This window comes from Flagellimonas flava, from assembly GCF_050617915.1.
GTDB classification, from domain to species: domain Bacteria; phylum Bacteroidota; class Bacteroidia; order Flavobacteriales; family Flavobacteriaceae; genus Flagellimonas; species Flagellimonas flava_A.
Genome location: NZ_JBODQE010000003.1, coordinates 576,715 through 617,127 on the forward strand (window position 1 = coordinate 576,715; position 40,413 = coordinate 617,127).

Annotated in this window: 22 protein-coding genes and 1 tRNA gene (1 of these 23 only partly in view); 17 read left to right on the forward strand and 6 right to left on the reverse strand. The window is 42.3% G+C overall.

Annotated elements, in window-relative coordinates; all coding sequences use genetic code 11:
• From ACRHOZ_RS11165 to ACRHOZ_RS11180, 4 genes are all read left to right on the forward strand, one after another.
• Window positions 1-2,491: the 3' portion of an aminotransferase class III-fold pyridoxal phosphate-dependent enzyme gene (locus tag ACRHOZ_RS11165; RefSeq protein ID WP_431125642.1), read on the forward strand. It extends 539 nt beyond the left edge of the window; 2,491 of the gene's 3,030 nt are visible here — the last part of the coding sequence; its start codon lies beyond the left edge, outside the window; the stop codon is at window positions 2,489-2,491.
• Between the two features lie 8 nt (window positions 2,492-2,499).
• Window positions 2,500-5,643 carry a glycoside hydrolase family 2 TIM barrel-domain containing protein gene (locus ACRHOZ_RS11170; protein ID WP_431125644.1) on the forward strand — a complete coding sequence of 1,048 codons (3,144 nt, stop codon included), beginning with the start codon at window positions 2,500-2,502 and terminating at the stop codon, window positions 5,641-5,643.
• A 531-nt stretch (window positions 5,644-6,174) separates the two neighbouring features.
• Window positions 6,175-10,251, forward strand: coding sequence for a BspA family leucine-rich repeat surface protein (locus tag ACRHOZ_RS11175; RefSeq protein ID WP_431125646.1), 4,077 nt, complete (start codon window positions 6,175-6,177; stop codon window positions 10,249-10,251).
• 340 nt (window positions 10,252-10,591) lie between these two features.
• Window positions 10,592-11,794: a site-specific integrase gene (locus ACRHOZ_RS11180; RefSeq protein ID WP_106143275.1), complete on the forward strand. Its 1,203-nt coding sequence runs from the start codon at window positions 10,592-10,594 to the stop codon at window positions 11,792-11,794.
• A 105-nt stretch (window positions 11,795-11,899) separates the two neighbouring features.
• On the opposite strand, the gene ACRHOZ_RS11185 is transcribed toward ACRHOZ_RS11180, so the two are convergent.
• Genes ACRHOZ_RS11185 through mbpA form a run of 3 tightly spaced genes read right to left on the reverse strand, consistent with a single transcriptional unit; the run spans window position 11,900 to window position 13,452 of the window.
• Window positions 11,900-12,277, reverse strand: a complete 378-nt coding sequence (locus tag ACRHOZ_RS11185; protein WP_106143274.1) for a DUF6730 family protein — start codon at window positions 12,275-12,277, stop codon at window positions 11,900-11,902.
• A 12-nt stretch (window positions 12,278-12,289) separates the two neighbouring features.
• A complete protein-coding gene (locus ACRHOZ_RS11190; protein ID WP_106143273.1) occupies window positions 12,290-13,159 on the reverse strand; it encodes a relaxase/mobilization nuclease domain-containing protein in 870 nt (289 codons plus the stop codon).
• Window positions 13,156-13,452, reverse strand: a complete 297-nt coding sequence (gene mbpA / locus ACRHOZ_RS11195; RefSeq protein ID WP_106144859.1) for a mobilization protein MbpA — start codon at window positions 13,450-13,452, stop codon at window positions 13,156-13,158. The genes ACRHOZ_RS11190 and mbpA overlap by 4 nt, the downstream gene beginning before the upstream one ends.
• A 528-nt stretch (window positions 13,453-13,980) precedes the next feature.
• Here mbpA and ACRHOZ_RS11200 point away from each other — a divergent pair.
• The 3 genes from ACRHOZ_RS11200 (at window position 13,981) to ACRHOZ_RS11210 (ending at window position 15,627) form a co-directional block, all read left to right on the forward strand.
• Complete coding sequence (locus ACRHOZ_RS11200; RefSeq protein ID WP_106143272.1) at window positions 13,981-14,544, forward strand: Crp/Fnr family transcriptional regulator; 564 nt, start codon at window positions 13,981-13,983, stop codon at window positions 14,542-14,544.
• Between the two features lie 67 nt (window positions 14,545-14,611).
• Window positions 14,612-15,154, forward strand: a complete 543-nt coding sequence (locus ACRHOZ_RS11205; RefSeq protein WP_106143271.1) for an SRPBCC domain-containing protein — start codon at window positions 14,612-14,614, stop codon at window positions 15,152-15,154.
• Window positions 15,151-15,627, forward strand: a complete 477-nt coding sequence (locus ACRHOZ_RS11210; protein WP_106143270.1) for a YdeI/OmpD-associated family protein — start codon at window positions 15,151-15,153, stop codon at window positions 15,625-15,627. Before ACRHOZ_RS11205 ends, ACRHOZ_RS11210 begins: the two co-directional genes overlap by 4 nt.
• Window positions 15,628-15,934: 307 nt before the next feature.
• On the opposite strand, the gene ACRHOZ_RS11215 is transcribed toward ACRHOZ_RS11210, so the two are convergent.
• A complete protein-coding gene (locus ACRHOZ_RS11215) occupies window positions 15,935-16,222 on the reverse strand; it encodes a hypothetical protein (RefSeq protein WP_106143269.1) in 288 nt (95 codons plus the stop codon).
• Window positions 16,223-16,827: 605 nt separating this feature from the next.
• On the opposite strand from ACRHOZ_RS11215, the gene ACRHOZ_RS11220 reads away from it, so the two are divergent.
• From ACRHOZ_RS11220 to ACRHOZ_RS11235, 4 genes are all read left to right on the forward strand, one after another.
• Window positions 16,828-27,684, forward strand: coding sequence for a PKD domain-containing protein (locus ACRHOZ_RS11220; protein ID WP_431125651.1), 10,857 nt, complete (start codon window positions 16,828-16,830; stop codon window positions 27,682-27,684).
• A gap of 16 nt (window positions 27,685-27,700) precedes the next feature.
• A complete protein-coding gene (locus ACRHOZ_RS11225; RefSeq protein WP_245911890.1) occupies window positions 27,701-28,636 on the forward strand; it encodes a PorP/SprF family type IX secretion system membrane protein in 936 nt (311 codons plus the stop codon).
• Window positions 28,637-28,646: 10 nt separating this feature from the next.
• Window positions 28,647-30,587 (forward strand): OmpA family protein, encoded by a 1,941-nt coding sequence (locus ACRHOZ_RS11230; RefSeq protein WP_106143265.1) that lies wholly within the window; start codon window positions 28,647-28,649, stop codon window positions 30,585-30,587.
• A 277-nt stretch (window positions 30,588-30,864) separates the two neighbouring features.
• Window positions 30,865-31,035 carry a DUF6747 family protein gene (locus ACRHOZ_RS11235; RefSeq protein WP_170068316.1) on the forward strand — a complete coding sequence of 57 codons (171 nt, stop codon included), beginning with the start codon at window positions 30,865-30,867 and terminating at the stop codon, window positions 31,033-31,035.
• Window positions 31,036-31,296: 261 nt separating this feature from the next.
• Here ACRHOZ_RS11235 and ACRHOZ_RS11240 read toward each other — a convergent pair.
• A tRNA-Met gene (locus ACRHOZ_RS11240) sits at window positions 31,297-31,369 on the reverse strand.
• A 543-nt stretch (window positions 31,370-31,912) separates the two neighbouring features.
• Between ACRHOZ_RS11240 and ACRHOZ_RS11245 the strand changes: the two genes are divergently transcribed.
• Both ACRHOZ_RS11245 and ACRHOZ_RS11250 read left to right on the forward strand, forming a co-directional pair.
• Window positions 31,913-32,200 (forward strand): helix-turn-helix domain-containing protein, encoded by a 288-nt coding sequence (locus tag ACRHOZ_RS11245; protein WP_431125653.1) that lies wholly within the window; start codon window positions 31,913-31,915, stop codon window positions 32,198-32,200.
• 5 nt (window positions 32,201-32,205) lie between these two features.
• The gene (locus tag ACRHOZ_RS11250) at window positions 32,206-33,459 is read left to right on the forward strand and encodes a type II toxin-antitoxin system HipA family toxin (RefSeq protein WP_431125655.1); all 1,254 of its coding nucleotides are present in this window, start codon (window positions 32,206-32,208) and stop codon (window positions 33,457-33,459) included.
• A gap of 52 nt (window positions 33,460-33,511) precedes the next feature.
• Here the strand turns inward: ACRHOZ_RS11250 and ACRHOZ_RS11255 are convergent, their stop codons facing one another.
• The gene (locus ACRHOZ_RS11255) at window positions 33,512-33,727 is read right to left on the reverse strand and encodes a hypothetical protein (protein WP_431125657.1); all 216 of its coding nucleotides are present in this window, start codon (window positions 33,725-33,727) and stop codon (window positions 33,512-33,514) included.
• Between the two features lie 276 nt (window positions 33,728-34,003).
• Between ACRHOZ_RS11255 and hsdR the strand changes: the two genes are divergently transcribed.
• The 4 genes from hsdR to ACRHOZ_RS11275 form a co-directional block, all read left to right on the forward strand.
• Complete coding sequence (gene hsdR, locus ACRHOZ_RS11260) at window positions 34,004-37,219, forward strand: type I restriction-modification system endonuclease (protein WP_431125659.1); 3,216 nt, start codon at window positions 34,004-34,006, stop codon at window positions 37,217-37,219.
• A 21-nt stretch (window positions 37,220-37,240) separates the two neighbouring features.
• Window positions 37,241-38,704 carry an N-6 DNA methylase gene (locus tag ACRHOZ_RS11265; protein WP_431125661.1) on the forward strand — a complete coding sequence of 488 codons (1,464 nt, stop codon included), beginning with the start codon at window positions 37,241-37,243 and terminating at the stop codon, window positions 38,702-38,704.
• A complete protein-coding gene (locus ACRHOZ_RS11270) occupies window positions 38,701-40,110 on the forward strand; it encodes a restriction endonuclease subunit S (RefSeq protein ID WP_431125663.1) in 1,410 nt (469 codons plus the stop codon). Before ACRHOZ_RS11265 ends, ACRHOZ_RS11270 begins: the two co-directional genes overlap by 4 nt.
• A gap of 21 nt (window positions 40,111-40,131) precedes the next feature.
• Window positions 40,132-40,413: hypothetical protein (locus ACRHOZ_RS11275; RefSeq protein WP_431125665.1), on the forward strand; the 282-nt coding region annotated here is incomplete at its 3' end.

Below are 40,413 nucleotides of genomic sequence, written 5' to 3' on the forward strand. Positions count from 1 at the left end.
GCACTTTATTGATGCCTTCCAAAATAACCAAGATTCCTATTCCAAACTTCGGAAGTCCGTTGTGCACAACGATGCGAACGACAACAACATTATTGTAACCGAGGAATTGGTGGAGCCACAGGTAAGGGCGTTTATTGATTATGGTGATGCCATTTACACCCAAACCATTAATGATTTGGCCGTAGCAAGTGCCTATGCCATCATGCATCATAATGACCCGCTTGAGGCGGCATTGCCCATAGCCGCAGGTTACCACAAATCTTTTCCTCTTTTAGAGGAGGAATTGGAACATTTGTACCACGCTATTGCCATGCGATTGGTTATTTCCGTTACCAAATCGGCGCTAAACAAAATCAAGGAGCCGGATAATACGTACTTACTTGTTAGCGAAAAACCTGCATGGGAGGTACTTAGAAAGTGGTACCAGATTCATCCAGACTTCGCCTACTTCTCATTCAGAAAAGCATGTGGATTCACTTCCCATCCCAAAGAAAATGAGTTTGGGCAGTGGGCTAAGGGGCTTCAGTTTTCTTTAAGGGAGTTGTTTCCCACCATTGAAGCCGATGATGTGCTTCCCATCGACTTGAGTGTTTCCAGTGAATGGGTGGGACATCAGGAAGAATTCAATGACTTGGATTTTCTTCAGTTTAGATTGGAGCAACTGCAAAAAGAGCACCCCAATAAGATAATTGCTGGAGGCTATTTGGAGCCTCGGGCGTTATACGGAACGTCCTCTTATGATAAAATGGGAAATAATGGTCGTGAAAGCAGAACCGTGCATCTAGGAGTGGATTTTTGGTTACCTGCCAACACTCCAGTCCATGCCCTATTTGATGGGGAGGTGGTTACAGCGGTAAATGACGCCGGAGATAAGGAATATGGAGGGTTGGTTATTTTAAAACATCAAGTAAACAACCTAGAGTTCTATACCCTGTACGGGCATATGACCGTGGCCAGCGCCACAAAGAATAAGGTTGGAGATACCTTAAAAAAAGGGGACTGTATTGGTCTTTTGGGCAATTACCCAGAAAATGGGAATTGGGCTCCACATCTCCATTTTCAGTTAATGCTATCCTTACTGGGCAATGAAAATGACTTCCCTGGAGTGGCTTATTACATCCAGCTGGATGTTTGGAAAGGGCTTTGCCCAGACCCTAATCTGCTCTTCAAGAATACAAAACTGGAACCGTCCCAAACCAAGGTCAATGATGCTTTGGTGGACTATCGGAAAAAACACCTGGGGAAAAGTTTGAGTCTACAATATAAGGTGCCTATCAAAATGGTTCGTGGGGCAGGACAGTATTTAATGGATCAACATGGGAGAAAGTATCTGGATACTGTAAACAATGTGGCCCATGTGGGTCACGAGAACTATGCCGTGGTAAAGGCTGGGCAGAAACAAATGGCTTTGCTCAATACCAATTCCCGCTATTTACATGAAAATATCAACACTTTGGCAGAGGAGCTATTGGAAACCTTGCCCCCGGAACTTTCGGTATTGCATTTTGTGAATTCGGGAAGTGAGGCCAACGAATTGGCTATTCGCATGGTAAGGGCGGCTACAGGGCAAAGGGATATTATAGCTTCAGAAGTTGGATATCATGGTAATTCCAACATGTGTGTGGACATCAGCTCCTATAAATTTGACGGAAAAGGGGGTTCGGGAGCACCAGAGTACACCCATATCTTTCCGTTGCCTGACGCATTTCGGGGAAAATATAGAGGCAAGGATTCAGGTGAAAAATATGCGGATGAGATACTTCCCCTTATTGAACGGATAACTTCCAAAGGAAGGGGGGTTGGGGCATTGATTTTGGAGTCGATTATCAGCTGCGGAGGGCAAATAGAACTACCAGACGGATTTTTGGCGAGGGCTTATGAACATGTTCGAAAAGCTGGAGGCTTGTGCATTGCGGATGAGGTTCAGGTGGGTTGTGGACGTGTTGGAAAGACCTTTTGGGGTTTTCAACTGCATCATGTGGTGCCGGACATTGTTACTATTGGAAAGCCTTTGGGCAACGGACATCCCTTGGCGGCGGTTGTCTGTACACAAGAGGTGGCTGAAAAATTTGCCAATGGGATGGAATACTTCAACACCTTTGGTGGCAATCCCGTTTCCTGCGCCATTGGAACCGAGGTGTTACGAACGGTTAAACGCGAAAAACTTCAGGAGAATGCCTTGGAGGTGGGGGAATTCCTTAAACAAAAACTGCAAAAATTGGCCCAGGACTATCCTGTTATTGGAGATGTAAGGGGGCAAGGTCTTTTTCTTGGAATTGAACTTGTTGACGAAGCCTTGAATCCCTTGGGTGATAAAGCGGATTATTTGGCCAACAGAATGAAAGACCATGGTATTCTCATGAGTACGGATGGCCCGGACAACAACGTCCTAAAAATTAAACCTCCTATGGTTTTTTCCTTGGAAAATGCTGAAGAATTGGTGCTGCACATGGGCAAAATTCTGGCTGAGGATTTTATGCAACTTAATTGACAAACAAGATGAAACGAGTTTTTATAGGATGTATAGCCTTGGTTAACCTACTTGGGTGCACAAGGCCACAACTTCCTGAAGTGCCCGAGCAAAAGTACCACTTCAACCATCACATTTTTGAAGAAAACAAATTGTCGCCGAGAGCCACCTTCTTTGCCATGGAATCTTTTGAGGTCGATTCAAAGGAGAATTCCAAAAGGTTCCTAAGCCTGAATGGCGAATGGAAGTTCCATTTTGTAAAAGACCCAAAAAAGCGCCCTACAACATTTCAAAACAGGGAGTACAATGACGGTGATTGGAGTACCATACCTGTTCCCGCCAATTGGGAGGTGGAAGGGTATGATTTTCCCATTTATTTGGATGAGCGATATCCATTTGATACCCATTGGCCCAATGTCCCAACCGATTACAATCCTGTGGGGACCTACCGCAAAGAAATTGAGTTGACGGAAGAATTCTTAAAGGAAGAGGTAATCCTTCATTTTGAGGGGGCAAAATCCGCCATGTATGTGTATGTCAATGGAAATTACGTGGGATATTCCGAAGGAAGCAAAACCCCAGCGGAATTTAATATTTCCCAATACCTGACAGCAGGAAAAAACCTGATAGCGTTGCAAATGTTTCGGTGGAGCGATGCCAGCTATTTGGAGAGCCAGGATATGCTACGGATGAGTGGCATTGAACGTGGGGTTTACCTCTACACCCGCCCCAAGGTGTATATCTCTGATCATTATTCGTATACCAACTTGGATGATCAGTATTCGGACGGAATTTATGAAGAGACGGTTTATGTGGATAACGAGTCAAATGAACAAGTTTTAGGTGAGATTACGGTGGAACTTTTGGATAATGAAAAATTGGTCTTCTCAAAAACCTCTAAAATAAACTTAGCTCCCAAAGATGTTGAATGGATCCAGGTCAAAGACCTAATTGATAATGTTAAGCGATGGTCAGCTGAAACGCCTGACCTCTACAGCTTGCAAATTACACTGGAAGATTCCATCAACCCAGAAAATAACCAATACATAAGCGGACATGTTGGTTTTAAGCGGGTAGAGATTAAGAACAGTCAAGTTTTGATCAATGGCAAGCCCATTTATATCAAAGGGGTAGATCGCCATGAAACAGATCCGTTTACGGGGCATGTGGTTTCAAGGGAGTCCATGGAGTTGGACATAAAGCTTATGAAACAGAACAATATCAATGCAGTAAGAAGCTCGCATTATCCAAACGATCCCTATTGGCTTGATCTTTGCGATCAATATGGCCTGTATGTGGTGGATGAAGCCAATATTGAGAGCCATCCGTTGGCCATAGATGAAAAAACACAGATTGGGAACGAAATGGAATGGCTTCCGGCACATATGTCCCGTACCCAACGTATGTACTATAGGGATAGAAATCATCCCAGCATATATTCATGGTCTTTAGGGAATGAAGCTGGAGAGGGAGAAATTTTTAGAACCACTTACCAATGGTTCAAGGAGGAGGATGACAATAGAATTGTACAATATGAACCTGCCGGAAAGGAAGATTACACCGATTTGTATTGCCCCATGTATCCCAAGCCTGAATATCTGATAGAACATGGTGAATCCAATTCGGACAAACCTTCCATCATGATCGAATATGCCCATGCCATGGGAAATTCGGTTGGAAACCTACAGGATTATTGGGACATCATTGAAAAATATCCCAACCTACAAGGAGGGTATATTTGGGATTGGGTAGATCAAAGTCTGGAGTACCTGGATGAGGAAGGAAACCCGTATTTGGCTTATGGGCACGATTACCATGCGGACTTGCCCACAGATGGCAACTTTCTGAATAACGGATTGGTTGACCCCTATAGGAATCCACACCCGCATCTTACAGAGGTTAAAAAGGTATACCAACCCGCAGCTTTTAACTATTTGGGGAACGGGATGGTTGAGGTGGAAAACAAAAATTTCTTTAGGGATTTTTCCCAAATGGAATTAAAGGCCAAGCTGTTGGTGAATGGTGAAGTAGTAGAGATACAAGAGGAGATTCTTTTGGATGTAAAGCCTCAGCAGTCTGAAAAAGTAAGAGTTGGGGTAATTCCCCAAAACTTTGAAGCTGGCAAGGAATATATTTTGGAGATAGGAATGTTTCAAAAAAAAGGAACAGCAATGATTCCGCAAGGCCATGAAATCGCTTGGGGTCAATTTATCTTGCAAAAGGGAAGTTTCGAAATAGAAAAACAACCCATGGGAGATGCGTTTAGCTTTGATTTGGATGATGGGGTTTTTAGTATGCAAAATGAAATTGCCCAGCTCAGTATTGATGAAAAAACAGGAGAATTACTGTCTTGGAAATATCAAGATCAAATCATCACCCAACAGCCTATAAAACCCAACTTTTGGCGCCCACCTACGGACAATGATTTGGGCAATGGGATGGATAAGTGGGCCAGAATATGGCAAGACGCCACGTATAACAACAGCCCAAAACTGATGAGTCAACCAAAGGTTGAAAGAAATGGGAGTGCTGGGTTTAAAGTAGGTTATACGTTACCCAATGAAGAGGCCAAAGTGGAAATGGAATACTTGCTGCACCAGGATGGGGTTTTGAAAATCAGCTATAGCTTTGAGCCAAAGAAAGGAGAGCTTCCCAATATTCCCAGACTTGGGATGTATCTTACCCTACCGCAAAGTTTTGATGAAGTTTCCTGGTACGGAAATGGCCCTGAGGAGAGTTATTGGGATAGAAAAACTGGAGTTAAAGCAGGGGTTTATGCTGGAAAGATTACTGATCAGTTTCATCGCTACCCTCGGCCGCAGGAAACCGGAAATAAAACGGATGTTCGCTGGATGACCGTTTCCTCTGACAAGCTTTCGTTAAAGGTACAGGGAGATACCTTGCTTAATGCCAGTACGTGGCCCTTCGGGATGCAGGAATTGGATTTTAACGCTGATGAAGACGGGGCTGAATCGGCATCGGGCTTGGTGCCGGTCACCAAAAAACATGGGGCCGAGATCAAATTGGGCAATACCGTTCAATGGAACATCGATTTGCTTCAGATGGGCGTAGGAGGAGAGAATTCGTGGGGTAGAATGGTTCGGGATCCTTATTTGATCAAGCCTTTGGCTAGATCCTGTTCCATAACACTTACACCAAAACAAATGGAGTAGTTTCCATTACGTTTTTGGCAATAAAAAAACGAGCATTTACTTAGCTTTTCCATTATAGCGATCATGGTCTGATCTCTTGATCTTTGAGTTGTAAGACCCTACTACAGTTTATGTAGGTGATTTTCAAATTTTCCACTCAATTTGGTCATCCTCGTAGTTGAACGAAATTAATTAGCACTTCACCCAATTTAAAAATGGATAGGTTGGTTGTTGTGATGCATTGTTTATTTTCATCGCAAGAATCCCAATCTTAACTACCTTAAACTTGATTGCTAAGCTAGGTCATCAATTACTAATAAGCGACCAGTTAACAAAAATGAAACCGTCCCAGATCGTTTCTTTTTTCATAGACTTTTTTTGGTCTATGCATAAGAATTTTTTCACCCCTTTTGCACCAAAAACATCTTGCAAAAGAGTTTCAATCACATGTACTAATTCCAAAGATCTAGTTATCCAAAACCAACTTGGATTGCTTGGTTTTTGCCTGAACCGATATTTTCCTAAGCATTAACCTCTGAAATCATTTAACAATTGAAAAAAATTACTTTACTCTCTTTATTTTTTATACTAGTAGCAGGTAATACAATAACTGCGCAAACAGGTGGGACTCCACGACCGTTCATTACCACATGGAAAACGGATAACCTTGGTGTTTCCGACGATAATACGATATCTATACCTACAAGACCTGGTTTTCTATATGACTATGCTATTGATTGGGGAGATGGCGATGTGGATACTAACGTAACGGGAAACATATCCCATACTTACGATGCTCCTGACACATACACTGTTTCCATTTCAGGTACTTTTCCTGGCATGTTATTTAATAGTTACCCTGGTAATGAGGCAAATAGTGATGCTGCTAAACTTATTGAAATAAACCAATGGGGAGATATTGAATGGCAAACCATGTTAGCTGCATTTGCGGGTTGTTCAAACCTGGATGTATTTGCCAATGATGCTCCAGACCTTTCAAATGTTACATCACTATTTTCAACATTTTCCAACTGTAGTTCTTTAGTGGGTAATGATACCTTTAATATCTGGGATGTTAGCACTATAGAAGATTTCACTCAAACATTTTCTGAATGTTCTGAATTTAATGCCAATGTATCCGATTGGGATTTGAGCAGCGCTAGAACTGTAATTAACATGTTTTCAGGGGCATCAAAGTTCAATCAAGATATCAGCCGTTGGAATATTGGTAATATTACTGAGATGGATGGTTTTCTTAGCGGAACTTCCAATTTCAATTTTGATCTCTCTAATTGGGATGTTAGTGGGGTTACTAGTATGTATCAAATGTTTGAATCATCTGCTTTTAACCAAGATATAGGCGGGTGGAATGTTTCAAACGTGACAAATATGGCCTTTATGTTCAGCGGCAACATGGCTTTCGACCAAGATATCAGTAATTGGAATACATCAAGGGTTGAGTCTATGAGAGCAATGTTCCAGAATGGTGTTTTTAATCAAGATATTTCAGGTTGGGACGTTTCCAGTGTGAAAGATATGGGTTTTATGTTTGGGAACTCTAGAAAATTCAATCAAGACATAAGTTCATGGGATGTTTCAAATGTGGAAAACATGGAGTTTATGTTTGTTTTTACACTTGAGTTCAATCAGAGCTTGGGCGATTGGGATGTAGGTAAGGTCGCAAAAATGACCAGGATGTTAGAGAACTCCTCGCTTGCCAATGAAAATTATGACAAGACTTTGCTTGACTGGTCAACGCTCCCAAATATGCAAAGGAATGTGGTGCTAGATGCTCCAAGCAAACAATATTGCTTGGCCGAGGAGGCTCGTCAAAATATAATTGACACCTATGGCTGGACTATAAATGATGGTGGTAAAGCAACTGATTGTCAAAGACCTTTTGTCACGACATGGAAAACGGACAATGTCGGAATGTCCGATGACAACCAAATTACTATACCGACTTTTGCGGCGGAGACCTATAATTATACAGTGGATTGGGGCGATGGCACTTCAGACACCAATGTCACCGGTAACATTACACATACATATGCCGTACCTGGTATCTATACGGTTTCAATCACAGGGCAGTTTCCTAGAATATTTTTTCAAACTTCTACGGATAAAGAAAAAATAATTGAGGTAAATCAATGGGGTGACCTTGAATGGAAATCAATGGAACAAGCTTTTATAAATTGTATAAAATTGGATGTTTTGGCTATTGACGCTCCAGATCTTTCCCAAACATCCCACCTTGGATCGATGTTTAATGGATGTTTTACTTTGATTGGAAACCCTTCTTTTAATACTTGGAATGTTGAAAATGTAACAAGAATGGACGGAGCATTTTCCAATAGTTCTTTCAACCAACCCATTGGTAATTGGGATGTAAGTAGCGTTACCAATATGACGAGCATGTTTTTTAGAAATCACCATTTTAATCAAAATATTAGTGATTGGAATGTAGGGAATTGCAGCAGCATGGCCGCAATGTTTGGTGAAGCAAGCTCATTTAATCAGCCAATTGGGAATTGGAACGTATCTAACGTAACCAATATGGGCAGTATGTTCGAAGATGCATTTGCATTTAATCAAGATTTAAGCAGTTGGGATGTCACTAAGGTTACGGATATGTCTCTTATGTTTTTTTACGCAACCTCCTTTAATCAAAATATTGGTAACTGGGATGTACGAAATTGTAGCAGAATGCCTCTTATGTTTGGTAATGCAACCTCCTTTAACCAAAATTTAGGAAGTTGGAATGTTGAAAGCGTAACTCAGATGATCAATATGTTTTTTAGGTCTGGTCTCAAGGATGACAATTATGACCAAATTCTAATAGGCTGGAGCCAATTACCTTCTTTACAAAATGGTGTTCAATTGGATGCTCCCCAAAACCAGTACTGTGAAGCAAAAGAAGCCCGCCAAAGTATCATAGATACCTATGGATGGATTATCAATGATGATGGTAGCGCCGAAACGGAATTCCCAATTGCGCTTTGCCGTGACATTACTGTAGTTCTTAATGATGAAGGGATTGCAGCGATAACGGCTGCCGATATTGACAATGGATCCACTACTTATTGCGGTATTGAGAGTGTATCTGTTAGCACTTCCAGTTTTACCTATGAGAATATTGGTCCCAATACGGTTACCCTAACAGTGACTCATGAAAATGGGAATACAGCCAGCTGTGACGCACAAGTAATGGTAGTAGGTGCACCCCTATGGATTGAGGATTTCAATGACCTTGCCCGTGGCACAACCGTGGACAATGGTTCCACAGCCTGGAGCGCTGTACGTGATGGAGGGGTGTTTGAGGCTTGGGATGGAAGGTTTCGGATCAACAATGCGGGTTCAGGCCCAGGTACCTGGACTTCTGAGATTGTATCGATTAGTGGCATTGTGTCGGTCTCATTGGATGTCGACGATTCCGATCAAAAGAAAGAACGAGCAGATTACGTACGAGCCCTCTACATTTTGGACGGTGGGACCCCTGTGGAGTTTGGGTTTGTTTCTGACGACATAGATCCACAGACCTTCACCGCAGACAATCTTGCAGGCAATACCCTGCAGATTATTATAGAATCTGAGGTCAGTGGCAACCCAGAAAACTATTATATCGACAATATTGCGGTAAGAAAAGCATCTGCAGGCGCTACTCCCTATATGCTAACTGTCAACAATGGAAGTGGTGACGGCACCTATGAAGAAGGTGAGGTAGTCAACATTGTGGCAGATGCTGCTCCTTCGGGCCAGCAGTTTGAGGCTTGGGTTGGGGATGTGGAGGCTGTCACTGATATCAACAGTGCAACTACAACTTTAACAATGCCCTCTGCTAATGCTGAGATTACCGCCACTTATAGCAGCATTCCTTCAGGCGGAACCATATGGTTAGAGGATTTCGAAGACCTCGTAAATGGTGCAACGGTGGACAATGGCTCAACGGCTTGGAACTCCATACGCGATAATGGGGTATTCGAAGTCTTAAATGGAAGGTTCCGTACCAATGGTTCAAGTTCTGGCCCAGGTACCTGGACTTCTGAAGTGATTTCAATAAGTGGTGCAGTATCAATTTCCATGGACGTTGACGATTCGGATCTGAAGAAAGAGCGGGCGGATTACCTTCGGGCCTATTATGTATTGGATGGTGGAACACCAGTAATGTTTGGTTCGGTTTCAGACGATATAGACCCACAAACCTTCACAGCAGAAAATCTTTCGGGCAATACCATTCAGATTATTGTTGAGTCAAAAGTCAGTGGTTCCCCTGAAAATTACTATATCGATAATATAGCAGTATCTGGTTTTTCAACTAATTTAACTGCGCGGATTGGAGATAATGCGGAAAGTAATACGCCTAAAAGTGGAAGTCCTTTTGAGATTAAATTATATCCGAATCCGGCAACAACACAGGTAACCACAACGTTTGATGAGGCTGTTGAACTAATAGACATTAAGGTGTTTGATATGACAGGCCGCCTAGTTAAAGTTCATAGGGTAGCGGATCAAAAAGCGAAAGTGAATTATTCAATGGATGTGAATGAATTACCAAGTGGTACTTACTTTATTATTATGGAAGATGCCAAGGGGAAGCAATTTCGTAAGCAAATGGTTATTGGAAATTAACCCAATACCAACTTAAAATAGAAGTCCTTCGATCACAAGTAGATTGAAGGACTTTTTTTTGGATAAACCTGTACGCTTCTCATGTTTGTTTTGATCCATAAAAAAAGTCACAACCTTCAACAGATTATGACTTTCCTAGTAGCGGGAACAGGACTCGAACCTGTGACCTTCGGGTTATGAGAATTTACGTTAAAATCTTATTTTAAATTAATATTACTGAAAATCAATTAATTAAAGATTAATATATATTTTTTGAAATCAAAAAAGTGCATTTAATATCATAATATGTTGTACCTATGTTGTACCCATAATTTTGTACCTTGTATAAAAGTATATTGATATGTCAAGCGTACAGGTCGTTCTTAGAAAGAAACCTAACAAACAAAATAAGTATCCCATAGCAATAAGAATTACAAAGAACCGTAAGGCAAGTTATCTTTTTATTGGACAATATATTGATGAGAAATATTGGGATGAGAAGAATAAAAGGGTGAAAAAATCTCACCCGAATTCCATAATGCTAAATAGTCTTATTTTAAACAAACTGTCAGAGGCCAATAATAGTATGATAGCTATAGAGATCCAGAATGGACACTCAACAGCATCAAATATTAAGCAAGATATTATTGGTACAGATAAATTGGATTTTTTTGAAGTTGCGAAGCTTCATCTTGAAAACCTAAAAAATGCTGATAAGCTAAGACAATATCAAACCCAAAAAGGAAGAGTATCCAAATTCATGAGTTTTGTTGGGAAGGAAAAACTCTATTTCGAGGAAATCACTGTTTTTCTTTTAAAAAACTTTGAAAGCTTTATTCTCCACCAGGAACTTAGAAGACCTAGAACTGCTGCAAATTATATGATTCTGATAAGGAAGATTTTCAATCTCGCTATCTCAGAATCCATTGTTGAAAGGAAACACTATCCTTTTGGAAAAAGTAAAATCCAAATTCGGATACCTGAATCCGAGAAAATAGGTCTTTCGAAAGAGGAAGTGAAGATTTTGGAAAATGCGAAAGGATTGACGGATGCTCAACAGGCAGCATTGAATGTTTGGCTTATCAGTTTTTATTTTGCGGGAATAAGAGTGAGTGATGTATTGCTTTTGAAATGGTCAGATTTTAAAGATGGAAGGTTGTTGTACCGTATGAACAAGAACCAAAAACTAGTGTCTTTAAAAATTCCTTTAAAAGCACAGGTGATTTTAGATTCGTATAAACATGATTCCAAATCGGATTTGGTTTTTCCTTACCTATATGGAACAGACTTATCCGATAAGCGGGAGTTGTTGGTTAGAACAAGAACAGTTACTAGAACTTTAAATAGAAGATTGCAGCTTGTCGCGTTAACTGTAGGTATTGATAAAAGGTTGAGCATGCATATTGCGAGACACACTTTTGGAAACATTTCGGGCGATAAAATACCCATTCAGATGTTACAGAAACTTTATCGACATTCTTCAATAACCACAACAGTTGCTTACCAAGCAAGTTTCATGAAAAAAGATGCTGATGAGGCCCTCGATAAGGTAGTCAACTTTTAAACAATTGTTCCCAAATCTTACCCCTAAACTTTGCGCATGGATCCTGTTCCGATTTTATAGCGTTTCGAGGGATAAGCGTGAAGTAAAATCGGAAAAGGGCGCAACCTACTGTTGATTTTGAAGTTCCACTCTTTCTTTCATTGCGAGAGCTTTTTCCTTTTTGTTTGATTGAACCACTTGAAGACTCAAATATCCAATTGTCATGCTCAGTATAATTAGCACGGATAGAAAGAGCACCAACAACCATTTGGGAATGAGCTTGGTCCGTTTCAGTTTCTTATCGATATGGTTTAATGTTTTCATATTCTGTGACTGAACCCTTTCCTGGTGCCTAAGGTGTTCTTTTAGGAGATATTCCAACTTGGAAGTATCCACTTTTACCTCATTTAGACCTTTGGATAGGCCTTCCAATTTTTTGATTGAATTCTGGAACCCGTTGATTTCGTCAGTCAGCAGTTCCATAATGTCATCCAGTTTTTTCATTGTCCTTTATTTTTAAATTCCGATGCCCTGGTCAATGGCTCTTTTAATGGCTTTCTTCGCGAACCTTTTTGCCAAGGCCATTGCGATATTAGTGCCCAATTCGATTGTTTTTCCCGCCAACTTTGCTGTTGGTACTTTTGACTTATTAATTACCTTGTTGGTGGTGTCTGAGATTTGGGCGACTATTCTTCCTGCCGACATGGAACGATGTACTTCGCTTCCCTTAAGGTTTTGTCCCTTGTACTGAAACCGAAATCCCTGAAGTTTCTGTTGCCTGTTGATACTGGGGATTACTTTGATACCATTTTCTTCCATTGACTTGATATAGGCATCAAGACTTTTCGGTCTTTCCGATCGCATCACTTCTTCATGTACCCGCTTTATTTCGTTCCTTATCTGTTTGACTTTGTCAAGTCTTTGGTGTTGGACATCCCTTGCAGTGGTCAATCCCATTTCCTTTGCCACCTCATGGGCCATTTGCTGGCTCCTCTTTCCGATGAAGCTGTCCTTGTATGCTTTTCCGTCAAACCCTATACGGTTGACGTATAAATGGATATGGGTATGTTCCTTGTCCCGATGTACAAATGCTATGGCCTGCCTTTCCTTTAGCCCCATGGCCTTGATGAACTTTTTGGTAAGATTACTTAGTTTCTGTTTTGATAGACGCTTACCATCCTCGATACTGGGGCTCAGCACGAAGCTCAGTGTGTTCTTCTGGGTTCGTGGGTTCTGTGATTGAACGATTTTAAATTCTTCCGTAATCTCCTTAGGGTTCTCCCCGGCCAAATGTTGACTATGAATGATTTCTGCATCCTTCTCCTGGTTCCATCCATAGGAGATGGATGCCCTGGTATGTGATATGGATTTTCCCTTCCCTATCATCTATTGAAGTTGTAAAGGTGGTTCCTTATCTGAATAGCTAATTCCTTAACTTCCTTGGCAAGCCTTGGATCTCTTTTTTTGAACATATTGCTTATCCGTTTGAAATTGTTCTTGTATTTCACCAGCATGGAATAATGTTCCAATTGTTCTGGGGTCAGGCGTTCGATGATGCTATGACCAAGGGCGGAACCACGGCAATATTCGGAAAGAGAAAGTCCAGCCCTTTTGGCCTTAAGCTTGAGCATTTTCTTCTCATAGATGCTACATCTAAATTGAATATGTTCCCTTTTCATTTCCCATTTTTCTTTTGCGACCAGCGGGAGAAAAAGCAAGATTGTCATGACAATGACACATCTTGAATTGCCACCCAACTTCAAAGTAGCAGCAAAGTCAAAAAGGGATAAAAAGTACCCTGTTTTTAACTAAGGAAAAGGAATCCTTTTAAAAGAATCCCAAAGGAAAGAGGGAAACAGTACAGTTTTAAGAAAAGAAAATAATCAGTCCAATGAAAAATCACGACTTCAAAAGGGCATAAGTAAATGCGCCCTACTTGATTTTTGGTTTACGCTTATCTTCCCGAACACTACAAAAATCAAACAGGATCCGGCGCAGGTAAATCCTGGTAAGATTTGGGCCTCATTTAAGTCGGTTATTTTCAATCTGTAAAGTCTCCCATAAAAGGTCAATTACCGATATTATTAAAAAAGACCAAGAATGGGACTTATACCTTTGGGGCATATTGAATTCATAATGTTGTCCTTTAAAACGGCCCTTATTTGGAACTCGTAAATAATTTATAAATTACTGTTCAATCCTGAACAATGAACCAACTAAGAACCGAAATAATTAGACTATCCGATGGAACCGATGAAGACGTTTCAAAAATCTATGAAAACCTGACGCTTCTTTCATTGCCAAAAGGCCGGTTCCTTTTAAAGCAGAAACATTTCTGTAACCAGTATTTCTTAATCGAAAAGGGAACGGTTCGTCTCTATTATTTAAAGGGTGATAAAGATTACACCGTTTGGATGGCAACCGAGGGCCAGGTATTCACCGAAATGGACAGTTATCTGAACCAAACACCTGCACTTGTATCGATAGAAACTGTTGAGGATAGTTTGGTCTATTCCATTGAAAAAAGCAAGAGCGATAAATTGGCCGCTACCCTGCCAGCCTACAATACTTTATTGCGCAGGACCGTTGAGGAGGGTTTTGCCAGTATGTCAAGAAACCTTATCTCCTTTCAGAGCGATGATGCAGTAGAACGTTACCGCAGGGTAGAAAACGAAAAAAATTGGGTGGCCAAATATCCTCTGAAGTACATCTCCAGTTTTATAGGAATTACCCAGAGCACTCTGAGCAGGGTCCGTGGAAGGAGGAGCTGATTTTTTGATCTAGGGCAAAAAATCGGATATTTTGACCGAGTACATTTGTTGTCATAAACTAGTTAATATGTTGGCAACAATACTTATCTCCATAGGTACCGGTCTTTTGACCGCAACTATAGTACTCATAATTGTACTCCCAAAAAAAGTACAGTACATAGAAACCATAAACGTAAACGCTACCGTTGAAAAAGTGTATGATGCAATTAGGTACCAAGAGCGGCTGATGAATTGGTCTGCATGGCCATCCGAGACCAACTCCCTTTGCGCCGTCAAAAACGTGGATGGGCAAATTGGCGCACAGACCGTGTTCTTGAATAGAAAGGGCAAGCAGTTCGGTTATCAGGAAATCACGCATCTTGTCCCCAATGAAAAGGTCAGTTTCTTTTTAAAGAGTGATGTTGTACCGTTCGAGGAGGACGTAAGGCTGCACTTCATACTCAAACCACTGCATGGGCAGCATACCCAGGTCAACCTTTGGTTCGATGAGACCCTGAAAAAACCCCAGTTCTTGATTGCGTATATTGGTGGAATAACCAAATGGGTCCACAAGATGCACCTCAAAGATCTTGCGGGGCTCAAAAAATTTGTAGAGAGCGATAGCCAATGAAATCTTACCAAGGGGAGCAGACCATCAAGCAACTTGAAAAACGCAAGGGCGGTTATTATTATTTAAGATTGAACGCGAATATTATCAACCAGTTCAGTCGCAAAAGAGCTACCCGAATGATATGTACCATCGACGAGAAGGTATCCTACCGCTGTGGATTGAACCATCTGGGAGATGGAAACTTTTTCATCATCGTTGCAGGCAAGTATCTTGACGCGCTCGAAAAGGAACTAGGTGACCAAGTACATTATCAAATAGAGGAAGACCCAGACCAGTTAGGGGTCGATATGCCAGAGGTGCTTGCTGTTTTCTTGGAACAGGAACCGGAATCAAGAGCGATTTTCAACAAGCTGACCGATGGCAAAAAGCGGAGCATTATCTATCAAATTATCAAGATTAAGGATATTGATGCACAGATTCGCTTGATAAGGGATTTTCTAACTGAACAAAAGCAACGAATACGGAATAAATAATCTTCTGTCACCATTCTTAGTAACGGATTAATGTCATAAAACGAACCTGTCTTTGGAATCCACTCTCCTTCTCAAAATTTGCCATTAACCAGTGATTTTATAAAAAGCCGCATTGTTATAGCAACAATCCGTTAAATTCAGTTATTGTCGTTTGGTACACCCACTCCCTTAATTTTGGTTTAGTGGACCTTGTGAAGTAAATCCAAACATAACATTGGTCAGTTTCGTATCAAAAAAGATACTCTTCTTTTGTGTTTTCGGTCTCTTTAGCTGCAATTTGACAATCTTGTAATTTGGTAAAAGTTCGCTAATCCTCGATAAGATTCTTGACCTCATTGATGGTCAGGCTATGGATTTTATTGCCCATATTAATACTTGATTTATTAAGAATACATTTTATGCCCATTTCCTCTTCGATAAATGGCCTTAACGATTCTTCATTGTTCAAGGCAGTACGGTACATCGCGATAAAAACCGAATAAGATGCCTCATCAAGCGGGTAAATAAAAAGTTCGTCAATTTTCATCCCGTTTACGGTTTTTCCCAATAAATAGGTGTGTGCACGTACAATCTTTTTAGCCTCTTCAAAATTCATACATCTTATATATCGTTAATAAGACAAGTTTTATGTTCCCATCCCATAAAAACCCACAATCATGAAACGCAGCTTCGATTGTAAGTATTTATTTACAAGTTATAGAACAACTTGCGATTTTTAAAATTGTAATTGCAAACCGAGTTGTTACAGGTTCGGGATGTAGCTTGTTGCCACGCAAAAAACACCACTGAACCATGCTTTTTAAAAATGTTTTCATGGAATTTGGATTCCCATAGGTTATCCAATGAACGGGCCTTGCCAAAGGAAATTATAAAAGGACATTTCTGAGAATATGCCAGTAAGTCCCTATTTATGAAATTCTTTATATCCGATAGTTGGTAAGGTCCTCTCGAAAAAGCACGGATAAAATTACCTGTTGTTTCATTGATAAAAGCAAAAACTTCAAAAGTGACAAACAATGAAATCGTGTGTCTTAAGATTTAATTAACACGTATAAAATTACATTTTCATAAATCCATTCATCGAGTACACCCACATTGGCAACACTCTATCGACGAATGACAACATATTATTAAGGTTTTAACATTTTAATTATATGTTTGAAAATTCTTACAAATATTGTAATCTAAACATTAACCATCATGTCTCTACTGTCAGGTAAATTTAAGGTAATCTTTGTATTTTTCGTCGTTTTGCTCGCTTCGGTTCAAGACACTTTTGGGCAAAATTGCTCGGTCAACGCCGGGGTTGCGGAGACCATCTGCGAAAATTCGCCCTTTACCCTTTCCGGTTCAGCAACAGGTCTAGTGCAAAGCGGACCAACATGGTCCCAAGTAGCGGGTCCATCGGCAATAATAGCGGACCCCTCCAATCTTAACACAGCTATCAATGGATTGATAGGGGGAAATGTCTATTCTTTTAGATTGACGGCAACCTGTACCGATGGTACTACCCAGTTCCAAGATGTTGATATCACGGTAGAACCCATTACAACTGCAGATGCAGGTCAAGATGTGGCCTCATGTCCAGACAATACGGGAAACATATCAATCATAGCAAATACACCTCTCAATCCAGGTGAAACAGGTCTATGGACCATTGATGGTGGAAATAGTGCCGGTGTCACCATAAATTTTCCGAACTCTCCTACATCCACCATAACATTGCCCGAAGGAAGTGCAGGCACCACCACACTAAGATGGACCATTACGGGACCGGATTATGCACCGGGGCAAAACTGTGAATCCTTTGACACCATGACCGTGACCAATTATGGGGGCGAATCGCCTGTAGATGCGGGAGCCGACCAAAATCTGGACAACTGTTATACCGTTACCCAATCCACAACTCTTGATGGTAGTTTTGGCGGAAACAATATCAACGGTCAGGTCGGTACATGGTCCTTTGTAAGTGGGCCCAGTACACCTAATTTTGCGAATGTAAACAACAACAATACTTCCGTTTCCAATTTAATTGAAGGAACCTATGTTCTACGGTGGACGGTGGTAGGTCCCTGTGCTTCAGGTCAGGATACGGTCACCATTACCGTTGACGAGGCAACCCAGGATATTTCCAATGCAAGCACACAAGATGGTACAATACGTTTTTGTGATCCAAGCATAACCACGGCGACGTTGGTAGGGTCCCAGCCCCAATTTTCTGGGGAAACCATACAATGGACACAGACCTCTGGGCCGGCGGCCAGTATTTTAAATCCATCCAACAGCACCACCCAGGTTTCTGGATTGGATGGCAGTAGCACCTATGTGTTCACCTATACCATCACCAACGCCACCACAGGATGTGATGATTCAGCGAGCACGACGATACGATATTCGACCAATCCGATAACCATAACGGCCAATAGCGGAAGTGATATCATTGCAGCATGTGGCCAAACGGAAGTGGATATTCCCTTTACAACTACAGGTAATGGTTCAAATACCTATGCCATTGTAAGCGGACCTGCTTCATCCACACTGGTCAATTCCAACAATTTTCAAAACACCGGAAGCACTCCTTTGAGTATCGATTTTGATGTCGAGGGTACCTATACCGTTTTGTTCCGAAGAGCGGTGAGCGGATCGGTACAGACAGGATGCGATGAAGCTACCGATGCCATCAATGTTACGATTTCACTTACTCCAACAAGCGCCAACGCAGGTACCGGACAGGTATTGGCCTGTAACGTGACCACAACATCTTTAACTGGAAATGCAGTGACCACAGGTAGTTCATTGTGGTCGCAATTAAGTGGCCCGAACACTGCAACAATAGATGATCCATTCGACCAGACCACTGGGATATCAGGATTGGTCCCTGGGATATATGAATTTCAGTATGGTATTTCTGGTGGAAACGTATGTGCTCCATCTGCAGAAGCTACAGTTACGGTAGAAGTCTCTTCAGATGCACCAATTGTTGTTGATGCAGGACCTGACCAAGGTTTGGTCTGCTTTGGAGCACCTGTTCAAATGGCAGGGGACGTTCCCACAAACAATTTGGTTGGAACCTGGACTGTGGACACCGCCCCAGGCGGCTCCAGTATTTCATTTGCAGATGTCAATGACCCAAATACATTGGTATCCGGATTGGATGATGCCAATGAAACATACATATTTAGATGGACCATAGAAAATCCCAATGACAATACCTGTCCCGCACCCGGGTCGGATACTGTTACGGTCACCACAAGTGGAACTCCGGGACCAACTTTGGCGGATGCTGGGAGTGACCAATGTCTCAATACAGGTACCACAGTGGTGAACCTCGCTGGAAATGCTCCCCAAGCTGGTGAAACAGGTCTTTGGACCGCCGTCCCGGCGGCAGGGATTTCATTTACCGATGCCACATTGTTCAATACTGCGGCCAACATTACCGTTGAACAAAGCTATGTCCTTACATGGACCATTTCAAAGGCAGGATGCCAATCCACCTTTGATGATGTCGAAATTACCATTGGCATTCCAGCATCTGCCGATGCAGGAGCTAATCAGGCGGCATGCTCTGATACTTTTACCATGGCGGCCACCAGTTCTACAGGTAGCGGTCAATGGACACAAATATCAGGACCAGGTGGGTTCACCATAGATGATGATACGAGCCCAACAGCCCAGTTTACCTTTGGATTCTCAGGACAGTACATTTTTGAATGGACCGTTGACAATGGAACCTGTTCCACCGATTCGGACCAAGTGACCCTGTCCGTCGGAATACCACCCACCACAGCGTCAGTCGGAGCCAATCAAACAATCTGCAACGCTACGAATACCGTATTATCAGGAAACGCCTTTGATGCCAATGTGGAGACCGGGTTTTGGACATTACTTTCCGGTGCTCCAAACACCCCAACCATTGCAGATGTGAACGATCCCAATACCAACGTTACCAATTTGGTCTCTGGTTCTTATACCTTTAGATGGACCATAGTAGGGGATAGCAATTGTCCCACTACATTTGCAGACTTGGACGTCGATGTTTTTGTTCCTGCGGATGCGGGACCAGATTTGAACTTCTGTGAAACAACAAATTTTTTGCTAGAGGCCACTTTCGGATCTACAGGAACTTGGACCCAAACTGCCAATGGTGCTCCGGCTGCAACAATAAACCAAAATCCTGCCAATAGCAATGTGGCGGAAGTGACCATCACCCCCGGAAACACCTATATCTTTAGGTTTACAACAGATTATGGAGGTTCATGTACTTCTACTTTCGATGAAGTTACTGTAGTATCCAGTACAGCTCCGTCAGTGGATCCAGATGCAGGACCGGACCAAATACTTTGTCAGGGCGACCTTGTCGTACCCAATCAGACCACGTTGGCGGGAAATACAGCTCCTGTGGATGTTACCAATGCGGAATGGCGGTTTGCCGAACAACCTTCTGGGAGTGTCGCCACCATAGATTCGCCGAATAGCCCTAGTTCCACTTTATCAGGTCTTTCGGTTCCCGGTATTTATATTTTGGAATGGAATTTTGAATCGGGTAACTGTGCCAATACTGCAGATGTTGTTCGTATAGAAGTTTTTGAAGCACCATCGACAGCCGACGCTGGTGCGGACCAACCCAATGCTTGTCAATTGGACGTGCAGATGAACGCAACGGCCCCAACAGTGGGTATAGGAACCTGGACGTTCTCAACAGACCCTTCAGGAGGAGCCGCGGTAATAGACAGCCCGAACTCCCCAACCACGACTTTATCAAATATTACTGTCTTGGGAACTTATCAGCTCACTTGGACGGTTACCAATGGGACCACTTTTGTGGGACCTTCCCTTTGTGCACCGTCCACGGATACTGTGGATATCACTTTTACCGATGATCCACCTTCAGAGCCAAATGCGGGTCCCGATCAACAATTCTGTGATGCAACCCAGACCAATTTAAATGCGGTCGTCTTGACCACAGGTACGGGCACTTGGTCCCAAACCGCTGGTCCGGGTGTAACCGACCCTGGAACAGCAGCAAACATTACCTCGGTCAACAACCCGAATTCGTTGGTTTTGGATTTGGAACCGGGCATATACGAATTTACATGGACAGCAACCAATGGAGGTTGTTCCCTTACCGATACCATGGAAGTTGAAATTATTTCACAACCCGTTACCGCAGAAGCTGGTCCCGATCAAAATTTGCAACAATTCGCAACGGTCACTTTAGGTGCAACAACACCAACAGTCGGTTCTGGAACCTGGACGCAGCTTTCGGGACCTACTACCGCATCTTTTATCGATGATACCGACCCAGCAACAGATGTTATCGGCACAGATGTTGGAACCTATGAGTTTCAATGGACAGTTTCGAACGGAATCTGTACGGACGAAAGTGATACGGTCACAATCACTATTGACGGCTTGGCCGATTTGGAGTTGACAAAAACGGTTAGCCCCACGACAGCTAATCCAGGAGATACGGTAACATTTACCATTTCCATATTCAATGATGATGTCTCTGCGGGCTCTGATGCAACCGGAGTTGCCGTTAGGGATGTAATACCAGAGGGCTATACCCTGGTCTTAGGGACTGTTAGTAATGATGGTGTCTACAATCCAGGTAATTTTACCATTGATTGGTCCAATCTTTCCGTCACCAATGGAAACACATTGAACCTGACCTTTGATGCCACAGTCAATGGAAGTGGAAATTATGACAATTCTGTGGAGATTACAGGTAGTGATCAATTTGATCCTGATTCTACGCCAAATAACGATATCCCTTCAGAGGATGATCAGGACACTGCAAGCATCACCCTGCAATCCGCAGACCTCAGTCTGGACAAAACGGTACTTCCCATCACGGCAAGTGTTGGGGAAACGGTGACCTTCACTCTGGAGGTCTCCAATGGTGGAGCGAACGATGCAACAGGGGTAAGCCTTGTCGATGTGGTCCCTTCGGGATATACCATCGCGACCATAAACAATGGGGGCGTGCAGTCTGCAAACACCATCACATGGTCCGGGCTATCGGTGACCAACGGTGGCTCTTCTTCCGTAAGCTTCACCGCAACACTGAACGCACCTACCGGTGCAACGAACGAATATTTGAACACGGCACAGGTCACGGCAAGCGACCAGAACGACCCTGACAGTGGTACCGACAACGATGACGGGGACCAGAGCGAAGATGATGAGGACAGTGCACAGGTATCCCTTGAACAGGTCGACCTGGAACTGAGTATCAACAATTCAAGCCCCAACGGGAATGAGGGTGATACCGTAAACTATACCGTCTCGGTATTCAACAACGATGCCGTAGAGACCGGTGCCGGGACCGGGATAGAGGTCACAGTGGCAGTGCCATCCGGAATGGACATTGTTGCGGGAAGCATCACCAATGGTGGTGTGTACAACCCTGGCAGCGGTACCATCACCTGGAGCGGTCTGGATGTGCCCAATGGAGCGACCCTGGACCTGGACTACCAAGTGACCATCAACGACACTGGCAGTTATGCAACAACAGGAGAGATTACAGCATCCGACCTTCCGGATTCCGACAGTACCCCCAACAACGATGATGGGGACCAGAGCGAGGACGATGAGGACAGTGCTGCTTTTGCGCTTCAGTCCGCAGACCTGAGCCTGGACAAAACAGTACTTCCCACCACAGCAAGCATTGGGGAAACGGTGACCTTCACTCTGGAGGTCTCCAATGGTGGAGCGAACGATGCAACAGGGGTAAGCCTTGTCGATGTGGTCCCTTCGGGATATACCATCGCGACCATAAACAATGGGGGCGTGCAGTCTGCAAACACCATCACATGGTCCGGGCTATCGGTGACCAACGGTGGCTCTTCTTCCGTAAGCTTCACCGCAACACTGAACGCACCTACCGGTGCAACGAACGAATATTTGAACACGGCACAGGTCACGGCAAGCGACCAGAACGACCCTGACAGTGGTACCGACAACGATGACGGGGACCAGAGCGAAGATGATGAGGACAGTGCGCAGGTATCCCTTGAACAGGTCGACCTGGAACTGAGTATCAACAATTCAAGCCCCAACGGGAATGAGGGTGATACCGTAAACTATACCGTCTCGGTATTCAACAACGATGCCGTAGAGACCGGTGCCGGGACCGGGATAGAGGTCACAGTGGCAGTGCCATCCGGAATGGACATCATTGCTGGAAGCATCACCAACGGTGGTGTGTACAACCCGGGCAGCGGTACCATCACTTGGAGCAGTTTGGATGTGGCCAATGGCGCGACCCTGGACCTGGACTACCAGGTAACCATCAACGACACTGGCAGTTATGCGACAACAGGAGAGATCACCGCGTCCGACCTGCCCGATTCCGATAGTACACCTAATAACGATGATGGGGACCAAAGTGAGGACGATGAGGACAGTGCTGCTTTTGCGCTTCAGTCCGCAGACCTTAGTCTTGTTAAAGATATTTCTGGGCTATCCAGTGCCACTCCGAATGTTGGGGATACGGTCACCTTCGAATTGACAGTGACCAATGCTGGACCAAATACAGCGACCAATGTAGTCCTAGAGGACGAGGTGCCCTCGGGATTGAATCTGACCACAATAAACAATGGCGGTACAGCCATTGCAGGAACTTTTTTAAGTTGGACCATTGCCTCCCTTCCGGTTGGTAGCACTACCGTTTCATATCAAGTAACGGTCAACGCACCCAATGGATTCCCAGATGAATATTTGAACATTGCCGAGATCACAGCCAGTGACCAGGATGACCCGGATAGTGAGCCCTTCAATGATGATGGTGACCAAAGTGAGGATGACGAGGATTTCTTTGTAATCACTCCACAGGTTATTGACTTAGAGTTGGACATCAATGTAAGTGATTCCAGTCCCAATGTCGGTGATGTTGTTACGTTCACCATAGATGTCAGCAATTTGGGTGATGTGTCGGCCACAGGGGTTTCCATACAGGATGTATTACCTCCTGGATTTGGAAACGTAACCGGAATCAGCAATGGTGGTTCCTTGGGCGGAGCCAATATCGACTGGTCCGGTCTAACGGTGCCTGTCGGAAGCAATACCTTGACCTTGACATTCAATGCCGAAGTACTGGCACCTACTGGCACCATTGGTGAATATGAGCACCAGGTCCAGGTAACGGCAGCCAATCAATTTGATAGCGACAGTAACCCTAATAACGACAATGGGGACCAAAGTGAAGATGATGAAGATAACATATCCGTAGTTCCACAACAAGCGGACCTGAGTTTGGCCAAATCAGTTGACGATACAACGCCTGATGTCGGGGACACCGTCACTTTTACCTTAACAATGACCAACCTTGGACCCAATGTGGCCACAGGAGTCGCATTGGAAGACATCCTCCCAAGTGGATATGCATTGACCACGGTCAATAATGGAGGTTCCTTGTTTGGAAACACTGCATCGTGGGCTGGGTTGACTGTACTTGCCAATGGCGGAAGTACGTCGGTAACCTATGAAGCAACGGTGAATGCACCAACAGGTGCACCCAATGAATATGTGAACAGTGCCCAAATCACGGCAAGTGACCAGTTTGACCCGGACAGTGATCCTACAACCGACAATACAGTTGATGAAGATGGAAATGGTGATGGGGACGATGATGATGAAACCACATTAGAGGTCTTTCCTAACATTGGAGACCTGGAGCTGACCAAAATAGTTGTTGATAGCGATACCACACCTTTGGTGGGTACTGAGATCAGCTTTGAAATTACAGTGTTCAACGTGGGAAGCGTAGACGCTGATAATGTAATAGTGGAGGATTTGCTTCCATCGGGATACGATTTTGTCCTGTACAGCGCAACTTCAGGAATTTATAATGAAAATACAGGTATTTGGCAGGTAGGAGACGTTTCAGCCGGGGATACTGAAACTTTGGTAATCGATGTTTTGGTCAATCCCACAGGAAACTACACCAACGTGGCCGAAATTATTGCAACGGACATTTTCGATGTGGATTCCACTCCCAACAATAATATTTTGGCCGAGGATGACCAAGATGATGTTGTGGTAACACCAATACAAGTGGCGGACCTTGCTTTGACAAAGTCAGTGGATACAACTACACCTGATGTAAATGACAATGTAATATTTACCCTAACGGTTGCCAACGAAGGACCTAGTGAAGCTACAGGTATCCAGGTATTGGACCTACTGCCTTCGGGCTTTACCTATGTATCCGATGATGGTGGAGGAGCTTATGTTTCCGGAAATGGGATATGGAGTATTGCAAGTTTGGCCAATGGGAACAGCGCAATTCTGAACATTACGGCTTCGGTCAATACTACTGGGGACTATGTTAATGTCGCAGAAGTTATTGCCCACGACCAGTTGGACCAGGATTCTACACCAAACAATACCACACCATCCGAAGATGACCAAGATGAAGTAGTGGTCACTCCACGACAACTTGTGGATGTTTCCGTTACCAAAACAGCCGATACAAATACTCCAAACATAGGAGGTAACATCAGCTTTACAGTAACAGTGACCAATGATGGCCCCAGTGATGCCACTACCGTTGTAGTGACCGATCTGTTGGCATCCGGTTATGAATTTGTTTCAGCGATTCCATCTGTTGGCACTTACGAACCACTCAATGGTTCATGGACAGTAGGAAACCTTCCTGATGGTACTTTTGAGACCATCGTTATTCAGGCAACGGTCTTACCCAATGGAATTTATACCAATACCGCGGAACTGACCGATCTAAATGAAGATGATATTGATTCCCTTCCAGCAAACAATGATGATACGGAAGACGACCAGGCAACTATTGAGCCAACCCCTGTTTTAGTATCGGACCTTGATCTTGTAAAGACTGTGGACAACACCACACCTTTGGTCGGAGATGAAGTGGAGTTTACCATTGACATTACCAACAATGGACCAAGTGACACTTCGGGCGTAATCGTACAAGACTTGCTACCTAATGGCTATACGTACATCTCAAATACTGCAACAGCTGGAAATTACAATCAAAATACAGGAGCCTGGCAATTGAATGGAAGCTTATCTGATGGAACAACGGAAACGCTTAAAATAAAGGCAACTGTAAACCCAACCGGCGTTTATACAAATAGTGCGGAAATAACCAATTCTGATAATCTTGATCCGGATTCTGTTCCTGGAAATAGTGTTATTGCAGAAGATGATTACGACGAGGCAGCTACTATCCCAATTCCTTTGGCCGATATTTCCTTGACCAAAATGGTGGACAATGAGTTTCCTGATGTTTCGGATCAAATCACCTTTACACTGAATTTGAGCAATGATGGCCCAAGCGAGGCAACTGGAATTCAAGTGTTGGACCAGCTTCCAACAGGATATAACTATGTATCGCATAGTGGGGCGGGCACCTATAACCCTACAAGCGGCATCTGGGATGTAGCAAGTTTAGCGGCCAATACCAATACTTCTTTGGATATCACAGTAGGCATTAATACCACAGGAAGTTATGCAAATACAGCAGAATTGATTGCAATCAATGAGTTGGATCCGAACTCAACCCCAAATAATAATGACCCCAATGAGGATGATCAGGACGGGCAAGTTACCCTGCCTCGTGTTATCACAGATATCTCTGTGGTGAAAACAGCGGATAATCTCGCTCCATCAGTGGGTACTGATATCACATTTACCGTGGCCATCACCAATGATGGTCCAAGTGATGCCGCCGGATTGGTAATCGAGGATATTTTGGCCAGTGGTTATGATTTTGTAAGTGCGACCACTTCCATTGGGTCCTATGACGAGATTATTGGCTCTTGGGATATTGCATCTCTTCCAAATGGCACCACAGAGACTTTGGTGATTGTTGCAACGGTATTGTCCAATGGAGAGTACAGCAATACAGCGGAGTTGATTGCTCTGGACACTTTCGATCCTGATTCTTCACCAGATAACAACTTAAACTCTGAAGATGATCAGGATACGGTAAATCCGGAACCAACGGGCTTGGCCGATCTATCGATCACCAAAACAGTGGATGATATCGAACCAAATGTTGGTGATGTGATCGAGTTCACTATTAATTTGACCAATAGTGGTGATAGCAATGCCTCCGGTGTTGTTGTCAATGAGCTATTGCCCATTGGGTTTACTTACGAGGCCCACACGGCCACAGCCGGTACTTATGATGAAAATACAGGTGTTTGGAATACCAATGGGGTCATCCCAAATGGTACTACTGAGACCTTGGTCATCTTGGCCCGGGTAAATGCACCAACTGGGACCGACGGGGAATATACAAATCGTGTTCAGATTACGGCTAGTAACCAAGCCGACCCGGATAGTGATGCTACATCGGATTTTGACACGGACGACCTAGCGGATGGAATTCCCGATGATGATGAGGCCAGTATCACAATTATGCCTCAATCGGTAGATATTGCTGTAGTAAAAACCGTTGACAACGCAAGGCCAAATATTGGCAATGAAATCAACTTTACCATTTCGGCGACCAATAACGGATCATTGCCAGCAACCAACATCGGTATCGAGGAGCAATTGCCCAACGGCTATCGATTTATCACCGCTACCGCCACCTTAGGCGCTTACGATGCATCTGAAGGCTTCTGGGAAATTGACACCCTAAATGGAAGTGAGACGGCTACGTTGACCTTAACGGTGGAAGTATTGGATATTGAGGATTACCTCAATGTGGCCCAACTGGCCTTTGTGGACCAGTTTGATATGGATACCGCCAACGATTCGGATACGGCATCCATCGAACCAACCTGTCTGGTATTCTACAATGAGTTCTCACCAAATGGGGACGGGGTAAATGAAACCTTTGAAATCGATTGTATTTCAAGATACCCCAACAATACCTTGAAAATCTACAATAGATGGGGCAATCTGGTATTCCAGGCCCAGGGATATAACAATGAGTTCGCCGGAATATCCAATGGACGGGCAGTCATCCAAAAGGAAGAGTTTCTGCCCGTAGGCACTTACTACTACATTTTAGATCTGGGCGATGGTTCGGAACCCATCGCGGACTGGCTATACATCAATCGTTAAAATGATATCGGCAATTATGAAAACAATACCATTAAAAACAATGTTCAAAAAAGCATTTTTGATTCTGTTCGTGCTGATATCATTTCAGTTGGAAGCACAGCAAGACCCACAGTTTACACAGTATATGTACAACACCATAACGGTAAATCCCGGGTATGCGGGCTCAAGAGGGCACCTGTCCATTTTGGGGATGCATCGCTCACAATGGGTTGGCATCAATGGGGCTCCCACCTCACAGGTTTTGGCAATCGATGGCCCCGTAAGTGAGAAAGTAGGTTTAGGGGTTGTTGCCACGTATGATGAACTTGGTCCTTCCAATGAATTGTTTTTGGATGGCAACGTTTCGTACAGTATCCAGGTCGGGGCAAACAATAAAAGGCTTTCCTTCGGACTGAAGGCAGGTGGACGTATCTTTAACGTGGACTTTTCTGAGGGTCTAATTCGAAACCCAGATGTTGCTTTCCAAAATAACATAGAAAACCGGTTCTTCCCGACGGTGGGAGCGGGAGCGTATTACCATACAGAACGTTCGTATCTTGGCTTTGCCATCCCCAATTTCTTTTCGGAGGACCACTATGACGGGGCGACCCAGGAGATTGCCACCGAACGCCTCCATTATTTTTTGATCGGTGGATTGGTCAGGGACATATCGGCGGATATCAAGTTCAAGCCCGCATTTTTTGTCAAGTGGGTGCCTGGGGCTCCGGTGATAGCAGATCTGTCGGCAAACTTCATGATCCGGGAGACGGTGACCGCCGGAATCGCCTATCGTTGGGATGATTCTTTCTCAGGCCTGTTGGGCCTACAGATTTCGCCGGCATTGAACGTGGGCTATGCTTACGACCGTACCACAACCGACCTTAGAAACTTCAATAGCGGAACCCATGAGGTATTTCTCCGCTTCGAATTAAAGACACAGGAAAAGCGTTTAAAATCCCCAAGATTCTACTAAGTCAAAATTTATGAAAACATCTATCCATATAATCACGGTATTACTGATTTTCAGTTTTGGATTTGCCCAAGACAAAGGTTCAAGAGCGGAAAAAAAATATCACAATTATCATTACATCCAAGCTGCTGCTGAATATGAGCGCTTGGCAAAAAAAGGGGACGATTCCCAGGAAACCCTGCAACGCTTAGGGGATATCTATTATTATAACTCCGATATGACCAACGCTGTAAAGTGGTATGGTCAACTCTTCTCCAAATATGAGGAAACACTGGCCGCAAAATACATTTTCAGGTATATCCATACGTTGAAAGGAGTTGGGAACTATCCTCTTGCCAAAGCACTGATGAAAATCTATGCTGAAAAGTTCAATGGGGATGATTTCGAGGTTTCCCAGTTCAGTGATAATGACCTCGCCCTGGATGAACTTCGAAATCGCCAACCCCAATTTGTGGTTACCCATTTGTCACTGAATTCAACCTTGGCCGATTTTGGACCAATGTATTATCAGGACAAGATTGTCTTCGCCTCTAGCAGGGATACCATGAAACTCCATACACGGGTGTACGAATGGAACAAGCAGCCCTATCTCAACCTTTATGAGGCAGATACCGTACAACTGGGCAGTGATTTAGTGGATATCAGGATATTTGGTAATAACATCAATACGAAATACCACGAGGCCGGAGCAACCTTCAACCCGGAAGGTACTATTATGTATTTTACCCGGAATAATTATACAGCCAAAAACCTCGAACGGGACAGTACTGGCACCAATCACCTTAAAATCTATCGCACACAGTTGGAAGGGGGGTATTGGACCTTTCCGGAGGAAGTACCTTTTAACAGTAGGGATTACTCCACCGGACAGCCAGCATTAAGTCCTGATGGTAAAAAACTGTTTTTTGTATCCGATATGCCTGGAGGTATTGGAGGAACCGATATTTATTATGTATCCATTGACCGTACCGGAAACTATTCGAAGCCTGTCAACCTAGGGCCCACTATCAATACCAGTGGAAGGGAAATGTTCCCCTTTGTGACCAATGAAAAAATATATTTTGCCTCGGATGGACATTTAGGTCTTGGGGCACTGGATATCTTCGAGAGTGAATTGGGAAATAGTTTTTCACTTCCTTCAAACTTGGGGCCGCTGATTAATAGCCCCAAAGATGACTTTGCGTATATCGTGGATGAAGCTTCCAACCGAGGCTATTTTTCATCCAATCGCGAAGGGGGAACAGGTGATGATGATATTTATTCCTTTCGACGGTTGGAACCCAAATGCGAACAGTTTGTTAAGGGAACAGTACTCAGAAAAGCCAATGACCAAGCTGTGGTCAATGCCATCGTTGAATTAAAGAAGAAAGATGGATCATTGATTGCCGCTGGCAATACGGATGCCTATGGTGCATTTACTTTTGAAAACATATTGGATTGTGAAGAGAGCTATTCCATTGAGGTCTCCAAGGAGGGATATGATGGGGTATCCGAGGAGTTCAGTACAGGTAAAGTTTTGGGAGAGACCAACAATGTCCCCTTGATCATGACCAAGGAATTGAACAAATTGATAGTCATGGAAAATGGGGTGTTGAAAATCAAGATTGACGACATTTACTTTGATCTCAACAAAGCGGATATCAGGGCCGATGCAGCGCAGGAGCTTGACAAAATCGTGGAGGTCATGAAGGAATATCCCAAAATGGTCATCAAGATCGAATCCCACACGGATTCTAGGGGCAGTGATAGGTACAATGAAAAACTATCGGACCGTCGTGCCAAATCCACGGGAAATTATATCGTATCCCAAGGGATAGAGGGCAATCGAATAGAAAGTGCCATAGGATACGGTGAAAAGAGATTGTTGAACCATTGTTCCAATGGGGTGCGGTGTTCCAATTCAGAACATGATATTAACCGGAGATCGGAGTTTATCATTGTCACTTTGGATTGATGGTGATGACAAGTTTACGGGCATTGTGGAAAAAGTTCGGGAATGGCTGTGACGAGACCATATTTCCTCCAGTATAATTGCAATACATGGTAACGAGAGACATTTATCGGTTAAACCCAACCCTTTGTCCAAACTAGAATTTGGATAATCTTTCACCATAGGGCATTCTCACCAAAAGCTTGATGTTTTACCGAAAATCAAAACCGATTATCAGAGTGGAAGGTTTTAATGCCGACAGTGGGCGTAGGTTTGTACTGAACTTATAACCCAAATCATTATGGACCAAATTTTACTCTTTAAAAAGATTTATGCGGAGGCCTTCCGTAACCTCGGACACAAAATTCTTAAAAATGGTTTTAAAATCTACTTTTGGATTTGCACCGCTCTACTTGCAGTGGTCCTGTACGCCTTTTGCTATAGATTGTTGACAGGATTTGCTTGGGATTAAACAATGTCCATTTGAATTTTTAGTGGTAGTTATAGTGATTATCTCGCCATATTTGACCATGAGACATTCAATACAACAATAGGCCTTTAAAGTCAACGTATTTAAGGACACCAATTAAATGTTGTGGTACAAAATAATTAAATATAATATTGAATAATATCATCTAAAATGGGGCTGTAAGGACTTCAAAATGTTGTACCTATGTTGTACCCAGAACAAATGAAAAGGGTTTCCATTTTTGGAAACCCTTTATTTTAATAGTAGCGGGGACTGGACTCGAACCAGCGACCTTCGGGTTATGAGCCCGACGAGCTACCTACTGCTCTACCCCGCGATGTATTTTTAAAACCCTAAGTAATTGAAAACCAAAAGGTTAATATTTTTGTTAAATTTCTTGAAATCGTACTTTTTGTGCGGTCGCGTGTACGCTTTTCAAGGGTGTAAAAGTACGATTTATTTTTAAAAATAAAAATTTTGAAACCTTCTGTGTTCCTTGTTATTCCAGCAATTGTATCGGGTTGATACAGTTAGTGTGAAGGTCAAATTTAAGTTGTTTTCTTGGGCTTGAAGGCTCTAAATTTTGTTCGGTAGAGTAACCTTTTTTAAATACGCTTTAGTGTAAATTAGGTAAAAGGGAATAGTGAAAATATTCGTAAAGTATTGATATATAAGTAGTAACAAGTATGAATGGGATAAATCTTTCTTAATGAAGAACAGATGGTCATAAACTACGATAATAGGATTCAATTGGATTTTTGGGATTTGGAGTGTCATCAAACGGTTGTCTTGATTGAACATCCTCTACATAATAGTGAATTATACTAAATGTTTCATAATATCAACATAAATAGTAATATTGTGGAAAATATGCAACATAATGAATTCCAAGAAGGCAATTCTTTTGCCAAAATACCAGAAAATATTTGAGCAATTAGGTGAGAATATAAAGCTGGCTCGAAAACGAAGAAAGCTAACGGCCGATCAGGTTTCCGAACGTGCAGGCATAAACAGAACCACACTTTATAGAATAGAAAAGGGAGACCCAAAAGTTGCTATAGGCTCTTATTTTAATGTATTTAGAGTATTTAATCTTGAAGAAGATTTTGAAAAACTGGCAGTGGACGATGAATTCGGCAGAAAATTACAGGACCTTGATTTATTATAAGGAAGATGGCTAGCGGGAAATTTGACATATATGTGTTTGCAGATTGGGTTGGTCTAGAAAAGCCAATGCTCATTGGTACGCTATCGGCTCATTTCGCTAAAGGAAAGAAAGCCATCAGTTTTGAGTACGACAGAGCGTGGTTAAAAACCGATGCACAGCGTTTGCTCGACCCTGAAATAGAGTTTTATTCAGGACCACAATACCCTCCCAATAAAGAGAATTTTGGAATCTTCTTGGATAGTAAGCCAGATACTTGGGGTAAGACTTTAATGAAGCGAAAAGTTGCCCAAGATGCCAGGCTAAAGGACGAAAAGCCACGTACCCTCTATAAAATAGATTATCTACTAGGTGTTTTTGATGAAAGCCGAATGGGCGCTTTACGATTTAAGACCGACTTGGAAGGTCCGTTTTTGGATAACGATGCCCAAACTCCGACACCGCCTTGGTCTTCATTGGGGGACTTGCAAGAAGCTGCCAGGCAGTTGGAAAGTGATGACCAGATTGAAACCATAAGAAAATGGATAGCCATACTGATTGCGCCTGGTTCTTCGTTAGGCGGTGCTAGACCTAAAGCCAATGTTTTTGATACACAAAAGAATCTGTGGATTGCCAAATTCCCATCCAAGACTGATACCGTTGACAAAGCCTTATGGGAATTTTTGGCCTATCGATTGGCCATAGCCTCAGGCATAGATATGGCAGTATCTAAAGTGGAAAAAATTAGCGGCAGGCATCATACTTTTTTGACCAAACGGTTCGACAGAGATGGTGATAAACGCATACACTTTGCCTCTGCAATGACAATGACTGGAAATACCGAAGAGACCATTAAAGATACAATGCCTAGCTATCTTGAAATTGTAGAATTTATTGAAAATTACGGTGTTAATGTGGAAGTCAATTTGCATCAACTATGGCGGCGTATTGTATTCAATATAGCCATTTCAAATACCGATGACCATTTGCGCAACCATGGCTTCATTCTAACTTATAAAGGTTGGGTTTTATCACCCGCCTACGATTTAAACCCAACCATAGAAAAAGACGGATTGTCTTTAAATATAGACATGGATGATAATGCCTTGGACTTTGATTTGGCAAAAGGTGTCAGGGAATATTTTCGCCTAAGCGAAAAGGAGATGAAAACCATTTTGATGGAAGTATTGACGGCAGTTAAGGATTGGAAAGATGTTGCTAAAACGATAGGAATCAAGAACGCCGAAATTCAGCTAATGGAAGGTGCCTTTAGATGGGATTAATGACATAGATTTTAATGCTTAATTTGAACTGTGGTCTTTAATTCCGTTCTTTCTATTTAGCTTTTAAAGCCTGCTGCTTCCTAAGTAGATTTTGAAACAATTTGACAGTTCTTTCTTGATAGACCTCAGGTATTAGTCCACCTAAAATCCATCCGTCTATTATTAATTTCCTATTTTGAAGGTTAAACTCTTTCTTCAAGCAGACCAAGGCTTCCTCCTTGGTATTATGGTCCATCTGCGTAAACAGTCTTTTTATGTTTTCAGTCATGGTCGGCTTTGGCAGATGCTAAATATATCTCAAATTCTATGAACTAGAAATTTAAATAAACTTAAGGGGCGTATATGAACGTATCGTTTTTTGAACTTATTAGGAAGATATTAAAACTATGGTACACATTAAACTCTTTACAAAAGGTACGTTCTGTAAAGAGTAAATCCATTTGTAATTTAGATAACAGTTGACAAGCCATTAAAGTCGTCATTATAAATACATTAATAGATTTGTATATTTATTCCCACAAACTCAACCATTCTCTGCCTTTCAATGAATTCTAATTTCAGCTTTCTTCAAAAGCCCTATCCAAACTTATTTGCGATAAGCGAGCTTTCCGAGAAGCTTATTTACGTTGATCCAAGTTCTTCCTTATCCAAATCAAGACTTTTTTCTGAAAAGCTTAGTCAGTATGTTTGGGAGTTTGAAGATTTAGGAGAATTTTTAGGCTCACAGAACGATAGGATTTACCGACTGACGAACACCAATAGTATTCCGGATATTATAAGAGGCATCTTGCATACCATTCGTAAATCAGGAAATAAAGCAAGCCATGATGGTACAGGTTCTTTTCAAGAGGCCCATTTTATCTTGAAAAAATGCTTTCAATTGGCCAAATGGTTTTATGAGACCTATGAGCAAGATTACATTGCTATTTCATCTTATATATTGCCTGAAAATGAAAGTACAATATCAGATGAATTACTGGTTAAGTTAGAAAAGCTCTCCGAAGAAGTTGCGAACTACAAAGATAAAATTGCGGAACTCAACAAGAATAAAGAACAGGTTTCAGCTAGAAAACAACGTAGTGATACAAGAGCAAAAAACTTAAACTTAAGCGAGGAAGATACAAGGCTCACTTTGATAGACCCACAACTTATTGAAGCTGGTTGGGAATGTGATACCCTAAATCTCAACTACAAAAAAAATAAAACATGGCCACAAAAGGGGAGAAACATGGCTATAGCAGAATGGCCCTGCGATGGTAAATGGGCAGACTATGCTTTATTCGTGGGTACGTCCCTTTACGGAATTGTGGAAGCAAAAAAATATGCAAGTGATATTTCAACCAATCTGAGACAGTCAGACATCTATGCAAAACGCATAGTTCCCATGGATAATTTTGAGATACTAGGAAATTGGGACGGGTATAAAGCTCCTTTTCTTTTTTCTACGAATGGCCGTGAATATCTAGAACAAATCAAAACCAAGAGCGGTATTTGGTTTCTGGATGTTAGAAAAGAACGTAATAGAGCATATCCAATAAAAGGTTGGTTTTCACCCACGGGACTAGTTGAGCTTTATGAGCGTGATATAGAGGCGGAAAACAAAAAACTTGAGCTAAGCGATTATGACTACTTAAAAAATCCAAATGGACTAAATCTTCGTGATTATCAAATTAGTGCCATAAAGGAAGTAGAAAAGAACATTCGTACCAGTTTTAACAAAAATCGGTCTCTAATAGTCATGGCCACCGGTACCGGTAAAACAAGAACTATAATTGGTCTCTCATATCGACTTATAAAATCCAATCGATTTAAGCGTATTCTGTTCCTAACTGATAGAAGGCTACTGGCGCAACAGGCTTTTGGGAATTATCAGGATAATAAGATTGAGGGAGTCAATACATTTTCTGAAGTGTATCAAATAGAATATGTGAAGACCCTAGTTCCCGATTCAGACACGCGTTTGCATTTTGCTACGGTTCAGAGTATGGTAAAAAGACTGTTCTATGGCGAAAAGGAAGGCTTGGCCATTGATACCTATGATTGTATCATTATTGATGAAGCACATCGTGGATATAACCTTGATAAGGAGCTGGATGAGGAAGATTTGGAATTCAAGAACCAACAGGATTATATCAGTCAATATAAAAAGGTGATTGAATACTTCAACGCCTATATTATAGGTCTTACCGCCACCCCTGCCCTGCACACAACTGAAATTTTTGGACAACCTGTGTTCACCTATTCGTATCGTCAAGCGGTGATTGACGGCTATCTCGCCGATCATGAACCTCCATATCGTATAAAAACACGATTGAGCGAAGAAGGTATCTTATGGAAAAAAGGAGAGCGACCAAAAGTGTTTAATCCTGAGACAAACAAAATAGAAGAGCTGGCGGAATTACAAGATGATTTGCTAGTTGAAATTGAGCAATTCAACAAATTGGTTATCACACCTGAGTTCAACAGGGTAGTCATTAAACAATTAGTGCAACACCTAGATCCTGATGGAGAGGAAAAGACCTTGATTTTTGCTGTCCGCGATTCCCACGCCGACACCATCGTGGAAATGCTCTTTGAAGAATTTGAACGTATTGGGCTTGAAGTCCCACAAAACGCTATTCAAAAGATAACTGGTGCGGCCTACGACCCCGAACAATTGACAAAAGAATTCAAGAACGAGAAGTTTCCCAATATTGCAGTGACTGTAGACCTATTGACAACGGGTATAGATGTGCCTAAAATATGCAACCTGGTATTCTTGCGCAGGGTAGGGTCTCGAATTCTATACGAGCAGATGATTGGTCGCGCTACAAGGTTATGTCCTGAAATAGGTAAGGAAGATTTTAAAATATTTGATGCCGTTCGCGTACATGAAGCCCTACAAGACTATACCCAAATGAAACCTGTGGTCAACCCGTCAACAACCTTTACACAACTGGTTGATGAATTGGATGCCATCAACTCTGAGGAACGATTAAAAACGCAAGGAGAACAAATCATCGCCAAGTTACAGCGGAAGCGTCGTAAAATAGAGGAAAACAGCTTGGAGGAGTTTATCTACATGGCCGGTGGCAAAGAACCGCATGAGGTAATTAAGGCCATAAGAGATGCCAGTGCAAATGAAGTTGCCGCAATCATCAAAGAATTTAAAGGACTTTGGAACTATCTTGATAAAAAGGTATACCGGCCAAAACATCAATTGATTTCAGAGCATAGCGATGAATATCGGGGAACGGAACGTGATTACGGTTACGTAAAGAGACCAGAGGATTATATTGAGAATTTCAAAAAATTCATATCTGAGAATCAAAATAAAATAGCAGCCTTGCGGGTCATTGTCTCAAAGCCAAGTTCCTTGGACAGAAAATCGTTGAAAGAACTCAGATTGTTGCTGGACCAAGAAGGTTTTAATGCTAAAACGCTTAATGTTGCTTGGAGAGATGCAAAAAATCAGGATATTGCTGCAGACATCATCGCATACATAAGAACCCTTACGCTAGATGTAGATTTGATTGGTCATGAAGACCGGGTCAATAAGGCCTTTGAAAAGGTCAATACTATGAAGCAGTGGAACAAAATTCAACAAAAGTGGTTGAATCGTTTTCAAAAACAACTCTTGGCCGAAACCGTTCTGACCAAGGAAGATTTGGATAACGAGCCTTTTAAAAGCGAAGGTGGTTTCGACCGTATCAACAAGCAATTTGAACAGCAATTAGAAGATGTCATAAATACCATCAATGATAATCTCTACGTTGCCTAACTAAATGAACAAATAGAATAAATGAGTGCTGACGAAATAGCAAATAAACTTTGGAATCTTTGCAATGTACTGCGCGATGATGGAGTGACCTATCATCAGTATTTGAATGAGTTGACTTACATTCTTTTTCTGAAATTGAGTGAGGTCAAGGACTTTGAAAAACACATTCCCAAAAAATACCGCTGGCGTTCCTTTGTAGACGAAACCGATAATACGGAAAGCTTTCAACGCTATCGCAGTTTTCTGGCAGAGATTAGTAATGAGACGGATAGTGCCAGTATCAAAGAGATTTATGCCAATGCCTCTACAAGCTTGCGAAAGCCGGTTAACTTTAATACACTCATTAAGGCGATTGATACCTTAGATTGGTATGAGGAGAGTGACCGTGATGTCATGGGCGATATTTACGAAAGTCTGTTGGAGAAAAATGCTGGAGAAAAGAAAAGCGGTGCCGGACAATATTTTACACCCCGCCCTCTGATAAATGTAATGGTAGAGCTTTTGGCGCCTAAATTAAAGGAACGTTGGAATGACCCAGCTGCGGGCACCTTTGGTTTTATGATTGCTGCGGACGAGTATTTGCGAAACAAGTACGATAACTACTTTCATTTAAGTGAAAAAGACCGAAAATTTCAGATAGACAAAGCCTTTAGTGGCGTAGAGTTAGTTGGAGATGCGCATCGTTTGGCTTTGATGAATGCCCGCCTGCATGGTATGGAAAGTAGTATCGTACTAGGTGATACCTTGACCGAAATGGGTAAGGAACTTAAAAACTATGATGGCGTACTGGCCAACCCGCCTTTCGGAACTAAAAAAGGGGGTGAGCGTCCCACCCGTGATGATTTTACCTATCCGACCAGCAACAAACAACTGAATTTTTTACAACATATTTATAGAAGTTTAAAGAAAGATGGTAAGGCACGTTCTGCAGTAGTATTACCCGACAATGTATTGTTTGAAGATGGTGATGGCCAAAAGATTCGCCGTGATTTGATGAACAAATGTAACCTACATACCATTTTACGTTTACCGACTGGCATATTTTACGCGGCAGGGGTAAAAACGAATGTTTTGTTCTTTACCCGGGGCACTACGGAGGCAAAAAACACTAAAGGCGTCTGGTTTTACGACATGCGCACCAACGTACCCAATTACGGTAAGCGGACTCCTTTTACCAGGGCTGCTTTTAATGAATTTATTGAGGCCTATACTGGTGGTATGAAACCTGAAAAACTGGCTAAAGAATTCGACGGTTCCATCGATGAAAAAGCCCGTCAGAGAATAAAGAACGAACGTTGGCAATACATAGACAGGGAAACCATTACTAAAAAGAGTGATTCTTTGGATTTAGGTCTCATTGTGAATGAATCACTAGGAAATAGCGAGGTGGCTGGTGAACCTATTGATATTGCAAAAGAAGCAATGAAAGAATTAAATACTATCAACAAAGAATTACAAATGATTATTAATGAATTAAATGCATGAGCGGAAGAAAGGCAACTACAAATATTATTCCTGGAAGGATAGCTTTATCTGTTGGAAAACCTGATAAAACTATACCCAAAGGATGGAAATGGAGATTGCTTTCCGACATAGCTCAATTAGCAACTGGCCACACGCCAAGTCGAAAAAAACCAGAATATTGGAATGGAGAGATTCCTTGGATGGCTGTTGGCGATGCTAGTAAACATAATGGTTCCAAAATCTATGAAACAAAAGAATACACCAATGAACTGGGGATTGCAAACTCAGCTGCCGTTTTGCTTCCTGAAAATACAGTTTGCCTAAGTCGAACTGCATCTATTGGTTATGTAATCTTATTAGGTCGACCCATGGCCACAAGTCAAGGATTCGTCAATTGGATCTGTAGTAAACAATTAAATCCTAGATTTCTTCAAATGATATTCTTAGTAGAAAATCAGTTTCTATATGAAATTTCGGAGGGTACCGCACACACAACGATATATTTTCCAGAAGTGAAGGCATTTAATATTTCAATGCCTTCTCGCTCTGAACAGGACCGTATTGTGGCCAAAGTGGACAGCTTAATGGCCAAAGTAGATGTTATGCAAAAGAGTCTGGAGCGAATTCCACAACTTTTAAAAGATTTTCGGCAACAATTCCTGACTCAGGCGGTTACAGGAAAATTGACGGAGGAGTGGAGAAAAACAAAAGGCAAGGCAAGTTGGAAAAAACAAACATTAAAGGAATCAACTTTTGAAATTTTCGATGGGCCGTTCGGTTCAAACTTAAAAACCAAAGATTATATATCTGAGGGAATACAAGTTGTTAGACTAGAGAATGTGAAGGCAATGTATTATGATGATAGTAAGAAAGCGTTTGTTTCGGAAGAAAAATACCAATCTTTAAGTCGAAACCATTTAATGGAAGGAGACTTACTGCTATCGACTTTTGTTGCGGACGAAATTAAAGCAACGATATTGCCGAAGTCTGCAACTCCTTCGATTAACAAATCAGATGTGGTCTGTATTAGGGTTAACGAAGAGATTTTACTTAAAGAGTTCTGTTTGTTTTTTTTGCTTTCTACAGAAGGTCAAAATCAAATTAGTTCTTTAGCTCATGGAATAACTAGACCTCGTATCAATACAGGCAACATAAAAAGTCTAAAACCTAACATACCTACGATAATAGAACAAAAAAAGATTGTAGAGATTGTATACAGTTTTTTTAAAAAAGTAGATGTCATTGAAGAAGAGTATCAAGCCCTTAAAGCTAAAATTGAGACTCTTCCCCAAGCGATTCTACAAAAAGCCTTTAAAGGGGAGTTGGTAGAGCAATTGCCAACAGATGTCGATGCCAAGGAGTTATTAAAGGATATTGAAAAGTTGGAAAAGAAGCATGCAAAAAGAAATCGACAACTTTCTTTGTAACTTAAGGAAAGAACATGTAATATGAAATTGCACGAGGCCATAGAACAACTTCTGCAGGAGAAGTTGACACCGTTAACATTTAGTGATATAGCATATTTCATTAATGAGAATGAACTATATCAACGAAAGGACGGTAAGCCGCTTAAACCTAACCAAATTCACGCAAGGATAAAAAACTACCCAGATGAATTCAAGGTGCTAAATGGTTATGTGATTTTATCTAAAGTGGATAGGGCGGTCAATGTATACCACCTGCGGCGGATGAAAGTGAGCAGTGCAAATCAAGTGCACGAGATCGACTCA

Bases quoted from the DNA above. Each gene is read 5' to 3' on its own strand.
- ACRHOZ_RS11230 (WP_106143265.1), top strand. From the start codon at position 28,647: ATGAAAACATCTATCCATATAATCACGGTATTACTGATTTTCAGTTTT.
- ACRHOZ_RS11245 (WP_431125653.1), top strand. From the start codon at position 31,913: ATGAATTCCAAGAAGGCAATTCTTTTGCCAAAATACCAGAAAATATTT.
- ACRHOZ_RS11225 (WP_245911890.1), top strand. From the start codon at position 27,701: ATGAAAACAATACCATTAAAAACAATGTTCAAAAAAGCATTTTTGATT.
- ACRHOZ_RS11185 (WP_106143274.1), bottom strand. From the start codon at position 12,277: ATGAAAAAACTGGATGACATTATGGAACTGCTGACTGACGAAATCAAC.
- ACRHOZ_RS11220 (WP_431125651.1), top strand. From the start codon at position 16,828: ATGTCTCTACTGTCAGGTAAATTTAAGGTAATCTTTGTATTTTTCGTC.
- ACRHOZ_RS11270 (WP_431125663.1), top strand. From the start codon at position 38,701: ATGAGCGGAAGAAAGGCAACTACAAATATTATTCCTGGAAGGATAGCT.
- ACRHOZ_RS11205 (WP_106143271.1), top strand. From the start codon at position 14,612: ATGTTGGCAACAATACTTATCTCCATAGGTACCGGTCTTTTGACCGCA.
- ACRHOZ_RS11210 (WP_106143270.1), top strand. From the start codon at position 15,151: ATGAAATCTTACCAAGGGGAGCAGACCATCAAGCAACTTGAAAAACGC.
- hsdR (WP_431125659.1), top strand. From the start codon at position 34,004: ATGAATTCTAATTTCAGCTTTCTTCAAAAGCCCTATCCAAACTTATTT.
- ACRHOZ_RS11265 (WP_431125661.1), top strand. From the start codon at position 37,241: ATGAGTGCTGACGAAATAGCAAATAAACTTTGGAATCTTTGCAATGTA.
- ACRHOZ_RS11235 (WP_170068316.1), top strand. From the start codon at position 30,865: ATGGACCAAATTTTACTCTTTAAAAAGATTTATGCGGAGGCCTTCCGT.
- ACRHOZ_RS11215 (WP_106143269.1), bottom strand. From the start codon at position 16,222: ATGAATTTTGAAGAGGCTAAAAAGATTGTACGTGCACACACCTATTTA.
- ACRHOZ_RS11200 (WP_106143272.1), top strand. From the start codon at position 13,981: ATGAACCAACTAAGAACCGAAATAATTAGACTATCCGATGGAACCGAT.
- ACRHOZ_RS11190 (WP_106143273.1), bottom strand. From the start codon at position 13,159: ATGATAGGGAAGGGAAAATCCATATCACATACCAGGGCATCCATCTCC.
- ACRHOZ_RS11180 (WP_106143275.1), top strand. From the start codon at position 10,592: ATGTCAAGCGTACAGGTCGTTCTTAGAAAGAAACCTAACAAACAAAAT.
- mbpA (WP_106144859.1), bottom strand. From the start codon at position 13,452: ATGAAAAGGGAACATATTCAATTTAGATGTAGCATCTATGAGAAGAAA.
- ACRHOZ_RS11250 (WP_431125655.1), top strand. From the start codon at position 32,206: ATGGCTAGCGGGAAATTTGACATATATGTGTTTGCAGATTGGGTTGGT.
- ACRHOZ_RS11255 (WP_431125657.1), bottom strand. From the start codon at position 33,727: ATGACTGAAAACATAAAAAGACTGTTTACGCAGATGGACCATAATACC.
- ACRHOZ_RS11170 (WP_431125644.1), top strand. From the start codon at position 2,500: ATGAAACGAGTTTTTATAGGATGTATAGCCTTGGTTAACCTACTTGGG.